The 53411-nt window shown below is 61.0% G+C and carries 37 protein-coding genes (1 of these 37 only partly in view); 27 read left to right on the top strand and 10 right to left on the bottom strand.

The window, feature by feature from the left end:
• The 10 genes from QO231_RS20330 to QO231_RS20285 all read left to right on the top strand — a co-directional run.
• Positions 1–1967: type VI secretion system contractile sheath domain-containing protein (locus tag QO231_RS20330; protein WP_316780767.1), on the top strand; the 1967-nt coding region annotated here is incomplete at its 5' end.
• 63 nt (positions 1968–2030) lie between these two features.
• A complete protein-coding gene (locus QO231_RS20325) occupies positions 2031–4271 on the top strand; it encodes a type VI secretion system Vgr family protein (protein ID WP_316780765.1) in 2241 nt (746 codons plus the stop codon).
• A gap of 8 nt (positions 4272–4279) precedes the next feature.
• On the top strand, positions 4280–4888 hold the full coding sequence (locus tag QO231_RS20320; protein ID WP_316780762.1) for a DUF6931 family protein: 609 nt from the start codon (positions 4280–4282) through the stop codon (positions 4886–4888).
• Positions 4889–5194: a PAAR domain-containing protein gene (locus tag QO231_RS20315; RefSeq protein ID WP_316780760.1), complete on the top strand. Its 306-nt coding sequence runs from the start codon at positions 4889–4891 to the stop codon at positions 5192–5194.
• 9 nt (positions 5195–5203) lie between these two features.
• Entirely contained in the window at positions 5204–6631 is a 1428-nt protein-coding gene (gene tagH / locus QO231_RS20310; RefSeq protein WP_316780758.1) for a type VI secretion system-associated FHA domain protein TagH, read from the top strand.
• A gap of 23 nt (positions 6632–6654) precedes the next feature.
• The gene (gene tssK / locus QO231_RS20305; protein WP_316780755.1) at positions 6655–7995 is read left to right on the top strand and encodes a type VI secretion system baseplate subunit TssK; all 1341 of its coding nucleotides are present in this window, start codon (positions 6655–6657) and stop codon (positions 7993–7995) included.
• Between the two features lie 16 nt (positions 7996–8011).
• A complete protein-coding gene (gene icmH, locus QO231_RS20300) occupies positions 8012–9406 on the top strand; it encodes a type IVB secretion system protein IcmH/DotU (RefSeq protein WP_316780778.1) in 1395 nt (464 codons plus the stop codon).
• Positions 9403–12972 carry a type VI secretion system membrane subunit TssM gene (gene tssM / locus QO231_RS20295; protein WP_316780752.1) on the top strand — a complete coding sequence of 1190 codons (3570 nt, stop codon included), beginning with the start codon at positions 9403–9405 and terminating at the stop codon, positions 12970–12972. Before icmH ends, tssM begins: the two co-directional genes overlap by 4 nt.
• Positions 12972–13643 carry a type VI secretion system-associated protein TagF gene (gene tagF / locus QO231_RS20290; RefSeq protein WP_316780749.1) on the top strand — a complete coding sequence of 224 codons (672 nt, stop codon included), beginning with the start codon at positions 12972–12974 and terminating at the stop codon, positions 13641–13643. Before tssM ends, tagF begins: the two co-directional genes overlap by 1 nt.
• On the top strand, positions 13640–14353 hold the full coding sequence (locus QO231_RS20285; protein ID WP_316780746.1) for a PP2C family protein-serine/threonine phosphatase: 714 nt from the start codon (positions 13640–13642) through the stop codon (positions 14351–14353). The genes tagF and QO231_RS20285 overlap by 4 nt, the downstream gene beginning before the upstream one ends.
• A gap of 4 nt (positions 14354–14357) precedes the next feature.
• Here the strand turns inward: QO231_RS20285 and QO231_RS20280 are convergent, their stop codons facing one another.
• Positions 14358–16526 (bottom strand): serine/threonine protein kinase, encoded by a 2169-nt coding sequence (locus QO231_RS20280; protein ID WP_316780743.1) that lies wholly within the window; start codon positions 16524–16526, stop codon positions 14358–14360.
• 47 nt (positions 16527–16573) lie between these two features.
• Positions 16574–17146 (bottom strand): OmpA family protein, encoded by a 573-nt coding sequence (locus tag QO231_RS20275; protein WP_316780740.1) that lies wholly within the window; start codon positions 17144–17146, stop codon positions 16574–16576.
• A 185-nt stretch (positions 17147–17331) separates the two neighbouring features.
• Here QO231_RS20275 and QO231_RS20270 point away from each other — a divergent pair, with 185 nt between their 5' ends.
• From QO231_RS20270 to ppk2, 8 genes are all read left to right on the top strand, one after another.
• On the top strand, positions 17332–18174 hold the full coding sequence (locus QO231_RS20270; RefSeq protein WP_316780737.1) for a M15 family metallopeptidase: 843 nt from the start codon (positions 17332–17334) through the stop codon (positions 18172–18174).
• Positions 18175–18383: 209 nt separating this feature from the next.
• Positions 18384–19616 carry a 3-methyl-2-oxobutanoate dehydrogenase (2-methylpropanoyl-transferring) subunit alpha gene (locus QO231_RS20265; RefSeq protein ID WP_316780734.1) on the top strand — a complete coding sequence of 411 codons (1233 nt, stop codon included), beginning with the start codon at positions 18384–18386 and terminating at the stop codon, positions 19614–19616.
• 1 nt (position 19617) lies between these two features.
• A complete protein-coding gene (locus QO231_RS20260; RefSeq protein WP_316780730.1) occupies positions 19618–20631 on the top strand; it encodes an alpha-ketoacid dehydrogenase subunit beta in 1014 nt (337 codons plus the stop codon).
• 2 nt (positions 20632–20633) lie between these two features.
• Positions 20634–22292, top strand: a complete 1659-nt coding sequence (locus tag QO231_RS20255) for a 2-oxo acid dehydrogenase subunit E2 (RefSeq protein WP_316780727.1) — start codon at positions 20634–20636, stop codon at positions 22290–22292.
• A gap of 2 nt (positions 22293–22294) precedes the next feature.
• Positions 22295–23689 (top strand): dihydrolipoyl dehydrogenase, encoded by a 1395-nt coding sequence (lpdA, locus tag QO231_RS20250; protein ID WP_316780724.1) that lies wholly within the window; start codon positions 22295–22297, stop codon positions 23687–23689.
• Between the two features lie 227 nt (positions 23690–23916).
• On the top strand, positions 23917–25644 hold the full coding sequence (locus QO231_RS20245; protein WP_316780721.1) for a PHA/PHB synthase family protein: 1728 nt from the start codon (positions 23917–23919) through the stop codon (positions 25642–25644).
• A gap of 48 nt (positions 25645–25692) precedes the next feature.
• Positions 25693–26526, top strand: a complete 834-nt coding sequence (locus QO231_RS20240) for an alpha/beta fold hydrolase (protein WP_316780719.1) — start codon at positions 25693–25695, stop codon at positions 26524–26526.
• 469 nt (positions 26527–26995) lie between these two features.
• On the top strand, positions 26996–27916 hold the full coding sequence (ppk2, locus tag QO231_RS20235; RefSeq protein WP_316780716.1) for a polyphosphate kinase 2: 921 nt from the start codon (positions 26996–26998) through the stop codon (positions 27914–27916).
• A gap of 54 nt (positions 27917–27970) precedes the next feature.
• On the opposite strand, the gene QO231_RS20230 is transcribed toward ppk2, so the two are convergent.
• On the bottom strand, positions 27971–28723 hold the full coding sequence (locus QO231_RS20230) for a hydroxypyruvate isomerase family protein (RefSeq protein ID WP_316780713.1): 753 nt from the start codon (positions 28721–28723) through the stop codon (positions 27971–27973).
• A gap of 107 nt (positions 28724–28830) precedes the next feature.
• Positions 28831–29412, bottom strand: a complete 582-nt coding sequence (locus QO231_RS20225) for a DUF1285 domain-containing protein (protein WP_316780710.1) — start codon at positions 29410–29412, stop codon at positions 28831–28833.
• Between the two features lie 68 nt (positions 29413–29480).
• Here QO231_RS20225 and QO231_RS20220 point away from each other — a divergent pair, with 68 nt between their 5' ends.
• The 4 genes from QO231_RS20220 to QO231_RS20205 are packed head-to-tail and all read left to right on the top strand — an operon-like array spanning position 29481 to position 36155.
• The gene (locus QO231_RS20220) at positions 29481–30488 is read left to right on the top strand and encodes an AAA family ATPase (RefSeq protein ID WP_316780708.1); all 1008 of its coding nucleotides are present in this window, start codon (positions 29481–29483) and stop codon (positions 30486–30488) included.
• Between the two features lie 41 nt (positions 30489–30529).
• Positions 30530–31354, top strand: a complete 825-nt coding sequence (locus tag QO231_RS20215) for a DUF58 domain-containing protein (protein WP_316780775.1) — start codon at positions 30530–30532, stop codon at positions 31352–31354.
• Positions 31351–34116, top strand: coding sequence for a DUF4159 domain-containing protein (locus QO231_RS20210; RefSeq protein ID WP_316780706.1), 2766 nt, complete (start codon positions 31351–31353; stop codon positions 34114–34116). Before QO231_RS20215 ends, QO231_RS20210 begins: the two co-directional genes overlap by 4 nt.
• Positions 34113–36155 carry a hypothetical protein gene (locus tag QO231_RS20205; protein ID WP_316780704.1) on the top strand — a complete coding sequence of 681 codons (2043 nt, stop codon included), beginning with the start codon at positions 34113–34115 and terminating at the stop codon, positions 36153–36155. Before QO231_RS20210 ends, QO231_RS20205 begins: the two co-directional genes overlap by 4 nt.
• 14 nt (positions 36156–36169) lie before the next feature.
• On the opposite strand, the gene QO231_RS20200 is transcribed toward QO231_RS20205, so the two are convergent.
• Genes QO231_RS20200 through QO231_RS20190 form a run of 3 tightly spaced genes read right to left on the bottom strand, consistent with a single transcriptional unit; the run spans position 36170 to position 44521 of the window.
• Entirely contained in the window at positions 36170–37015 is an 846-nt protein-coding gene (locus QO231_RS20200) for a 2-keto-4-pentenoate hydratase (RefSeq protein WP_316780701.1), read from the bottom strand.
• A gap of 28 nt (positions 37016–37043) precedes the next feature.
• Positions 37044–39086 carry a penicillin-binding protein 1C gene (pbpC, locus tag QO231_RS20195; protein ID WP_316780698.1) on the bottom strand — a complete coding sequence of 681 codons (2043 nt, stop codon included), beginning with the start codon at positions 39084–39086 and terminating at the stop codon, positions 37044–37046.
• Positions 39083–44521, bottom strand: coding sequence for an alpha-2-macroglobulin family protein (locus tag QO231_RS20190; protein WP_316780697.1), 5439 nt, complete (start codon positions 44519–44521; stop codon positions 39083–39085). The genes pbpC and QO231_RS20190 overlap by 4 nt, the downstream gene beginning before the upstream one ends.
• Before the next feature lie 153 nt (positions 44522–44674).
• On the opposite strand from QO231_RS20190, the gene QO231_RS20185 reads away from it, so the two are divergent.
• Positions 44675–47032 (top strand): response regulator, encoded by a 2358-nt coding sequence (locus tag QO231_RS20185; RefSeq protein WP_316780695.1) that lies wholly within the window; start codon positions 44675–44677, stop codon positions 47030–47032.
• Between the two features lie 23 nt (positions 47033–47055).
• Here the strand turns inward: QO231_RS20185 and yaaA are convergent, their stop codons facing one another.
• The 3 genes from yaaA to QO231_RS20170 all read right to left on the bottom strand — a co-directional run bounded on the left by yaaA (position 47056) and on the right by QO231_RS20170 (position 50314).
• Positions 47056–47829 (bottom strand): peroxide stress protein YaaA, encoded by a 774-nt coding sequence (yaaA, locus tag QO231_RS20180; RefSeq protein WP_316780693.1) that lies wholly within the window; start codon positions 47827–47829, stop codon positions 47056–47058.
• A gap of 20 nt (positions 47830–47849) precedes the next feature.
• A complete protein-coding gene (recQ, locus tag QO231_RS20175; RefSeq protein ID WP_316780691.1) occupies positions 47850–49889 on the bottom strand; it encodes a DNA helicase RecQ in 2040 nt (679 codons plus the stop codon).
• 137 nt (positions 49890–50026) lie between these two features.
• Entirely contained in the window at positions 50027–50314 is a 288-nt protein-coding gene (locus QO231_RS20170) for a YggT family protein (RefSeq protein WP_316780689.1), read from the bottom strand.
• A 127-nt stretch (positions 50315–50441) separates the two neighbouring features.
• Here QO231_RS20170 and QO231_RS20165 point away from each other — a divergent pair, with 127 nt between their 5' ends.
• The 4 genes in view from QO231_RS20165 to QO231_RS20150 are tightly spaced (at most 46 nt apart) and all read left to right on the top strand, a layout consistent with a single transcriptional unit that may run on beyond the window.
• Positions 50442–50990: an acyl-CoA thioesterase gene (locus tag QO231_RS20165; protein ID WP_316780686.1), complete on the top strand. Its 549-nt coding sequence runs from the start codon at positions 50442–50444 to the stop codon at positions 50988–50990.
• A gap of 46 nt (positions 50991–51036) precedes the next feature.
• Positions 51037–52404 carry an MFS transporter gene (locus QO231_RS20160; protein WP_316780683.1) on the top strand — a complete coding sequence of 456 codons (1368 nt, stop codon included), beginning with the start codon at positions 51037–51039 and terminating at the stop codon, positions 52402–52404.
• 35 nt (positions 52405–52439) lie between these two features.
• Positions 52440–53273 carry a penicillin-insensitive murein endopeptidase gene (gene mepA, locus QO231_RS20155; protein ID WP_316780773.1) on the top strand — a complete coding sequence of 278 codons (834 nt, stop codon included), beginning with the start codon at positions 52440–52442 and terminating at the stop codon, positions 53271–53273.
• Positions 53246–53411 carry the 5' end (the start) of an esterase-like activity of phytase family protein gene (locus tag QO231_RS20150; protein WP_316780680.1) on the top strand. 719 nt of this gene lie beyond the right edge of the window, so 166 of the gene's 885 nt are visible here — the first part of the coding sequence; it begins with the start codon at positions 53246–53248; its stop codon lies beyond the right edge, outside the window. The genes mepA and QO231_RS20150 overlap by 28 nt, the downstream gene beginning before the upstream one ends.

Here is a 53411-nt window from a genome sequence, read left to right as displayed (position 1 = left end):
ATCCGGAGGACGCCGACGCCTCAGACAGCGAGGCGTCAACTGATGAACTCTTGGGTGGACGTGACGTCGAAGAAGGCCCCGCCGACGATCTTGATGACCTGCTGGGCGATCTGGGCGAGGCCGAAGTTCCTGATGCCGCTGTGTCAGAGGCCGAGAAGGTACCCGCCGACGATCTTGACGACTTGCTGGGTGACCTGAGCGAACCCGCCGCCCCGGTTCTTGATCTCAACGATCTTCTGGGCGAGACGCCGGTTGAGGATGCGGACGAGGATGCAGGGCCTGCGGGCGAAGCGGAATTCGCGTTTGGCGTGTTGACGGGGGAACGGCCCGATGCCGAGAAGCTGAACCGAAAACGCTTTCGCATTGCGTTGATGGGAGATTTTTCGGGGCGTGCCGCGCGCGGACAACTTGAGACTGGCGACGCGCTTGCCGCGCGCGAAGCGATCCTGCTGGACCCGGACACAGTCGAGGACGTGATCGAGGGTTTCGCGACAGCGCTGGTGCTGCCCATCGGCAAAGAGGGTGCCGGCGTAGAGGTCAAACTGAATGGGCTGGATGATCTGCACCCGGACGAATTGTATGAAAAAGTCCCGGTCCTGACTGACTTGCAGGGGCTTCGATCACAGCTTTCAATCGGGTCCACCGCCGCAAACGCGGCGCAGCGCCTCCAGGCATGGGGAGAGGCCTATGGGACACCTGTTGCACCACCAAAAACGCGGTCGGGCGGCATCGCGGTTCCGGCCAATCTGAAACTGTCGGAGTTCCAGAAGCTGATCGGCGACACAAACGCGGAAATGACTGCGGCAACACCGGTCGAGGACATGATCGCGCAGATCGTAGGACCGCATGTGCGGGCCGTGGCCGATGCGGATAAGGTTGCAATGCAAGCGGCGGTGGATGAGGCGTTGTCGACCGCGATGCGGCTGATCCTGCATCATCCGGAGTTTCAATCGATCGAGGCGCAATGGCGGACATTGGACCTGATTGCACGCAGTATCGAGACGGATGATACGCTCGAAGTGATGCTGTATGACATATCGGCCGAGGAAATTGGCGCGGATCTGGCCGCGGCAGAGGATTTGACCCAATCCGGGATTGTCCGGCTGTTGACCGAGGCCCCGCTGGATCCGGAGAATGGGCGGGGAGGCTATTCCGCCGTCATCGGGCTCTATACCTTCGAGGAAACGCCACCGCATGCAGAATTGCTGGGGCGGATCGCGCGGGTTGCGGCGCATGTGGATGCTCCATTTCTTGCGGCGCTCTCGCAGAGCTTCATGGATACCGAGAAAGAAGAGCGCCATCCGTTGGTGGCAACCGCCTGGGACACGTTACGCGCGATGCCCGAGGCCGGGTATCTTGGCCTTGCCGCGCCCCGGTTCCTGCTGCGTCGTTCCTATGGCGCGAAATCCGAGCCGATCTATGAATTCGATTTCGAAGAATTCACGATGTCGGCGGGGCTGCGCGGGATGCTTTGGGCCAACCCGGTTGTGCTCGTGGCGATCCTGCTGGCCAAATCCTACAAGGAGAACGGCGCGCATCTGGGACTTGGTTCGGTCATGTCGCTGGGGGACAGGCCCTATCACTTTGTCACCGATCAATATGGCGATCAGGTTGCCTTGCCTTGCACCGAGCGTAACTTGACGCTCGAGAAAGTGGAAAAGGTCATGGCGCGAGGTGTGATGCCAGTGGTATCGATCAAGGGCCGCGATGAAATCCGGCTGGCCTCGTTCCAGTCGCTCGCCGGGGGCGACATCCTCGGTCCGTGGTCAGATGTGCCGCCGCCGCCACCATCGCCACCGAAACCCGCGCCGGTTGCCGCGCCCGAAGCCGCAGGCGATGTGACAGACGGGGAAAGCGATGATCTGGGGCTGGACGACCTGTTGGCCGGATTTGACGATGACGCGACACCGGATGCAGACCCGGGTGATGTCGATGCCGACCTCGCAGCCTTGCTGGAGGATTTATAGTGAAGAGTTTTGATCCTGAACCGTTCGCCATGCGCGACCGGTTTTATTCCGAAAGGAAGAATGATGCCTAGTTACAAGCCGTTTGCCGACGCTCGAAGCTGGATTTCCGGCGAGTTTTCATGGCCCGGAAAGGGCGAGGAAGGCCCAAATTTGTTCCAGGCAGTTGTCAAGGAAGGGCTGAGCAAGCTGACCGAGACCAGCGTCCTGATCCGGAGCTGGTCAGAAGATGCCGATATCAGGGGGGTCGTGGGGCGGAACATGCGGGTGCATGTAAATACCGAGGACGAAAGCGAACGTGTGTTCAGTGGTCTTTGCGTGTCGATGGAAAAGCTCGGCTACTACCAGGGGAATTGGTATTACCTCGCCGAACTGCGCCCTTGGTTCTGGCTTTTGACGCGGAGCCAGAATTGCCGCATCTATCAGGAAAAGAGCGTTCCCGACATCATTTCAGATCTGCTGTCGACTCATGGGCTGACAGATTTCGAGGACAAGCTGACTGGCACCTATGACGTCCGAACCTACTGTGTGCAGTACCGGGAAACGGACTATGCCTTCCTGTGCCGGTTGATGGAAGAGGAAGGGATATATTTCTACTTTCTGAATGATCTGGATTCCGCAGTTGTTGAAAAGATGGTGCTTTGTGATTCAATCAGCGCCCATTCCGAGGTGCCGGGCCATGCGACGATTGCCTATCATGCGCGCCAGACAGACCGGGGCGCAGAGGCCGCGCGTGAGGATCACATCGCGGAGTGGACGGAAATCGAGCGGGTGACCAGTGGTAAGGTCACGCTCAACGACTTTGACTTCAAGTTGCAGAATGCCGATCTGAAGTTCGATCACGCCATAGAGTCCGGAAGCCATTCGCACAAGAGCCACGAAATCTATGACTATCACGGTCATCACAGCTATCCGGGCGTCTTTGGCGACGACAAGAAAATTGGTGAAAAATATGCAACCGTCCGGATGGAAGCTGAGACCGTTCCATTTAACACCTTTCGCGCTGCGTCGAACGTGAGAGCCCTTGCCGCAGGTCAGACCTTTGCCATGGAGAAACACCCGGACAAGGCGGCCAATGCGAACTATCTGATCGTTTCCGCAGAACACTACGTACAGGATCAGAATTTCTTGAGCGCGGAAGAAGACAAGGACGCGAGAGAGGCGCGCAAGATTCGCAGTGACATGAAGCGCACAGGTGTCGAGCAGTTCCTGTTTGATCATCTGACCCAACCGGAACGCGAGCAGCGACGCGATCTTTCGATGCTGGATCCGGCGTTTCCGAAGGTGATGGAAAAAGACGCGTTCGCCTCGACCTTTCGGGCAATCCCCAAGACAACCCAATACCGGGCACCGATCAAGACGCCTTGGCCCAAGATATCGGGGCCGCATACCGCCACCGTCGTGGGCAAGTCGGGCGAGGAAATCTGGACCGATGAATGGGGCCGGATCAAGGTTCAGTTTCACTGGGACCGCCTTGGTGCAAAGGACGAGATGTCGTCATGCTGGGTGCGGGTCATGACCCCGTGGGCGGGCACAGGTTGGGGCATGGTTGCGTTGCCGCGCATGGGGCAGGAGGCGGTGATCGAGTTTGAAGAAGGCGATCCGGACCGGCCGATCTGTACCGGGATGATGTACAACGACTGGCAAAAGCCGGCCTATACCTATCCCGACAACCCCACCGAACTGGGCATTCGCACGCGGTCCTCGAAAGAGGGCAGTGACAAGGAATACAACGAACTGATGTTCGATGATCTGAAAGGGTCCGAGAAAATGCGTGTGCAGGCGCAGAAGGACCACCAGATGCTGATCAAGAACAAGTCGGTGGTGACCATCGGTCTGGACGAAGTGGATGCGGGCGCCAAGGACGAAGATGGCAGTCTGAGCGAAGTGATCAAGCAACATGTTACGCGCGTGGTGCAGGAGGGCGACAACAGCCTGACCATCGAAAAGGGAGACGAGGAGTACCTGATCAAGACCGGCAGCCAGAACATCGAAATCAAGACGGACAAGACGCAGAAGATCGAAGGCAAGCACACCAAGACCATAACCGGCAATGACGCCAAGACGGTCAAGACCGGCAACATGACCGTGGATGTGAAATCGGGCAAGATCACGATGACAGCCGCTCAGAAGATCGAGCTGAAGGTGGGCGGATCGTCGATTGTCATCGATCCGGTTTCAGTGACCATCAAGGCCACCATGCTCAAGTTCGAAGGCAAGGCGATGGCCGAACTGAAATCCAAGCTGACCACAGTCAAGGGGGATGGAATGCTGACCGCCAAGGGCGGCATTACCATGATCAACTAGGTGGTGTCATGAGCGATAGATTCAAAGACCTGATCAAGTTTCCGCAGGAACCTGCGGCCAAGGTGCTGTCGCAGGCCAATATCCGGCTGGATACCCTGATTGATGCGCCTGCAAGCGCCTCCGCAGACGTCGTGCTCGCGGAGTTGCAGGCCAAGGAGGAGTGGATCGACATGCTCCTGCTGTTGTCGTCCCTGTTGCCGGTCCGCGAACGGGTCTGGTGGGCCTGCCTGGCGGCGCGTGACTACATCGGTCCAAAATCGCACAAGGACCCGCCCTCGCTGGCGGCATCGGAAGTATGGGTGTTCGATCCGACCGAGGAAAACCGGGAAACTGCGCGCGCGACACTGGATCACGCCTATGTCGATGATGACACCGTAAACTGCGCGGTCGCGGTCCTCTATTGCGACGGCACATTGGGGCCCGGAGACCTGGCGGAATACCCGGCACCGGCGGGGGCATCGGAACTGGCGGCGTTTGCCATGAATGTGGTGGCCTTGGGGGAACTATCTGATAGGTTTGACGCGCATGTTCAGGTGCTTATCGACCGGGCGCTCGATATCGCACGGGGTGGGAGCGGTAAGGTCGAAATGGCCGAGACTGCCGAGGGAGACGCATAGATGGGTACGCCGCAAGCCAGAATTCTCGATCTGCACCTGTGTTTCACGCCGGCTCCGCCGCCGGCTCCGCCGTTGCCGGTTCCGGTCCCGATCCCGATTGCATCGCCCTGTGCGGTGCCGGTGCTGGTCGGCAAGATACCAGCCTCGCGGATCACCGATCTTGCCGGAATCCCGTTTCCGCATCCTGTGATCAAGGGGTCGGCTACGGTGATCATCCAGAAACTGCCGGCCGCACGGATCACCGACAATTGCGCCTGCGGTGGCCTGATCGTCAAAGGGCAGGTCAACGTGCTGGTGGGTGGGTAACGCTCTGCTATGCCTGTTACCTTGAAATTCCAGTCATCCGGGACAGTGCCGGGCAACGCCCAGCCCGTGCAGATGCGAGGCGGCAGCCTGACGGTGGGGCGCGGCGAGGCCAACGATCTCGTCCTGCCCGATCCCGATCGGCTACTGTCCAAAAACCATTGCGTGATCGAGGATCATAATGGCAACGTGGTGATCGTTGATCTGTCGACCAACGGGACCTACCTGAATTACAGCAAGATACCCCTTGGCAGGGTGTCGACGCCTCTGAACAGCGGTGATGTTCTGGCACTCGGAACCTACGAACTCGTCGTCGACATCACCTCGGATCTGGCCGACGTCGATAGCGGGCCTGCCGATCCGCTGGCGCAGGGTCCTGCGTCACATGGCGATGCATCCAAGGCGCCGGATCCGCTTGCCTTGCTGGACGATGCGGGGCCGGGGGGCGACTTCCTCGACGACCTGTTGGGCGCCGAAGCCGGCCCGACCGGGCCGTCACAGATCAATCCGGTGGATCCGATCGACGAGTTGCTTCCGCCGCTGGGCGAGGACGACGAGGATCCGTTCTTTCGCAAACCGGATGATGGGCGGCAGGGCGAGGGCGCGAGCGCGCCCAGCCACAGCGCCTCGGCACAGGACAGCTTTACCCCGCAATCCTCGGGTGGTGGCGGGTTGATCCCGGATGATTGGGATGATCTCTTGGACGGGGGCCCGCCAGATGCCGCGCCGGATCCGCAACCGGAACCCGAGCAACCAAAAACCGTGGTTCCCACGCCCGCTGCTGCCAAGCCCGCGCCAAAGCCTGCCGTGCCCGCGTCAGAGGCGCCGACGTCGCCGGTGGATCCGGATGCGCCGGTCGATACTGATGCCGCGCGCGCCTTCTTGCGGGCAGTCGGTGTCGAAGAGGTCAGGATCGATGACGCGGATATGGTCAACACCATGGCGCGGATGGGCCGTGTGATGAAGACGCTGGTCACCGGCCTGCGCGAAATCCTGATGACGCGCACGTCAATCAAGGGCGAATTCCGCATCGAGCAGACGATGATCAGCGCGGGTGGCAACAATCCCCTCAAATTCTCGATCAGCCCGGAACAGGCGGTCGAAGCCATCGTCAAACCCGGCGCGCGCGGATATCTGAGTGCCGAATCTGCGGTGGAAGAGGCACTCACCGATATCAAGGCGCACGAGATTGCAATGGTGACTGGCATGGAGGCCGCGCTGAAGGGCGTGCTGCTTCGGCTGGATCCGCAGGAACTGGCGGGCAAGATCGAAACCAGTGGCGGGCTGGGCAGCCTGCTCAAGGGCAAGAAGGCACGCTACTGGGAAGTGTACGAAAAGCTCTATGCCGACATATCCGATCAGGCGGAAAACGATTTCCATGACCTGTTCAGCCGTGAATTCGCGCGGGCCTACAAGGAACAACTGGACAAGCTGAAATAGCGTCCGAACAGAAGGAGAAGCCAGTGTCCTGGGACAGCAAGGTGCTTTGGACCGAGGGGTTGTTCTTGCAGCCTCATCATTTCCAGCAGTCAGACCGCTATGCCGAAGCCTTGGTGACCGGGCTGGCCCGTCGCCTGCGCCCTTATGCCTGGGGTGTCAGTGCGCTGGAGATCGATGACGAGGTGTTGAAGGTCGGGCAATTCGCATTGAAATCCTGTGCCGGGCTGACTCAGGACGGGACCGTGTTTCGCGTCCCCATGGCCGAAGACCATCCGCCCGCGTTGGAAGTGCCCGAAACGATCAAGGATTGCGTTGTCTATCTGACGGTGCCGCAACGGCGACAGGGAGCCGCCGAGGTCGATCTGAGCGGCGCCGAAATGTCGGCAAGCCGTCTGCGCCCCGGCGAGATCGAAGTCACTGATTCAATGGGCCAGCAGAAAAAGCCCGTGATGCTGGGTATCGGCAAGATGCGCCTGCAATTCGCGCTCGCGGTGGATGATCTGGCGGATCGGTTGGCAATCCCGGTGGCGCGGATCATCGAGGTGCGCCCGGACAAGGAAATCATTCTGGATCAGGCGTTCATTCCGAGCTGCGTCGATGTGCGGGCGGCACAGCCGCTGGACGGTTTCACGCGCGAGCTTGAAGGTTTGCTGTCGCATCGGATGCAGGCGCTGGCCGGGCGACTCTCAGAAGGCAGTGGCGCGCGCGGCGTGGCCGAAGTGTCCGATTTCCTGCTGCTGGCGGTCATCAACAGAACGATCCCGGTCATGCGCCACCTGTCGCGGATCGAGAACCTGCACCCCGAGGACCTGTATCGGGTCTGCGCCGGGCTGGCGGGCGAGTTGTCGGTGTTCATGACGTCGGAGAAGCGGCCACCAGAACTGCCGCCTTATCGCCATGACGATCTGACCGGCAGTTTTGCCCCGGTCATCCGCTTGTTGCGGCAATACCTGAGCTCGGTGCTGGAGCAGACCGCGATTCCGATCAAGCTGGAAGAGCGGAAGTATGGTATAAGCGTGGGGGTCATTGCCGACCGCAAGCTGTTGGGAAATGCCGGGTTCGTGTTGGCGGTGGATGCGGATATTCCCGCCGAGGACGTGCGCCGCCATTTTGCGGGGCAGGCCAAGATCGGACCAGTCGAGGAAATCCGGCAACTGGTCAACTCGGCGCTGCCGGGGATCACCTTGCGCCCTATGCCAGTGGCGCCACGCCAGATCCCCTATCATGCGGGGGTGGTGTATTTCGAAATGGACGCGGCCAGCCCGTACTGGGGCAAGATGACGACGTCTGGCGGGATCGCGGTCCATGTGTCCGGCCAGTATCCGGGTTTGAAAATGGAGCTTTGGGCGATCCGGAACGGTTGATGAAATGGTATGAATGATGGCTGACAACGACCCGTTTGCAGAACCCGATGACACCGACAAGACGGTGATCAAGCCCAATCCGGGTGGTCGGCGCAATCCGGCTCCGCCAGCCGCCGCGCAACCGGCGGCCGAGGCTCCGGTCGATGCGTTCGGCGTTCCGACCTCGGCAAAGCCTGCACCCGCGCCCAAGGCGTCCGGGCTACCTGATCCTGGTCCAACCCTGACCGGGATGAACCAGCTTGTCGCCTGTGCAAGTACGTTGTTTTCGCTGATCAGCCGCATCCGCAACCGTGCACAACATATGGACCCGGACAAACTCCGCCAGAGCGTCGTTGCCGAAGTTCGGGCGTTCGAGAACCGCGCATTGCAGGCTGGCATATCGGCCCAGACTGTCAAGGTCGCGCGCTATGCGCTCTGTGCGACACTGGACGATGTGGTGCTGAATACGCCTTGGGGCGGGCAATCAAGCTGGGGTCTGCAATCGATGGTGGGAACCTTCCATCGCGAAACCGTGGGTGGCGACCGGTTCTATGATCTTCTGGCACGGCTCGAGAAGGAGCCAGGGCAGAATATCGACCTGCTGGAATTCATCTACATGTGCATGTCACTGGGATTTGAAGGTCGCCTGCGCATCGAACAGGGCGGGCCGGAAAAGCACCTGCAGATACGCGGAGCGCTGGCGCGCATCATCCGGGCGCAGCGTGGACCGCTCGAACGGGATCTGTCACCGCATTGGGAAGGTGTCGAGAAGCCGTTCAAGCCCCGGTCCCTGTGGCGGTTGGTCTGGATTGCGATTGCGGTAACCGCCGGATTCTTGACCTTGCAGTTTGCCGGGCTGTCCTATGCGCTTTCGACCTCGACAGAGCGTGTGGTCGGGCAGCTTTCGGTGATCGACAGTGGCCCCTTGGCAGAATTGCAGCGCCGCGCGCCACCGCCACCACCGCAGCCCACGGCAGCGACGGCCGAGGAACAGCTGAAGAAAGTCGAAGGCTTCCTGCAGCCAGAGATCGACGATGGAATCGTCGAAGTCTTCCAGAAAGGCAACACGTTGATTGTGCGGATCAAGGGCTCCGGCATGTTCGGCTCTGGCTCAGACAGGCTGTCGCAAAACTTCCGCGCGCCCGTGGATCGCGTGGCCAAGGCGCTGAATGACGAACCGGGTCCGGTGATCATCGCCGGACATTCCGACAACGTGCCGATCCGGTCCTCAAGGTTCCCATCCAACATGGCGCTATCGCTGGCCCGGGCGAAATCGGTGATGGAACGCATGTCCAATGCACTTGATGATCCTGCAAGACTGTCTGCCGAAGGGCGCGCTGACAAGGAACCTATCGCCGACAACGGCACCCGCGAGGGGCGTGCCCGCAATCGCCGGATCGAAGTCTTGCTGGTGCGGGAGGACGGAACATGATCCGCAAAGTGTTTAGAATCTTGTTCGGGACGATCTATTCGATTCTGACCCTCGTGGCGATCATCCTATCTCTCTGTACCTGGTATTTCGCGCCCTATCTGGGATGGGGCGAGTGGTATCCGTTTGACAGCTTGACGAGCAGGATCGCCACCATTGCCGGCATCTGGGTGTTCTTCCTCTTGCTTATGGGTTTCATCTTCTGGCGGCGCTGGCGCAAGGCGCGGGCGATGACAGAAGACATTGCCGAAACGGTGGAAACCAATGACGACGAGGTGATGAACGAAGAGTTGAGTGCGCTGAAAAGCAAGTTCAAGACCGCGATCACCGAACTGCGAAAATCCAAGAATGGTCGCCGCCATCTGAGCGAATTGCCGTGGTATATCATGATCGGCCCGCCCGGAGCGGGCAAGACCACCGCCATCGTGAATTCGGGTTTGCAGTTTCCATTGGCGGACAAGACCGGCAAGGCGGCCGTCGGCGGCGTCGGCGGCACGCGGAACTGTGATTGGTGGTTTACCAATCAGGCCGTACTGATCGACACGGCAGGGCGGTATACCACGCAGGAGAGCGACAAGGATGCCGACAACGCCGGCTGGTTGGGGTTTCTTGATCTGCTGAGACGGCATCGCAAACGTCAGCCTATCAACGGAGCGATGATCGCCATCAGTCTCAGTGACCTGTCCCTGCAGGATGAGGTCACACAGAAAAGCCATGCGCTGGCTGTTCGGCGGCGGTTGAACGAATTGCGCGAACGGCTGGGGGTGCGGTTTCCGGTCTATGTTCTGTTCACAAAGGCCGACCTGATCGCCGGATTCAGCGAATTCCACGATAATCTGGGCAAGGAAGACCGCGAGCAGGTCTGGGGGCTCACCCTGCCGCTGGATCAGAGCCGCGGAGATGCCTCGCCCATGGGGGCGTTTGACGATGAATTCGCACTGCTTTTAGGACAAATCAATGCCCAGTCGCTGGAGCGGATGCAGGCGGAAACCGATCACCAGAGACGTGCGCTCATCGCCGGTTTCCCGAGCCAGGTGGCCTCGATGCGGCGGGTTGCGCGCGAGTTCCTGAACGAGGTGTTCCAGGACAACCGCTTTGAAAAGCGGCACATGTTGCGCGGCATCTATTTTACATCCGGCACCCAGGAAGGCACTCCGATCGACCGCCTGATGCTGAACATGGCGCAGACATTCGGCATCGGACGTCAGGCCATCGGCACCGGTCATGGCACCGGTCGCTCTTTCTTTCTGACCCGGCTGTTCGAACAGGTGGTGTTCACAGAGGCCGGGCTGGTGTCTTCCGATGACAAGGTCGAACGGCGTTATCGCTGGACCCGCGCGGCGGCGATTGCGGCGACGGTTCTGGTGGCCTTGACCACCGGAACTCTTTGGGTGCGCAGCTATCTGGGCAACGCCGAGATTCTTGCGCAGGCCGAGACGCATGTGCAGGCCTACCAGGCTGCTGCGGCCACGTTGCCTCCAAGCCCCGTGGGCGATACCGATCTACCGCCAGTTGTGGCGGCGCTCAACATTCTGCGCGACATGCCCGGAAATCCGGTCCTGTCTGATCCGGAACCGGAACGGCGGGTGACCTATGGCCTTTATCAGGGCGAGGTGGTCGGCACACAGGCGGCACAAACCTATCGCGCGGCATTGAACCAACGCTTTCTCCCACGTCTGCTGTTGCGGCTGGAAGAGCAGATGGCCGCCAACATGAACAACACCGAACTGTTGTACGAGGCGCTCAAGATCTACCTGATGCTGGGTCTGCAGGGACCGATGAATGGCGATCTGATCAAGGAATGGATGCAGATCGATTGGTCACTCTCCTATTCGGGACCGGCACGCGAACCGTTGCGCAGCGATCTGACCGACCATCTGGACGCGCTGCTGTCGCAGCCAATGGAAGAGATTGCGCTGAATGGCCCGCTGGTCGAGCAGGTGCAGGGCCTGCTCCTGGAAATGCCACTGTCGCAGCGTGTCTATAACGGTATCATCAACAGCCCACAGGCGACGAGTTTGCCGCAATGGCGCATCACCGAGGCAGGCGGCCCTGCAGTTCAGCGGGTACTTGTGCGATCGTCGGGCAAACCACTCAGCGACGGTGTCGAGGGGATTTTCACCTATGACGGATTCAACAATGTCTTTTTGAATGAGGCCGTCGATGTTGCCGCCCGCGTGGCGCGGGAAAGCTGGGTTTTGGGGCCGCGCGGGGAGGCGGAACAGACCGAGGCGGCGTTGATCGCGCTCAGCCGCGACGTTCTGAACCTTTACTACAACGATTATGTCGCGCGCTATGATGCGATACTCGGGGATATCGACATCATTCCGATGGAGAGCCTGTCACATGCGGTCGAGGTCACCAATGTGCTGTCCGGTCCGACCTCTCCCATCGTCAATATCCTGACCGAGATATCGAACGAGACCCGATTGACCGAAGATCGCTCGGTGGTGGACACCAGTGAGCTGAAAGCGGGCGCAAGTGCGGCTGCGGCCATCGAAACCCGTACCTCGCTGAGTGCGCAGGCGCAAATCATGCTAAGTGCCCTGTCGCGCGCAGCGGCGGCCAATACCGGCGAACCTGTCAGGCCACCCGGCGCCTATGTCGAAGATCGGTTCGCATGGCTGCATCAATTGGTCGACCGGCCCGAAGGGCAACCTTCGCAGTTGGACGCACTGATGGGCTCGCTGACAAATGTGTATCAGGAACTGAACAAGATGTCGTTCAGCGGCGTCAGCAACAGTTCCGAAGGCGGTGCCGCGATTCAGCAGTTTCAGCAGGCTGCCAGCCGCATTGACGGCCCGGTACAGCGTTGGGCCTCGCAAATCACCACCGGCTCGTCTGGCATTGCGGCGGACGGCACGCGCGCGTCTATCAACGCCAGTTGGCAGGCCAGCGTGCTGCCGTTCTGCCAACAGGCGTTGAACAACCGTTACCCCTTCAACCGCCGGGCGGGTGCGGATGTGGCGATGCAGGATTTTGCCAAACTGTTCGCACCGCAGGGTCTGATCGACTCCTTCTTTAGCGAGAATCTCGTCAGATTTGTCGATACCCGCACGCGGCCCTGGTCGTGGAAGCGGGTCAATGATGTTGATCTCGGAATATCGCAGTCGGTTCTGGAACAAATGCAATACGCCGCTGAAATCCGCGATGCCTTCTTCGCTGCCGGGCCAACGCCCGCAGTGCAGTTTCAGATCACGCCCGAGGCACTGGATCCCAAGGCCAAATCGGTATCGCTTGAAATCGATGGTCAGAAGGTCGAGTTTGCCCATCGCGGCGGCCAGCCAAACCCGGTTGCCGTGACATGGCCGGGCTCGGTCGGGTTGGCGCGGGTGACGTTTCAGCCGGCAAAGAAGAACATCGAAAGCACCCTTTCGCGGGACGGCCCGTGGGGATGGTTCCGGTTGCTTGATGCGGCCGAAGTCCGCCGCACCAACGTGTCGGACCGCAAGCGTGTGATATTCAACGTGGGTGGGCGTATCGCGATCTTCCAGCTGCAGTCAGGATCGGTCATCAATCCGTTTGCGTTGCCGGCGTTGGCCAAGTTCAACTGTCCAAAGTCGATGTGATGACGGAGGGGTTTGGCGCTTTCGGCAAGATACCGGCAGTCGGCGATTTCTTCCGGCTGATGCCGCCAGCGGGGTTCGTATCGGTGTGGGATGAGTGGGTACAACGCACCATTCTGGCCGCGCAGACAACCCTCGGTTCGGGGTGGGATGATCACTATATGTCGGCACCGATCTGGCGGTTCAGCCTGTCTGCCGGATTGGCAGGGCCGCACAGGATTATCGGCGTGTTCATGCCGTCCGTGGATCGTGTCGGGCGGCGGTTTCCGCTGACGCTGATGACGGCGGTGGTGACATCGCGATCAACTGCATCTGACCACTTTCGCGCGGGCGCGATATTTGAAAGACTGGAGGCGCTTGCACTGGACGCATTGGAAGACGACATGAGCCGCGAAAAGCTGGAACAGAGGCTGACGGAGATTCCGCTGCTTGCATCACCGACAGCACCTCTATTGCGCAAGTCAGGCCATAGCCTGGTGATGGAGCAAGACGATGTCCTGCCCGATCTTGCCGCAGAATACATTGGAAATGGGTGGACGCGCCCGAGTTTGTGGAGTGCAATGGTCGGCGATGCGCAGCGCCTCATGGTCTGTGATGGGCTGCCCGAGGGGCTGGAGGCGCAGGGACTCTTTCATCTCGACGCACCGATCTGGCGGACTGGGCAGGCAGCATGAGCGAAATCCGCTACAACGCCAAGAGCCATGTTGGTCATAAACGCAAGATCAACGAAGATGCGGTTCTGGCGCTGCCGGAGCAGAATATCTGGGTGGTTTCGGACGGGATGGGCGGACACGACGCCGGGGACTATGCCAGTCGCCTGATCGCCGACAGGATCGCGATGATCCCGGCAGGACTAGAACCTACAGAACGGATGCATGCCCTGCGCGAAGCGATCAATGAATCGCACCTGTTGATCCTCAAGGAGGCCGAGGCGCGCGGTCGTGGTATCATCGGGGCCACGGTGGCGGCCTTGATGGTCGCTAACGGTCATTTTGTCGGCCTCTGGGCCGGGGATAGCCGTATCTATCGGTTGCGGGACGGGCAGATCGAGATGCTGACCACCGATCATTCTGCCGTCGCGGAACTGGTTCTGTCGGGTCAGATGACGTGGGATGAAGCAGAGCAGCACCCACAATCAAACGCGATTACGCGCGCCGTTGGCGTGGGCGATGCGCTCGACCTTGACAAGATCCGGGGCGAGGTTCTGCACGGAGACAGGTTCCTGATCTGCTCTGACGGCCTGACTAAATACGCCACGTTCGAGACGCTGCGGGCCGTCTTGGGGCGCGAGCCGCTGGAGACCGTTTCCGGCAGGTTGATCGAGATTGCACTGAACGGTGGCGGCGCAGATAACATCACGGTGATCGTGCTGGACGTCCTCTGACGATTCAGGGTGCGGCGGTCGTCAGGATGCGGCTATCGAGCGACAGAATGCTGGCCTGATTGGTTTCCACATGATCCTTCAGTGCCGTTGCATATCCGCTCGCGGATTCCGAAGTCGGGCGCAAGCCACCGAATAGTGGCTCTTCCGAGTGCAGGACAATCACCTTGCTCTTGCCCAGTGAAGAATCGTCGACGGTGAAACCGATGCGATTGTTCCTGGCCGCTTCGTCAACGCTATAGGCAACCCGCACGTCGACAGGTCCTGATTGTCCATCGCGCAGCTTTGCGACCGCGTTTTCCTGCCGGTTCAGGTTTGGCAGGAGGTGATACACATTGCCGGACACATCCAGTATCGACACCGTCAGGTATCCGTCGACGACATCGGCAGGAAGCGTGATATCGATGATCGGATTTTCGCCCACAAAGAAGCGACCCGAAGGATTGTGTTCGTTCCGGTCCCCAACGATAAAGTCGACACCAATGCCGCCGGGGGGTGCATTCGGTAAATTGCTTTCGATGAGGCAGAGCGTGGGGTTCAGAACCTCGACATCCACCACCACCTTGCGTTCGCCTGCAATCGTGCTCAGTTCATCGAACAACCCGATGCGAGTGGCCGTGTCTGCGACCTTGCCTGCGACGATGATGTCGCTTTGTGGCCCATAGCCGACAGGCGTGACGCCCGGTGTCGCGAGCGGACCGCAATCCGCGAGGTGATCAAGCACGGCTTCGACCTCGCTGGCAGCGAGGAATACGGGGATCAGGTCGATTGCGGCACTGCCCTGCAGGGCACCGGGCAGACCATCCGCAAAGGTCTTGATCAGGTGGGCATGCAGGTCGGCATCCGAGGTTTCGCCGGTGACCTGTGCGGCATTGCCGTCAAGGGCCAACCGCCATTCTTCGAGGTTGCGCAGTTCCGAGAGGGTGGCCATCACATCGGTCCCCCAACTGTCTGCGATCGCGCCCGTGGCCATGGTCAGGTCCGCGGTGCCGGACAGGTCGGTCATCAGATTGCTCATGGCCGCGCGTGTTTGCTCGGAGGGGACATGGCCAATCGCGTGTGGTGCGCCATTGGCAGGCTTGTCAACGGTGAGTTGATAGGGATCTGCGACGGGATAGCTGGGGCCCACCAACCCGTCAAACAGCCCGCCGAAATACCCGCCGACACCGCCGAGGATCAGCGCAAGCACCAGAATGAGGCCGACACGCCCGCCAAGCGACTTGCGAGGCGGTGCGCCTGCCGGTGCGGACGCGGGTGCGCTTTGTGGCAGGTTTTCGGGTGCGGGTTTTGCTTTGGGGGTCGGAGTGCGCGGAAGCGGGAAAATCACCGTCGCGTCCGGGTCCGTTTCGCCTTCGTGTTCGCGCAGATAGGCAAGAACCTCTGCCGCCGACTGAAACCGCGCATCCGGTTCCGGCGCGGCCATCCGGTCAATGAGCGTCTTGAGCGGTTCGGGGACGTCGGCCGTATCAAGTCGCTCGCCCTTTCTCTTGACGACCTCCATGGGGTTATTGCCGACATCCGGCGATTTTCCGCGAAAGTTCGCCAACAACATGGCCCCAAGCGAATAGATATCCGAGCGCGCATCGGTTTGACCGCTCAATTGTTCAGGTGCGGCATAGGCATACTTGCCGGCGAATTCGTTTCCGACAATGGTCTGCGCACCGGGGTTGGTGTCCTTGGCGATCCCGAAATCAATGATCACCGCCTCGGCCGGGTCACCGCCGCGCAGGATAATGTTGTCGGGGCTGAGGTCGCGATGGACGATATTTCGCTTGTGCGCGGCCTCGAGCCCTTCAGACACGCGGCGGCACACGGTCAGCAGATCATCCGCCGGCATCGGCCCTTCGCGCAGCTTTCGATCGAGTCCCGGTCCCTCGACATAGTCCATGACCAGATAGACTAGCCCATCCTGCGTGCGATGGTTTTCGGAATAGCGAACAACGGCGTCGTGGCGGATCTCGCGGATTTCTTCTTCGCGGGTCAGCAGGACAAGATAGTCGTCGTTGGCGGAAAACTCGGCTTTCAGCACCTTCAGCGCGGCAAGCCGCCCCGAGATTTCACTGCGCGCCTTATAGACTTCGGACGTGCCGCCACGACCCAGGACCGCCTCTATCCGGTAGGTGTTGTTCAGGACATCGCCGGGTTGAAACGTATCCGTGGGGCGCGAGTCGATCATGTCTCAGCCCCTTGCTGCGTGCCGTCCGGCAAGAACCGTCAGCGGTCTTAACCCAATGCCTGAAACTCGACCCGCCGGTTAACGTCGGCCCTTGGGTTCGCAGCATCGTAGGGGGCACTTTCGCCCATGCCGATTGCTTCGATACGGTTTTCCGCAAGTCCGCAATCATCCACCAGATGGCGCTTGACCTCTTGCGCCCGCAAGAGCGACAGGCGTTCATTATAGGCTGCGGTGCCCGAACTGTCGGTGTGGCCGACGATCTGGTAAACCGATACGTCCACGGATTTCATGACCTGACACAGGGTTACGAGCTTTGGCTTCTGATCGTCGCGGAGTGCGGCGCTATCAAAATCAAATGCAATCTGAACATTGACCTGATCATCGCGATCGACTGCAGAATATTCCTTGGCCGCAGCCGGTGCGACCGTGGTGGCCTCGACGGAATCGCTTTGCTGCGCGGAGGGTACGATCACAAGGCCACGCGTCTTCTGTTTCTTGAAGGCGTCTGCGATTTCTTCGGCACTCATCTCGCCAGAGGATTGGGCGAAAGTTGCGTTGGGAAGTGCAAAACCAACGCCAAGGGCAAGTGTAACGGCAAAAACTTTTGAAAAACAAACCATCTTGCGTCCTTTGCTGGGTGTAATTCGATACTGAACAAAGACTACACCACACGATGCCCTGCCACAACGGTTTTACCGTCGCCTGGGGCGGAGTAAACCGGCCTTTTCTTCTTGGGTTTGAGAAAAAAAGCCCTTTACTCGCCGCGGTCAAGCGGGCTGAATTGGCAGGAACCAATGAGGACGTGATGCGATATCTCCCGGCGATCATCATTGCTGTCGCACTGGTCGTGGCGCCAGTCATCTTTGTCGGGCTCAGTTATCTGTTGTCCGAAGAGGATTTTCAGGGCTCCGCGGTGGATTCCGGTGCGCGGATCGAGATCGAGATGCTCCGCCAGCAGGTCGAGGACCTGCAGAGCCGGATGAAGGCTCAGGAAGGCGAAATCGCAGGTCTGGCTGCGGGTATCGGACGGCAGAGCACCTTGGTGCCAAATGCGGATGCCGAAGACGCGATACTGCGCGGCACCGGGCCGAATGACATCATCGACGCCTATGCGCAGGTGGTTCTGATCGCCGACCGGCTGAACGTGAATCGGGGGTTGGAGGTTGCAGGGTCGCGCTATCTTCAGGAAAAGCTGGGCCGCCCGCGTGAAACACTGAACGATGACTGCCAGCCGATGACCAATCAATCGCTGAAGAGCAAGCTGGTGCTGGAGAATGTGGGCCCGATCCGGGTGCAGATGTTGAAGCCTGCGGCAGAGTCCCTGCGCCGTGTCTTCGAGAATGTGCGCCGTGCGGATCCGGACCTCTATGCGCGCATCAACACGTCCGGATCACTGTGCGTGCGCCGTATCCGCGGGACGCAGAGCAGCCTCTCGACCCATAGCTATGGGCTGGCTCTGGATCTGAACATCGATGGGCATCTGGACAACTTTACCGACGGCAAGACCCAGCTGGGCCTGACAATCCTCGCCGATTTCTTTCACGAAGAAGGCTGGGTCTGGGGCGCGGGCTTCCGGCGCGAGGACAGTATGCACTTCGAAATCAGCCGTCGCCAGCTGGACGAATGGCTGTCACAGGGAATGCTCTGAATTCCAAGGTAACTTCGCCATCGATCTGTGGCCTGTTCTTGGACTCCGGCGCGTTGTCCCTGCTCTCTTCCTTATGTGGCGCGTTGCTGCAATAGTGTTCGTGTCACGCGGAAAAGAAGGCCCGAAGCGATAGGGGCCCTCGTCAATGAGAAGCACTTGCCGGCACCTGTCTGCCGGCATTCATCCAATCCATCTGAATTGAGGTTGTCATGACCGACTACTCGCCGTTATCTCTGAACGTCCCCAAGCCAGAATGCAGACCCGGAGACACTCCCGATTTCTCCAGGGTTGATATTCCCGCCGCAGGCACAGTGCGCAGGCCGGACGTGGATGCGCGTGCCGAGGACATGCGCGATCTGGCGTTTACCATCATTCGTGTACTTGACGATGATGGCGAGGCCGTGGGTGAATGGGCTTGCGCGCTGAGCGATGAAGACCTCGCGCGCGGTCTGCGGGACATGATGACATTGCGCATCTACGACACCCGCATGATGCTGGCGCAGCGCCAGGGCAAGACGTCGTTTTACATGCAGCATCTTGGTGAAGAGGCGATCAGTTGCGCATTCCAGAAGGCTTTGCAGAAAGGCGACATGAACTTTCCGACCTACCGTCAGGCGGGACTGTTGATTGCATCCGGCTATCCCATGGAAACCATGATGTGCCAGATCTTTTCGAACGAGGCCGATCCGCTGCATGGGCGTCAGCTCCCAGTCATGTATTCTTCCAAGGAACACGGGTTTTTTACGATCTCCGGCAATCTCGCGACCCAGTATATTCAGGCCGTCGGCTGGAGCATGGCCTCGGCGATCAAGGGCGACACAAAGATCGCGGCCTCCTGGATCGGGGATGGTTCGACCTCCGAGAGCGATTTTCACGCGGCGCTGGTGTTTGCATCGACCTACAAGGCGCCGGTTGTGCTGAATATCGTAAACAACCAGTGGGCAATTTCGACGTTCCAGGGCATTGCGCGGGGCGGCGCGCACACCTTTGCCTCGCGCGCACACGGATTCGGAATTCCGGCTCTGCGCGTGGATGGGAATGATTATCTCGCGGTCTACGCGGCAGGCAAATGGGCCGCAGAGCGGGCGCGCAGAAATCTTGGCCCGACCCTGATCGAGCACGTCACCTATCGCGCGGGTGGGCATTCGACGTCGGATGATCCAAGCGCCTACCGGCCCAAGACCGAAAACGAGGCCTGGCCGCTCGGTGATCCGATCGCACGTCTGAAGGCGCATCTGATCAAGCGCGGCGTTTGGTCGGAAGACCGTCACAAACAAGCAGAAGCCGAGATCACCGACGGTGTCATTGACTGCCAGAAACGGGCCGAAGCCATTGGCACGCTGAACTCGGGTCATGCGCCGTCGCCCCGCGACATGTTCGAGGATGTCTATGCGGAAATGCCTGAGCACCTGATAAAACAGCGCCACGAAGTGGGATACTGACATGACACAGATGACGATGATTGCGGCGATCCAGAACGCCCATGATCTTGCGATGGGCAGAGACGACGATGTTGTCGTCTTTGGCGAAGATGTCGGATATTTCGGTGGTGTGTTTCGCTGTACTGCGGGGCTTCAGGAAAAATACGGACCAGACCGGTGTTTTGATGCGCCGATCAGCGAATTGGGCATCGTGGGTGCCGGTGTCGGTATGGCGGCCTATGGGCTAAAGCCTGTCGTGGAGGTGCAGTTCGCCGACTACATGTACCCCGCTTATGACCAGATCGTCTCCGAAGCCGCGCGGATGAGATACCGGTCCGCAGGTGAGTTTACCTGTCCCATGGTGGTGCGCATGCCGTCGGGTGGCGGTATCTGGGGCGGTCAGACCCACAGCCAGAGCCCGGAAGCGTTGTTTACCCATGTTGCCGGTTTGAAAACGGTCATTCCGTCAAATCCGAAGGATGCCAAGGGCCTGTTGCTTGCTGCGATTGCGGATCCCGATCCGGTGATCTTTCTGGAACCGAAACGGCTCTACAATGGCCCGTTCGATGGCCATCATGATCGCCCCGTGCAGCCGTGGAAGAAGCACCCCCTTGGCGATGTTGATCCGGAGTATTACGAAACCCCGTTGGGCAGGGCGGCGGTTGCGCGGGCGGGCGAAGACCTGACTGTGGTGACCTATGGCACGATGGTGCATGTGGCGATTGCCTCTGCCGAGGAAGCGGGCGTCGATGCGGAAGTCATCGACCTGCGGACACTCATGCCGCTGGACACTGCAACCGTGATGGCGTCGGTGCAAAAGACCGGGCGCTGTATCGTCCTGCACGAGGCGACATTGACCTCGGGATTTGGTGCGGAACTTGCGGCACAGATTCAGGCAGAGTGCTTTTATCATCTCGAAGCGCCTGTCCTGCGGATTGCTGGATGGGACACGCCATACCCCCACGCACAGGAATGGGCCTATTTTCCGGGACCCGACCGCGTTGCAAGCAACATGAAGAAATTGATGGAGGCGTAGGAATGGGACTTTTTACCATGAAGTTGCCGGACGTCGGTGAGGGCATCGCCGAGGCCGAACTGAGCGCCTGGCATGTGGGAGTCGGCGATATCATCAAGGAAGATGACCTGCTGGCGGAAGTCATGACGGACAAGGCATCGGTCGAGATCTCCTCTGCGGTTTCGGGCAAGGTCGTCTGGATTGGCTGTGACGCGGGCGAAAAGCTCTCGATCGGTGCCGACATGATACGGATCGAGGTGGAAGGCGCCGGAAACACGACTGATGCGCAGGTGGCCGCTTCTGAGGCCCCCGCTGACACAGCCCCCACCGTTGCCGACGAAACGCCCGAGGCCGAGTCCTCCGCGCCGTCGATTGATCTGCGGGTTGCGGACGGTCATGGACTGTATGAAATCAAGGTTCCCGATGTTGGCGAAGGCATTGCCGAGGCCGAGTTGACGGGATGGATGACCACTCTCGGCGCCCAACTGCGGGAAGACGACGTGATCGCCGAGGTGATGACCGAAAAGGCTGCCGTTGAAATCCCGACCAACGTGTCTGGCAAGGTGCTTTATCTGGGCGGTGACGTCGGAGACACGCTTGCCATCGGAAGCACGCTGATCGTGATTGAAGTCGAGGGGGTCGGGAATACAAGCAAGGAAGATTTGGCCAGAAAACTGGCTGGGTCAGCGACCGCCACGGCCTCGACCCCTGCGAAAACTCACGCGCAAGCGGCGAAACCGGTTTCAAGCCCCAAGGTCGTAAAGCCAAAAGCCCCTGCGCCAATTGCCGGTCAACGTCGGGCGGAGGGTGAAAAGCCACTGGCGACCCCATCAGTGCGCAAACGTGCGCGCGAGCTTGGCGTAGATTTACGCCGTGTGCTGGGCAGCGGTCCTGCCGGGCGGATCACGCATGAGGATCTGACCCATTTCCACGAAACCGGCGGGCAATTTTCCGGTGCATTGGCAAAGCGCCCTCAGCGGACGGGCGAGACCGAAGAGAAAGTCATCGGTCTGCGCCGCAAGATCGCGGAACGCATGGCGCTGTCCAAGTCGCGGATTCCGCATATCACGATTGTCGAAGAGGTGGATGTCAGCGATCTTGAGGAGCTGCGCGCGCAGCTGAACAAGGCAAGGGCAGAAACGAAAGGCAAACTCACAGTACTGCCTTTCGTGATCCGGGCCATCGCCGACGCGGTTGCCGACCAACCCAACATGAACGCCCATTTCGAGGATGATGACAGCATTTTTCGCAAGTTCGAGGCGGTCCATATCGGCATTGCGACGCAAACGCCGGGTGGCCTGATCGTGCCGGTGGTGCGCCATGCAGAGGCGATGACTCTCTGGGAAAGCGCGGCCGAACTCGGCAGGCTCGCAGTCGCCGCGCGTGAAGGCAGTGCCACGCGCGAGGAACTGAGCGGTTCGACCATCACCATCACCTCGCTGGGGCCGCTGGGTGCCTTGGCGACAACACCGATCATCAACTACCCCGAGGTTGCGATCGTGGGCATCAACAAGATGGAGGTGCGACCGCATTGGGATGGGGCGGCCTTTGTGCCGCGCAAGAAGATGAACATCTCGTGCAGTTTTGACCACAGGGTCATTGACGGTTGGGATGCCGCAGTCTTTGTCCAGAAACTGAAAATGCTACTCGAAACACCCGCACTTTTGTTGCTGGAGGACTGATCATGGAAGAAATCAATTGCAAGTTGCTGGTGATCGGCTCCGGTCCGGGGGGGTATGTTTGCGCCATCAGGGCCGGACAACTGGGCGTGGATACGATCATCGTCGAAGCAAAGGCACATGGAGGCACCTGCCTGAACGTGGGATGCATCCCGTCAAAGGCGCTGATTCATGCGGCAGAGGAATTTTCAAAGGCAACCCATTTTACAGCGTCGAACAGTCTTGGGATATCGGTTGAAAAACCGGCGATCGACATGGAACAGACGATTGCATGGAAGGACGGCATCGTTGCCCGGCTGAACGGGGGCGTAGGTGCCTTGCTCAAGCGGGCCGGCGTTCGGGCCATTATCGGCCAGGCCCGTTTTCGCGACGGCAAATCGGTCATGGTCAAGACGGATATGGGCAAACAACTGATCCATGCCGAAAAGATCGTGATCGCGACCGGGTCTGTGCCGTTCGAAATCCCGTCCTTGCCATTTGGCGGCGACGTCATTTCTTCAACCGGCGCTTTGGCTCTGACCAGCGTACCTGAAAAGCTGATCGTGGTGGGCGGCGGCTATATCGGGCTCGAAATCGGGACTGCGCTGGCCAAACTTGGCGCAGAGGTGACGGTCGTTGAATTCGCGTCAAAAATCTTGCCGCAGTACGACAAGGAGTTGACGAAACCCGTAGCCGAGCGGTTGGAGACCCTTGGTATCAACGTGATGCTGAATGCAAAGGCCGAAGGCTTGAACGCGAACGAAGACGGGCTGAAGGTTACTCTGGACGGGGGCGAGAGTGTTGAGCTGCCATTTGACAAGGTATTGGTCGCTGTCGGACGCAAGCCGCGCACGCAGGATGTTGGTCTGGAGGAATTGTCGCTGAGGATGAGCGGTGCGTTCATTCAGATCGACGATCGGTGCCAAACGTCGATGCGCGATGTCTATGCCATCGGGGATGTCACCGGCGAGCCGATGCTGGCACATCGCGCCATTGCCCAGGGGGAGATGACCGCAGAGATCGTTGCCGGAGGCCCGCAAGCCTGGGACAAGCAGTGCATACCAGCAGTCTGTTTCACCGACCCCGAGATCGTGACGGCAGGGCTGTCCCCGGAAGAGACCGAAGCACTTGGCGTGGAGACGGTTACGGGAAAATTCCCGTTCACGGCCAATGGCCGCGCAATGACCATGGAGAACGAGGCCGGGTTCATCCGGGTTGTTGCCCATGCGGACAACCACGTCGTTCTCGGCATTCAGGCGACAGGTGGAGGCATATCCGAACTGGCTGCCGTTTTTGCGCTTGCGATCGAAATGGGTGCCCGTCTGGAAGATATCGCGGGGACCATACATGCCCACCCGACCCAGAGCGAAGGCTTGCAGGAAGCCGCGCTCAAGGCATTGGGGCATGCCATTCACATCTAGGACCGACCGCCTTTCCGAAAAAAACCGGCGCGCTGAGGCCCGTTGGGTTTCAGCGTGGAGGCAAAAGGGACAGTGGACGCGGATACGTCTATCGGGCAAAAGGCGATCGAACTTTACCGCCAGTTTGAGGAATGCGAAGCGGGTGCAGGCACTTCTTGGCCTCATGGCCAGGATTTGAAAACAGATTGCGGACCCAGGTCGCAGATACGACACCCATGGAGGAACCGATGGAACAAGATTTCAACAAGACACTGTCAGACATGATGCTGTCAGCGACGAAGAACCATCCCGTCTTTCAGGGTATGGACGCGAGTAAACATCAAGAGTTCATCGCGTCCTGGAACGAGACCGCGCAATCGTTGTTGTCGGCCGATGCCTGGAGCGACTGGATCAAGACGTGGACCACGTATCAGACCGAAATGGCACAACTTTGGATGTCGGGCCTGACAGGGCAGGGTGGTGCCGGGCAGCCGGCCAAGGATCGCCGCTTTGGCGACGATGCCTGGAACAAGGGCGTCTTTCCGTTCCTGCGCCAGTCCTACGAATTGACGGCAAAGGCAATGGCGGACATGGCGGATCGGGCAGGTCTGCCCGAGCATGAACAGCGCAAGCTCAGCTTCTATGCCCGCGTAACGGCCGACGGCCTGTCGCCGTCAAATTTTGCGCTGATGAACCCCGAAGTGCTCAAACGGGCTCAGGAAACCGGCGGCAGGAGCCTGATCGATGGATTTCAGAACCTTTTGGCGGATCTCGAAAAGGGGTACATCACGACTACGGACGAGACGGCGTTCAAAGTCGGCGAAAACCTGGCAACGACACCCGGCGCGGTGATCTATCGCAATGCGCTGATCGAGGTCATCCAATACACACCCGTTACGCCCAAGGTCAGGTCCAATCCGATCCTGATCATTCCGCCTTGCGTGAACAAATTCTACATTTTCGACATCAACGAAAAGAAATCGATGGTGCGTTACCTGCTCGAAGAGGGAAATTCCGTCTTCATGGTGTCGTGGCGCAACGCCGGGCCGGAGACGCAGGACTACGGTTGGGACGAATACATTACCGAAGGCGTTCTTGCCGCGATTGACACAACCGCAGACGTTGCCAAGGCAGAGCAGGTCGACCTGCTGTCCTGGTGCAACGGGGGCACACTGTTGCTGGCAGCGCTGGCCGTGATGCCGCAGGCACAGAAATCTCTTGTCGGGTCATCGACGTTCCTGTCCTCGATGCTGGATTTCAGTGATCCCGGTGAAGTCGAGGTGTTCATCGACGAGACCCAGATTGCGGCCTACAAACAGAGGCTCGGAACAGCAAAGGTGGCACCGGGGCGCGATATCGCGCGCGCGATGGCAATGCTGCATGTGAACGAGTCCATCTGGGGGTTTGTGGTCAACAACTACCTCAAGGGCCAGACACCGCCACCGTTTGATGTCCTGTACTGGAATGCGGATACGTCAAATCTGCCAGCCAAATGGTACTCCTACTTCGTCGAGGAAATGTATCATGCCAACAAGCTGAGGGAACCGGGTGCCCTCACGCTTCTGGACACTCCGGTTGACTGTGGGAATATTGACGTCCCGTGCTATTTCCTCGCCGCAACCGGCGATCATATCGTTCCTTGGCAGACATCATATTCCTCGACCACCTTGCTGCCTCAGGAAGCGGAGTTTGTCTTGACCTCGGGAGGGCATGTGTCTGGTACGGTGATCAATCATCCGGTCAAGAACCGTCGCTATTTCGTCTCGGACGGGGATCGCACTGGGTCGGCAGAGGAATGGCTGGCCTCGGCAAACAAGTCGGAAGGCAGTTGGTGGCCGCACTGGCTGCAATGGCTGGATGAGACCAGCGGCGATGCCCAGAGACCGGCCCCCAAGACTCTTGGCAACCGCAAACATCCGGAACTGGCACTGGCACCCGGAACCTATGTTCTGGAACAGGTGCCGCAGGACGGATAGTCTCACCATCTGACGTACAGTACCAGAAATGAGCGGGAGTTCTGCAACGTGCCAGACAGTCATGCCGAACCGGAACACGGCGAGTATCACACCATTTGCGCGGATGGTGTGAACCTGCGGGTCTTCACCCTGAACGAAGGTCGATCAGGTCCCCCCTTGGTGATCTGCAACGGGCTCGGGCAGGCCGTCGAAATGCTGTATCCGCTGATGCATGAGTTTCCCGATCGTCCGATCATTGCCTTTGACGCCGCCGGCGTCGGGCGATCTGACGTGCCTGACAAGGTCACCACGATTCCCCAGCACGCCGCCATGCTGCACGGGATTCTGAGTGAACTGAATGTCGGCAGATGCGACGTCATGGGCATATCCTGGGGCGGTGCGGTGGCGCAGCAACTGGCGTATGATCACCCAAAAGTTGTGCGCAAACTCGTGCTTGCGATAACTTCGACGGGCGGAATCGGAAGTTGGTGGGGCACACCCCTCGCGTTGTCGGAAATCATGTTCCCGTTCCGTTATGTCAACAAGGCCTATGGCGACTTTATCGGGCCGTTCATGTACGGCGGTGAAGCGGTGTTGCAGCCTTGGCTGTTCAAGGAATACGCCAGAAATGCGATCCGTCCCAGCTACGAAGGCTACTCTGCGCAGGTCAAGGCGCTCTGCTCCTGGACCAGCATTCCATGGCTCGGCCAGCTGACCCAACCGACCCAGATCATCGGCGGCGCACTGGATACGCTGATCCCGGTTGCGAACCAGGTGCTGCTGGCCTCGCTCGTGCCGAATGCCAGACTCAGGATCTACCCGGCGGGGCATCTGTTGATGTACTCCCTCAGATCGGACGTTGGCGAGCTGGTAGCCGATTTTCTGGACGGACGGGCCGCTTGAACACGCTCGGCCATTCGCCCGATTGATGATTTTTGGTGGGCAGAGCGAGTGGTGTTGATCAACCCGATCAGAGATTTTCGTACGCCGGAACGGCCAGATGCCGACGGGTGGTGTACGCAGCTCGAGCCCCAGCCAGAGCCCACGTCATCGCAGGTAATCAAGCTTCACGCAGAAGTCGCTGTTCTAACGTTCCGAGTGCCGAAGTTCGGCTGCGGCACAATTCAATTAGACGGAAAAAGGCGATGCGCGCCCGTGTCGAGACCGCACAAAAAGGAGTATTTCAGGGATAGTATTCATTGGTTCTATCCAAGGTCACACCCGACTTGTCGCGGGTCAGGAGCGTGATAGGATTCGTGCAATTTTTCCGATGCCATCTTGGGTCTACGGCCAAACCAACCGGATGGTGGTGCATGTGTGTCATGATTTTGTGATTATCGATGACGTAGAATTCAAGAAAGAGGACGATTGCATGAGCGGCGCAAACGAAGACAACGGGGCCAACGACTGGCTACAGGCCGAATTGGCAGACACGCTGGACGAAGATTATGAACTGGAGCTTGAAGATGCGGCGCTCTCAATGGAGATTCGCAAGATCTATCGCGCCGCCCATCCCGACACCTTGCCGCGTGCGGAGTATTTCTCCGCGTTGATCAAGCTGCAATCGGAGTTGATCCGTCTGCAGGATTGGGTCGTGCACAGTGGTGAGAAGGTGGTCATCGTTTTCGAGGGCCGCGACAGCGCGGGCAAGGGAGGCGTGATCAAGCGCATCACCCAACGTTTGAACCCGCGCGTGGTGCGGACAGTGGCGCTGCCTGCGCCATCGGATCGCGAGAAATCGCAGTGGTACTTCCAGCGCTACATTTCGCATCTGCCGGCCGCGGGCGAAATCGTCTTGTTCGACCGGTCATGGTACAATCGCGCCGGTGTCGAGCGGGTGATGGGGTTTGCCACTGAAGATCAGGTTCAGGATTTCTTTCACGATGTGCCCGAGTTCGAACGGATGCTGGTCCGGTCGGGAATTCGTCTGGTGAAGTACTGGTTCTCGATCACGGATGAAGAGCAGCAGATGCGGTTTCTGATCCGCATTCACGACCCGTTGAAACAGTGGAAACTGTCTCCGATGGACCTTCAAAGCCGTGTGCGTTGGGAAAAATACACCAAGGCCAAGGAAGAAATGCTGCGCAGAACCAACATCGAAGAAGCGCCTTGGTACATCGTACAGGGCAATGACAAGAAGCGGGCACGGTTGAATTGCATTAACCACCTGCTCAGCGTGTTTCCGTACACGGATGTGCCGAGCGAAGAGATCCACCTGCCTGAGCGCGAGTTCAATCCCGACTACGAGCGTGCGGTCTTGCCGAACGAACTCTACGTCCCGCAGAAATACTGAACGATCCAGCGGCGGGGCAGGCGCGGTAGCAAGATCGGTCGTTGTGTCGCTCCGTCACGCCATCCAATGCAGGCTATCTTCGGTACGCTTTGTACTGGGATGGTATTCGGCGCTCACCCAACCCGCATACCCGCTGGCGTCAATTGCCGCAAAGAGCGCGCCAAAATCGGTCGGGCCGCTGCCCGGTTCACGACGCTCAGGCGCGGCGCCAATCTGCACATGCACGGTGTGATCCTTGTAGGTCTCCCAGACCTGCATGGCATTCCCGTGAATGGCTTCGGCGTGGTAGCTGTCATATTGCAGCCCGACATTGGGCCGGTCCACCGCATCTAGAACGCGGGCGGCAAGGGCGTAGTCATCCAGGAAGTATCCGGGTTGATCGCCGGGATTGAGCGGTTCGATGGTAAAGCTCTGCTCCGGGGTGTGGTCGGCGGCCCATCGCAGGTTGCGCACGAATGTCGCCTCGGCCTCATCCTCCTTGGTGTAGCCTGCCATGACGTGAATGCGCGTAGACCGAAGTTCTCCGGCATAGCGCAGCGCGCGCTTTATGTCGTGCTGAAAACGGCCTTCACCACCGGGGATTGCAGCGTATCCCGGCGTTCCTCCGGTGTAATTGGGCGGTGGGGCGTTGATGAGAAGTAATTCCAGCCCGTTGCGCAGCAGCGCGCGGCGGGTGTCCTTGGCGGGCACATCATAGGGAAACAGGATTTCGACGGCTTTGAAGCCTGCGGCGGCGGCGGCATCAAACCTGTCCAGATACGGCAATTCGGTGAACAGCAGTGTCAGGTTGGCGGCAAATCTTGGCATGGCAGCTCATTCACAAGGGGACGTTACGCCGTCTAACGCTGGAAGACGGCGATTGCCAAGCTCTGGCGAACCGCAAGTTCTCTAAACTTTGCGGTATCTTGCGCCATTCATATGTTCTCAAGCTCTCTGGACGGAATAACCGGAAAGAACACACCCGACGACCACAGGCCAAACCAACCGTCATGGTGACTGCCCAACTCCACCAGCCGGTAAAAACTCTTGCGATCTATCAAGGCTTCCAGCCCGGCGCGGATCATGACGTAGGGCGACGGTTCGCCGGTCTCGGCGTCACGCTCCACGCGGATGGGGTGATCCGGTCCGGCAATCGCGGTATCGCCCACCTGTGTCTTGAAGGTCAGGACCTGATCCTGATCCGTGCCGTTCGCATCGAAATCAACGGCGACAAAAGGGGCATCATCAACGGTGATTCCGACTTTCTCCACCGGTGTAACGAGGAAATACTTGCCATCTTCCTTCTTGAGGATGGAGGAGAACAGCTTGACAAGCTCGAACCTGCCGATTGGAGTGCCGAGATAAAACCACGTGCCGTCGCGCGCGATCCGCATGTCCAGATCACCGCAAAATGGTGGATTCCACAGATGGACCGGAGGTAATCCACGCCCTTTTGCGGCGCTGGCGGCTGCGGCAATATCCTCTGCGGAGGGAGTAACGGCTTTTTGTCCATTCATTGCTTTTGCCATTTCCTCTGAGCGCTATAGACTTATGATCTAATGTAGGGTTCCCCGAAAGGAATGTCATGTCCGATCCAGATGATCTGGTTGCAGAAGTCGATGCACTGGAAGCCAAGCTTGCGCAGGCCAAGGCCTCGATCACCCGCCGGTTCATTGGCCAGGAGCGGGTTGTCGACCTGACCCTGACTGCGCTGCTATGCGGCGGACACGGATTGTTGATCGGTTTGCCGGGGCTGGGCAAAACCCGCCTGATCGAAACACTGTCAACGGTGATGGGGCTGCACGGAAATCGCATCCAGTTCACCCCCGACCTGATGCCCGCCGACATTCTGGGATCGGAGATCCTTGACACCGCGGCGGACGGATCGCGGTCGTTCCGCTTTGTTCAGGGTCCGATCTTTTGCCAACTCCTGATGGCGGACGAGATCAACCGCGCCAGTCCACGTACACAGTCGGCCCTGTTGCAGGCCATGCAGGAGAGGACGGTGACGGTCGCAGGCGAAGATCGGCAGCTGGTTCCACCCTTTCATGTGTTGGCCACACAGAACCCGATTGAACAAGAGGGCACCTATCCACTGCCCGAAGCACAGCTTGACCGGTTCCTGGTCCAGATCGATGTGAACTATCCGGATCGCGACACCGAACGCGACATCCTGATCGCGACGACCGGGGTCGACGAAGACCTGTCGTCGGAAGTGTTCACGCGGGACGAACTGCTGGCCGCGCAGGTCCTGTTGCGGCGGATGCCGGCTGGAGATTCGGTCGTCGAGATGATTCTCGATGTTGTCCGCGCGTTCCGCCCGGATGAGCCCGGCGCCTCAGAGCGTGTGCGCGATACGGTTGCGTGGGGGCCGGGGCCGCGGGCGGCACAGGCGCTGATGCTGACGGTGCGGGCGCGGGCGTTGCTGCAGGGGCGGCTGGCGCCCAATGCAGAAGACGTGATCAACATGGCGCGCCCGGTGCTGAGCCACCGCATGGCGCTGAACTTCGCGGCGCGCGCGCGCGGAGACAGCCTGTCGGAGTTGATCGAGTCCACTGCCTGTGACCTGACCCGGTCCGAGGCCGCCGCGTGACACAACCCTTGCGCGAACGTGCCGAAACCGAAGCCGGCCGGATGCCGCCGCTTCTGGCGCGGGCCGAGCATTTGGCCGGCACGGTCCTCTTGGGCGAGCACGGCCGTCGGCGCGCGGGGCTCGGGGATGATTTCTGGCAATACCGACCGTCGCAGGCGGGTGACAGCAAGCGGCTCATCGATCACCGCCGCTCGGCGCGCGGTGATCAGCAGTTCGTGCGCGAACGGGAATGGCAGATCGCGCAATCGGTGATGCTGTGGGTCGATCAGGGCGCGTCCATGCGCTTTACCTCGGGCGACACCCTGCCAACAAAGGTGGAGCGGGCGCGGTTGCTCGCACTGGCCATCGCAATTCTGCTTGTACGTGGCGGCGAGCGCGTTGGGCTCACCGGGACGGCCCTGCCGCCCCGGCGTGGCAACACGCAGATCCTGCGGCTGGCAGAGAGTTTTGCGCTGGATTCACCCGACGACTATGCCGCACCAGAGCACCGCGCGATGATCCCCCATGCCCGCGCAGTGTTCCTGTCGGATTTTCTGGGTGATATCGGCGAAGTGGAACTGGCCCTGACCAAGGCGGCAGATCGCGGTGTGCGCGGGGTCATTCTGCAAATCCTGGACCCAAGCGAAGAGGCGTTTCCATTCCGGGGGCGCACGATATTCGAGAGCGTCGGCGGAACGCTGCGGCACGAGACGCTCAAGGCGAACGAGTTGCGAGACCGCTATCTTGACCGGCTGGCTGAGCGCAAGGCGCGATTGGCGCATCTGTGCCGAACCACGGGTTGGCATCTTGGCTTGCACCACACAGATCACACCGCCCAATCGGGGCTCCTGTGGCTCTATCGCGCGTTGGATCGAGGCAGCCTATGACCATACTTGGCGGCATCGGGTTTGCGTCCCCCTGGGTGTTGCTGGGACTCTTGGCCTTGCCGATTCTCTGGCTGCTCCTGCGTGCGATTCCGCCGGCACCGATCCGCCGCCGGTTCCCCGGCGTGGCGTTGCTGCTCGGGTTGACGGACGACGAAAGCGTTTCGGATCGCACACCTTGGTGGTTGCTTCTGTTGCGAATGCTGGCCGTTGCGGCGGTGATCATGGGATTGGCCGGCCCGGTCCTCAACCCGCAGCAGAATCAGGGCGGGTCAGGCCCGCTTTTGATCCTGATGGATGCCAGTTGGGCGGGGGCAACGCTCTGGACGGAAAAGAAGGATCTGATCGAGGCGCAATTGACCGAGGCGGGGCGCGCCGGTCGCACCGTGTCGATCCTGCGGCTGACCGATCCGCAAGTACCTGTCTTTCAGGCCGCAGATGTCTGGCGCAGCCGCTTGGCCGGGTTGCTACCCGCGCCATGGACCGCCACTCAGGCTCAGATCGATGCGACACGCGCCGCGCTGACCGAGGTTGCAAGCGATTTTGACACGCATTGGATCAGCGACGGGCTGGATCATGCGGGGCGGGATGAGGTGTTGATCGCGTTGGAAGCGCGAGGCGCGGTGCGCGCGTTTCAGACCGGCAGCGCGGTGGTGGCCCTTGCCCCGGCCCGGTACGAGGATGGCGCGGTGCAACTGACCGCCAGACGCTCGCTGCCGGGAAATGCGCGCGAGATCATCATTTTGGCGCAGGGCCGTGACCCCGCCGGAAACATGCGGGTGCTGGCCTCGGTCCCGGCGACCTTTGAAGCGGGTGACGTTACCGCGACGGGGGCCTTGTCTCTGCCATCGGAATTGCGGGCGCGCATCACCCGGTTTGAACTTCAGGGGCAACGGTCCGCCGGAGCACTGACGCTCAGCGATGACAGCTTGCGCCGGCGCGAGGTGGCATTGATTGCCGGGCGCGATGACCGCGAAGGGCTCGAGCTGCTGTCGCCGCTGCACTATCTGGAACAGGCGCTTTCTCCGACCGCTGAGTTGCTGACCGGGGCGGTGCTCGATCTGCTCCCTGCCAATCCGGATGTCGTGGTTCTGGCCGATGTGGCGACCCTGTCGGCAGCGGAACAGGAGGCGCTGACTACCTGGGTTGATGCGGGCGGCATGCTCTTGCGTTTTGCCGGGCCGCGACTTGCGGCGAGCGACATAAGCCGCACGACCGAACACCCGCTGATGCCGGTCCGCCTGCGGGCAGGCGGGCGCAGCGTTGGCGGCGCGATGAGTTGGGGAGAACCCAAGGCGCTTGCGCCCTTTGCTGAAGACTCGCCGTTTCACGGATTGGCGATCCCTGCTGATGTGACCGTATCGGCGCAGGTCATGGCGCAACCCGATCCGACGCTGGCAGACCGGGTGATAGCAGCGCTGAGTGACGGAACACCTTTGGTCACGCGCAAACAGGTCGGGCAGGGGCAGGTGGTGCTCTTTCATGTGACCGCGAACGCCGAATGGTCGGGCCTGCCGCTCTCGGGTCTGTTCGTCGAGATGCTGGAACGGCTCGCCGTGTCTTCCTCGGCATCGACACCGCAGGCTGAGGATTTGGCTGGCACCACGTGGATACCGCTTCAGGTCATGGACGGATTCGGCAAGTTGTCCGACGCGGGCAACTTGCCCGGTGTCGACGGTGCGGCACTGGTCGGGGATCCGGTTGGTCCCGGCCTGCGTCCTGGCCTCTATGCCAGCGAAGATCGCCATCTGGCGCGCAATGTGCTGTCCGAGGATAGCGAATTGGTCGCCGCCGCCTGGCCCGGTCGCATCCCGGTCGAGGGGCTGACTGTCGAACGGGAATTGCCGCTTGGCGGTGCGTTGCTGGGTCTTGCACTGGTTCTTCTGGCGGGGGACGTGATTGCTTCGCTGGCCCTGTCCGGTCGCCTTGGCCCCTCCCGAGCGGCGGCGGTTCTTGCCGGCGCGCTGTTGCTGCTGCAACCGCTGCCGGGACAGGCGCAGGCCGAGGACGACACCTTTGCCATTGCCGCGAGCAGCGAGTTGGTGCTGGCGCATGTACTGACCGGCGATGCGGAACTGGATCGCATTGCGCAGGCCGGTTTGCGCGGGCTGTCGGAAACGCTGTTCTTTCGCACGTCTATCGAACCGGCCAACCCGGTGGGCGTTGATCTGGAACGGGACGAACTTGCCTTCTTTCCGATGCTCTACTGGCCGATCTCGCCGGATCAACCGACCCCTTCTGCCGAGGCCTATGCGCGGATCAACGAATACCTGCGCTCTGGCGGGATGATCCTGTTTGATACCCGCGACGCCGACATTGCCCGCTTTGGCGCGGCCAGCCCGAATGGGCGCAAACTGCAGCAACTGGCGGCGCCTCTGGATGTTCCACCGCTGGAACCACTGCCGCCTGACCACGTGCTGACCCGCACGTTCTATCTGTTGCAGGATTTTCCGGGCCGCCACACCAGCCGCGAGCTTTGGGTCGAGGCCGCCCCGCCCGATGCGGAACAGATCGAGGGCATGCCATTTCGCAACCTCAACGATGGCGTCACGCCGGTTGTCATCGGCGGTAATGATTGGGCCGCCGCCTGGGCCCTGGATGGCAATGGCCGACCGCTGCTGCCGGTTGGGCGCGGTTTTGCTGGCGAACGGCAACGCGAGCTGGCCAATCGGTTCGGGGTCAATCTGGTGATGCATGTGCTGACCGGAAACTACAAATCGGATCAGGTGCATGTGCCTGCGCTATTGGACAGGTTGGGCCAATGACCGGATCTGTCGTCTTTGATCCGCTGATCCCCTGGGTCGCGATTGCTGTGCTTGCAGCCCTGGCGTTGGCCGGGGTGAGCCTGGCGCTGTGGCGCGGTCTTTCAGGCTCGGGCTACAGGGCGCTCGCTGCGCTCGTGCTGTTGGGTGCGCTGACCGGACCGGCGTATCAGGTCGAGGATCGTGCGCCGCTTACCGATATCGTGGTCATGATCGAAGATGAGAGCGCCAGTCAGATGCTCTCGGATCGGCCTACGCAGATGGGGGGTGCGGCGGAAAAGCTGGCGTCTGAAATAGCCGCGCGCCCCAACACCGAACTGCGCCGTGTTACCGTGCGTGATGGCGAAGGCGATGCCGGGACCGAGCTGATGCGGGCATTGTCCGCCGCGCTGGCAGAGGAGCCGAGCGCGCGCGTCGCGGGGATCGTTGCACTGAGCGACGGGCGCGTGCATGACATGGATAGCGTGCCCGATATCCCTGCCCCGATGCATCTGCTGATGACCGGGCGGGAGACCGATTGGGACCGGCGGCTGATCGTGCGCAATGCCCCTGCATTTGCCATTATCGGCGAGGCTGTCACCTTGACCCTGCGGATCGAAGACAGTGGCGCGGCACCGGTGACCGACGGTTCCGCAACGCTGGACATCTCGGTCGATGGCGGCGAGACGCAGAGCTTCAGTGTGCCGGTTGGGCAGGACATCGAATTGCCGGTCACGCTGCCCCATGGCGGGCGCAACGTGATCCAGTTCACTGTTCCCGAGGCGGATGGCGAGATCACCGACCGCAACAATACCGCGCTGATCCAGATGAATGGGGTGCGTGACAGGCTGCGGGTGCTGCTTGTATCAGGAGAGCCGCATCCGGGGGGCCGCACGTGGCGCAATCTTCTGAAATCGGACAGTTCTGTGGATCTGGTGCATTTCACCATTCTGCGCCCGCCGGAAAAGCAGGATGGTGTGCCTGTCGGAGAGCTGTCTCTGATCGCCTTCCCGACGCGCGAGTTGTTTCTGGAAAAGATCGACGATTTCGATCTGATCATCTTTGACCGCTACAAGCGCCGGGGCATCCTCCCAGCGATCTATCTGGACAATGTCGCCGACTACGTAAGCAAAGGCGGTGCGGTTCTGGTCGCTGCGGGGCCGGATTTTGCCGGGGCCGACAGCATCTATCGCTCGCCACTGGCGCGGGTGCTGCCCGCAGAACCGAGCGCGCGGGTGTTCGAGGAAAAATACCGCCCTCTCGTAACCGATGTTGGCGGGCGTCACCCGGTGACGGCCGATTTGCAGGACGAAGACACCTGGGGATCGTGGCTGCGCCAGATCGACGTGGAACCGCAGGCTGGCAGAGTTCTGATGAGCGGCATAGATGACCGTCCGTTACTGATTCTTGACCGGGTGGGCGACGGCCGTGTGGCGATGCTGGCCTCCGATCACGCATGGCTGTGGAGTCGGGGGTACGAAGGCGGTGGGCCGCAGCTGGAATTGCTGCGTCGGCTGGCGCATTGGATGATGAAGGAACCGGAGCTAGAGGAAGAGGCGTTGTGGGCCGAGGCCACGGGCCAAAGCATGCGCATCATTCGCCGGACCCTGTCCGAGGATGTCGGGGCCGTGACTGTAACCCGGCCGGATGGCACGGCCAGGGAAGTCCCGCTTAACGAAGTGTCGTCGGGCAGGTTCGAAGCCTTGTACGACGGGCCGGAAATCGGTCTCTATCACCTTGCCGAAGGCGAGCACGAGGCGGTGATCGGTCTTGGCCCGGCGGCACCGCGCGAATTTGAGCAAACCATTGCGACCGCTGATCTTCTGGAACCCGCGATTGCGCCGCTGCGTGGTGGCGTGTTCCGGCTCGAGGACGGGCTGCCCGGTATCCGCAATGTGCGCGAAGGACGCCCCGCCGCCGGGCGTGGCTGGATCGGGCTGACCCCGCGCGGGGCCTATGAAACGCGCGATGTCACGCAATCGCCGCTGTTGCCTGCGTGGCTGGTACTGCTTCTGGCCTCGGCGCTGATCGTCGGCGGGTGGTTGCGCGAAGGGCGGCGCTGACGCCACCCAATGCTCTACTTGAACGTGACGCTGACCGTCGGGTCGCCGGGAAGTCCCGAATACTGGACCGACGCACCGCCCTTGCCCTTGGCCGGCGGCACCAGCGGTCCAAATGATCCAACCGAGACCAGATCGCCGGGTTTCAGAGTGATGCCCTTGGACATCAGCCAAATCGCGGAATTGACCGGATGACCCATCACCGCCTCGCCCGGAACCTGTGCGAGCACCTCGCCATCGGCGGCCGACAGTGTGACCGTCATCGTACCGAGCGCCGTATACATCGCTCCCGGATCGCCAACCGGAATTTCTGCGCCCATGACGCCGAGTTTCGGAGCAACGCCAATTGCGGTCAGGGTAACGCCGGTAAAGGGTTCGCCCTTGGCAAAGGTCAGGTCCGGCAATTCGATAAACGGGCGCACTGCCGAGATATAGGGCATCGCCTCTTCCGCCGTGGTCGCATTATTGATCGCACCGCTTCCCACGACGAGGAGCAGATCGGCCTCGAACACCGGGCGAGCGCCCCAGTTCATCGGCACTTCGGCGCCATCCTGCAGCATCATGTCGCGAAACAGCACGCCCTGAACCGGTTCGGTCACACCGAACCGTTCCTGTGCCGGTTTGCTGGTCAGTCCGGCCTTGTAGCCGATAACCGGCCCCATATGCGCGCTCAGGGCATCGGCCAGCTTGGCCTGTGTGCAAAGCGCGTCCTCCATGCTGCCATCTGCCGCCAGCGCCTTGGTCGGGGTTTTGCTGGTGTAGTCCGCAACATAGGCTTCGATCTGGGCATCCGTCGCGCACTCGGCCGCCACGGTGCCGCCCATGCAGATCAGGCACAGGGCCAGGGTTTGTCTTGTCGTCACGTTTGTATCCTCCCAGTTTGTCAGCGTTCTAATCCATCCGAACCGTAACCCGGTCGGACTGGCCGGCCCCATCGACGACAACCAGCGTGGAATATCCGGTGCCGGGGTTGGGAATATCGAATTCGCTTCGGCGATGCCCTTTGGCCACAGGCTGACCATTGGCCAGCACCAGATAGGGCGCCCGCCCGCCACGAACCTTGAGCGTAACAGTTTCCCCGGCCCTGTCCAGAATGGCACCATCCGGCGGGAAGAGCAGCTTTGGTGCGTCGTGGGTGTCGGTGAATCGATTGCTGCGCGGACGGAAGCGCTGGAGCGGTTGCGGCAAACCGGCGGCCCCCATGATGAGCGTTGCAGGTGGCGGCGGGGGCAAGGGTGCAAGGTCAGGCTTGAGCCGCCCAAAGGCACGAAACAGCAGCGGTGCCGCGAGGTCGCCTCCGAACGCGCCGGGAACGGGCGTACCATCGGCACGCCCCAGCCATACGCCGATGACATGCTGCCCATCATAGCCGATGGCCCAGGCATCGCGGTGCCCATAGGACGTGCCGGTCTTGTAGGCAATCACGCCGCGTGGTGCACCGGGTGGGGGGGCAAGCCCCGACAGGATATCGCCCACCTGCCACGCGGCCACGTCCGAGAGTGTACGATCGGTAAGCGGAGCCAGTTCATGCAGCCGCGTGCGCAGGCCCGGACCATGCCCGCCCTGTGCAAGTGCGGCATAGAGTTGGACGAGATCCTCAAGGTTGATACCCACGCCGCCAAGGGCAATCGCCAGCCCGGGTGCGCCGCCCGGCAGCCGCGCATCTGCTCCCGCTCGCGAAAGCCCGGCCATGATCCGCGCGGGGCCCAGTTCATTTGTCAGTTTGATCACCGGGGTGTTCAATGATTTCTGCAGCGCTTCGCGCACCCGGATGTCGCCTCGGAACTGCCCGTCGAAATTGCGCGGGGCGTAGCGACCGAACTGCACCGGCCCGTCATGGATCAGGGTTTCGGGATGCACGAGCCCCTGCTCAAAGGCCAGCCCGTAGATCAGCGGTTTGAGCGTCGATCCCGGCGAGCGGATGGCCTGTGTCATATCGACGAACCCTTGCTGTCCCTGTGCATTGCCGTAGGCGGGGGATCCGATTGAGGCGAGGATGTCTCCGGTCTGATGATCGGCGACGATCAGCGCCGCCGAGAGGCGCGGCCCGGCCTGTTGCGCGGCTTCGGCGAGGATCGGTTCCAGCGACGCCTGAAGCCGGGCATCAATCGTCAAATCGTGGCGTTGCTTGTCCGGTGCCGAACGTCGCGCCCGATCCGACAGATGTGCAGCAAGCTGTGGAAACGGGCGGAGATGCTGCGGAATGCGGGCCTGTTGCGCCGAGTGCGCCTGATCCTGCGGAACGACTCCGGCCACCGCCAAGCGGGCCAGAACCCGGTTGCGCGCAGCCTTCGCTTGCTCCGGGTGCCGATCCGGTCTGCGGGTTTCCGGCGATTGAGGCAAGGCCACCAGCAGCGCGGCCTCTGCGGGTGTCAGGCGGTATGGTTCCTTGCCGAGCCAGGCGAGCGCTGCGGCCCGGATGCCTTCCAGGTTGCCACCATAGGGCGCATGGGTCAGGTAGAGCGTCAGGATCTGAACCTTGGTCAAATGCCGTTCCAGTGCCATCGCCAGACGGATTTGACGCAGCTTGCCCGCCCATCTGCCGGTGCTGCCGTCTTCGATCAGCCGCGCGACCTGCATCGTCAGGGTCGATCCGCCCGAGACAGCCCGCCCATGCCAGAGCGCCTGAGCAGCCGCGCGCAGCATGGCCAGCGGATCAATGCCGGGGTGCTGCCAGAAGCGCTTGTCCTCGTAGCGGATGAGCATCTCGAGATAGGCGTCATCCACCGTCGCCAGCGTCGGCGCGAGGCGCCAGATGCCATCCCCCACCGTGTAGGCCCGAAGCAGGTTAGCGTCGCGATCCCGGACTTCAACCGAGGTTTCCGCCAGCGTTGGCGGCAGATCTGCGGCATCTATCCACGCATCAACCCTGTCGCGCAGGGCAGCGGCGGCCAAAAGCAGCGCTACAAGAGTGATGAGGGCGGTTCGTCTCATCTGGTGACGGTCATCCGACCGGTGGCGGTGCGGGCGCGGAACCGGGGGCGGTACATGTCTTCGACAGATGCTGCCGGGTGTTGAAAGTTGCCCGGGGTGACCGCACGTGCCACGTAGGCCAGCGTGACGGTTTCGGTTGTACGCATGTCGACGGCGGCGAGGAAACGATCGCTGCGGAACTCGGCATGTGCGGCCTCGGACAGCGTCAGCCAGTCAAGCGCCGCCACATCACCCGAACGCAGCAGGCTGGGATTGTCGATCTCGATTCCGGCAGGCAACGGATCATTGATCATCAACCGGGCCGCCGACTCCTCGAACGGGGTGACGCGGAGAACCGTCACAAACCGGTCGCTGACCGACAGGCTGCGTCGTTCGATCGGTGCCCCCTCCATGGTGTAGTAGCTGCGGGTGATGGCATAGCCGGTGCCACCTGCGGGTGGTGGGGTTTCGGCCACACCAAGCGTGGTCAGGGTGATATCGGTATCGCGCCCGGTGGCGGAGGTGATTGTCATGTCCGGCTGCGGCCTGTCCGCGTTCAGCACTTGCACGAACGGGCCTGTCACTGGCACATCGTTGACGCGCAGGCCGGACTGTTCGGGCGATGAAATCAGCGCCTGTGCCGCAAGCAGGGACCACGCGGCCTCTTGTGTGGACAACGGTGCATCGCCGCCTGTGATCCGCTGCGTAAGGTCCGAGATGTTGACAGCATCACTCCCGGCCTCTGCTGTGAGCGCGAGAACGCCTGCGGCATCGCGCAGACCGGTGCCATAGTCGGCGCGCCAGAGCAGCGGATTGGTCTGCCGCGTCTCGGCTTTTCGCGCGGCGCGCGCAAACATCGCATCCGCACGTGGCTGATCGCCATAGTAGGCCAGCGCCGCCCCCAATTGCGCGGCGGCCAGCGGCGTCGCAAATGCGTCGGCCTTGACGTCGGCATAGTACCTCAGGTCACCCATCGTGGCGAGACCTTCGCGTGCAAGCACCATCAGGGCATAGGCGATGTCCTGGCCACCTGTTTCGAAATCCGGCGCATAGTTAATGCGATTGCGCAGGTTGTCGATCGCCAGCTGGAACGCCCGGTCGGGCACTGAATGGCCGGTGGCGCGGGCGCGGCTGAGGAAATCGGACACATAGGCATCAAGCCAGAAATCCCCGGAGTCGGCGCGCCACAGCCCAAAGGCGCCATTGCTGCTCTGCCGTGTCAGAATCCGCGCGATGGCGGCTTTGATCCGGGCATCGACGGCCGGCCCATTGCCCAACCCGACGGCCTCGGCGACCGAGGACATATAGAGCAGTGGGAGCGCTTGCGATGTGATCTGTTCGGTGCATCCATAGGGATAACCATCCAGCGTCGCCAGCAGCCCGGGTGCATCAAAGCGGGCCAGTGGCCCGGCGGACAATATTGCCTTGCCGGTGCCCGCGCGCAGATTGGCAAAGACATCTTGGGTGAAGTCAAAGCTTTGCCCGGCGGCGAGCGCAAAGCGCCGCGTTTGCGCGGTGACCGGATCGTTGGAGCGTACCGGCAGCGTCAGGCTCTGGCGCAGTTCGCGCCCGTCGGGCGTGGTCAGGACGACATCGAACGTGGGGTCGCCGACCGCAAGTGCCGTGACCGGCACGTGAAAACCGGCCTTTCCGCCTCGGGCGAGCGTAAAGTCGCCCGGACTGTTGCCCAGTTCCAAACCGGACCCGCGCGGCTCCAGCACAAGGCGCATGTCACCGGCAGGGCCATCCGCATGCACGACGTCAAGGCGAATGCGGCTGTTGTCGCCGGGCGCGAGGAAGTTGGGAAGGGTGGCGGTGACAACCACGGGATCACGCACCAGCATGTCGGCTTCGGCCTGGCCGATGGCCCGGTCTGACCAGGCGATCGCCATCAGCCGCACGGTGCCATTGAACGCGGGCAGGTCGAGATTGACAAAGGCCTCGCCGTTTGGCCCGACCCGGACCGGGCCCGAGAACGCCGCCATCAGTTCTTGTGTCGGCGGTGGCGATTGCATGCGCAGCCCCGCGCCGCTGTCACCACCTGACCGGACCATTCCAAGCGCGCCGTTCATGCCATCGATCAGGCGACCGTAGACATCGCGCAGTTCAACGCCCAATTGACGTTGGCCAAAGTAGTACCCCTCTGGATCGGGACTCTTAAAACCGGTCAGGTTGAGAATGCCGAGATCGACCGCCGCAAGTGTCAGCCAGACCTCTTGGTCGGGCTCGGCCCCGTCAACCGTGACGCGGGTTCGGTGTGTCTGGCGCGGGTCGGTAGTTTCCGGAACGTCGATGGCGACATCCAGAACCTTCCCCACGGGTTCGATGCTGGCATGGACAAGCCCGATCGCGCGGGCAGGGTTTCGCCCGGCGGAGACATCCATCGGGCGCAGGACTGTGGCGCTCACATATGCGCCTGTGCCCCAGTCCTTGGTGACGGTCAGGGGAATGACGGTTTCACCGGCCTCAATCTCGACCGCCTGCCGGTGGATCAAGTGGTTGGACATCACCGTGATCAACGCCGTGCCAGCCGCGCGCGGCACGATCCGCAGGTGCGCCGTGTCGCCGGGGCGATAGCTGTCCTGATCCAGTGAGAGGTCCAGACGATCCGGCGTCGTGGCTGCATCCGCAGACGCGTACCAGCCGGCATAGAAATCGACCGACGCGGCGGCATAGGGGCCATCGAGTCGTTCGACAACCAGTTCGTATTCACCCCATTCCACGGGTTCCGACAGAGTGACTGATCCGTCGAGCATCACATCGCCGGTGGCGATGCGGGTGCGGCGGGTCGTCGGCTCCCAGTTCCAATTGCCATAGAGTTGATACCACTGATAGCGGGTTTCGATCCGATTCAGGGTCCAGCGCACATTCATCGGAGTGGGGGTCAGCTCCGGGGTCAGGCCGATTACGTCGAATGCCGCCTCGGTGCCTTCGGACACAACGTCTTCGAACAAAGGCTTGATCCCGATGAACGCGCTGTCCGGTCGGACGGGAGAAGTGATCTGCCGCTCGACCGGGCGCGCTGCCCCATCGGCAAGTCGGGTTGTCACCGTGAATTCAAATGGCTGAGTGCTTGACGGCAACTCCGGCAGGTCCAGTTCAACCAAGGCTGCGCCCTGCGCATTGGTCCGCTGGTTGCCAAAGAAGCTGCTTGCGGGCTCGCCCCGGTCATCGTGACGGCCAAAGCGATAACCAGGCCATGCCTGTACCCGCGAGGTTGCGCGCAAGGTCGCCTGGCCCTCGATTGTCAGATCGGAGCCCGGCGCGCCAAACAGATAGCGTGCGTCAATCTGCAAGAGCGGGGTTTCCCCTGCACGCAACGGCGAGGGGGACAGCGCGAGGTCGAAATCGATTCGTTCCGGCAGAAAATCCTCGACCAGTACCGGTTGGCTGGCCAGCGCGGGGCCGTTGAGGTCGGTCTTGATGTCAACTTGCCATGTGCCGCGCGGGGCGTCCAAGGCAACCGGCAGGGAAAACACATGGCCCCCCGCGACGCCGCCATCGGACAGGCGGCGCGCATATTCCACGCCATCGGGACGGGACAGGATCAGGGTCAGCGGCAGATCGTCAATCGCCTTCGCCGCTGCATCGCGAGCGAGAGCCGTGACATGAATGGTTTCGCCCGCGCGATAGGCACCACGATCGGTGGCAAGAAAGACATCGATGGGGCCCGCAGGCGCGCGACCCTCTACCCCCCGATCTGACAGATCAAAGGCCGGATCGGTCAGGGACAGGAACCCGATATCCCCTGCGCCACCTTGGGCGAAGATCAGGGCAGGGGCAGTGCCGCCAGTGCCGCGTGTCAGGCCCACGTCAAAATGGGCATACCCCTGTGCATCCGTCGTCTTGCGAGCCAAGACCGCATTGGCGCGCGAGATCAGCATCACTTCGACATCCGGGCGTGGCCCTGCATCCGACAGGCCCCGCAGGGTTATGTGCAGCCCATCCGTACCCGACAGGCTGCTGATCCCCAGATCGGATAGCACGAACCATTGCGTCGCGCCCGGATCGTCATAGGGGTCGGCCCCCGGAACCCGTGCGGAGAGCGCGAAGATGCCGGCGGGTTGACCGGCAATCGCATTGTCCAGCGGCAGCCGGGTGGTCATATCCTGATTGAGCGTGTTGCCGACATCGGCAGTACCGGCCCAGACATCTTCGGCAATATCACTGGCAAAGGTCTGTTCCTGCCACTGCGACAGGGGCCGTCCGAAGTAGCCGTCCTGCACCGCGCGCAACAGGTTACGGTCGCTGATCCGGCGTAACCGCAAATCGAGAGTGCCGATGTTCACGGTTTCGACCGGCAGCGCGGCGTCCGCTGTTTTGGGTAGCACATAGGTGCGCCCCGGAAAGCGGACAGATGGCTCGCGGTCGCGCACATATTGGGTCAGCTCGACATCCTTGAACAGAGTCTCGCCACTGGCTGCGGGCAGGCCCGCGCGAAAGGTTACGCGATAGCGCACACCATGTTCGACCCCGCCGATGCAAAGTTGAGTGTCGTCAGCCTGCACCACCAGACCCGGCTGTGGCAGACGTACGAATGGCTCGTAATCGACCCCTGCGCCCGCCAGGGGTTCGGAGAACTGGGCGCAGATGCGCGGGCTGGCCGAATCGCTTTCAACGGTGCTGTCGGTGATGCGAAATCCATATTGGGCGATGGCTCGATCCAGCGCAGCGACGACCTCGTCACCCGGTTGAAGGCCTTGTGCCAGTCTGAGCGTCGGGATCATGTCGTGCCCTCGGCCGGATCGGTCCAATGCATCAGACAGCACCAGAAGTGCGCGGACCTGCCCGGCGTTGTCGGGTGTCCTCAGATACCCGTTCAGGGCGGCGGCGAGGGCGCGGTTGGCAAGGGCCCGGGCATCGCGTGACTTATCGGTTTTGACCCCAAGCAGCAGGCGGGCATAGTCGGTCCAGAGGTCGCCACGATCAGTGAGGGACACCGCCATGGCTGTGAGCTTTGCGGCCTGGCCAGTCTTGCCCTCGGCCACGCGCGCCTGCGCCGCATCAAGCAAGGACGTCGCGTCCTGCCCGCCTGCCGGGTTTTGCAGGCCGAGTGTGCGACCCTGAACGCGTGCCTGCGTCCAGTTGTCGTCGCCAAGAAACGGCAAGGCCGCGCGCCGGGCCACGGCCCGGTCAGGTAGGGACGGGTCAACAGGAACGCGGACTGCCGAAATCGCACCCTGATATGGCTTTTGCTCGCTGACCTGGCGTTTGGGAAAGCAGGCATTCGATCGGGCGTTGAACGTGAATGCCGCGCAATTGCTCTGGGCGGAACAGGCGCGCACGCAACTCTGCAGATCGGTGTCAAACAGAGGGTCAAGATCGGCCCCGTAGAAATCCATGTCCTGTGTGGCGATATACCTGAAGTCGGGGATCGCCTGCTGCGCGTACCCGAGTGTCGTGGCACCAAGCCAGAGTACCAGCGCAATTCCGAACCAGTGCCGCAGATACTGCATGATGAGCTCCCGTTGTTTTCCACAGGGTGCCATGCCCACCGCGATGCTGGCAACGATTCCCCGGAAGTTGCACACCTTAAAGACTTGTTCACCATGTTGGCTGATGCTGGGTCAAAATTGCCCCTACTGGGCCAATTGCGGAGCCCTGCAAGCATGAGTCTTGCCAACAAACTTGCCAACGAACGGCGGTCGCGACTTGCTGCCGAGCGCTTGCTTGAGTTGAAACAGGCGGAGCTGACCGCTGCCAACCGAAAGCTCGGTCGTCACGCGCTGGCGCTGACGCGGCAGATCGGCGAGACACAGGCCGAGGTCGCGACAGTTCGCGATGAAAATGCAAAGGTGAAATCCGACCTTTCGGTGGCCCACGAAAAGGTCGAAATTGCCGAACGTCGCCTCTGGCATTCGATCCAGACGATTCAGGACGGCTTTGCCTTCTTTGACGCGGATGACATTCTAATCGGCGCCAACTCTGCCTACATCAACGCCTTTGATGGGCTCGAGGAGGTTGGGCCGGGCATCCACTACATGCGTATCCTGCAGCTCTTGACCGATGAAGGGTTGGTCAACACCGGAGAGCGCCGCCCGGATGAATGGCGCGCGATGATGGCCGAACGCTGGCTGCAACCCAATCCGGAAGCGATCATCATGCGCATGTGGAACAACCAGTACATCAAGCTGATCGACCAGCGCGGGCAAGGCGGTGACGTGGTCAGCCTGGCATTGAACATCACGTCGACCGTCGAATATGAGGCGGAGTTGAAGAAGGCCAGACGGCGGGCAGAGGCGGCCAATCGCGCCAAGTCGGCCTTTCTCGCAAACATGAGCCACGAAATTCGGACCCCGATGAATGGCGTCGTGGGGATGGCCGATCTGCTGACCGATACGCCGCTGGACGAAGAACAACGGCTGTATGTGAACACCATCAAGAGTTCGGGCGAGGCATTGCTTGTCATCATCAACGACGTGTTGGACTACTCCAAGATCGAGGCAGACAAGCTGAAACTCCACCCGGAAGCGTTTGACCTGGAGCGTTGCGTTCATGAGGTCGTGATGCTGTTGCAGCCGATCGCACGCGAAAAGGGGCTGGCCCTGTTGGTGGATTATGACCTGTTCCTGCCAACGCAATTTGTTGGCGATCCCGGGCGCATGCGTCAGGTACTGACCAACCTCGTCGGCAATGCGTTGAAATTCACGGCATCCGGCCACGTGCTGATCCGGGTGACCGGCGTTCCCGACCAGAGCGAGACGCGCTGTGCAATCCATGTCACGATCGAGGATACGGGGATTGGTATCCCTGAAGACAAGGTTGATCACATTTTTGGCGAATTCAATCAGGTCGAAGATGAACAGAACCGGCAATTCGAGGGAACCGGGCTTGGGCTAGCCATCACCCAGCGTCTGATCAAGTTGATGAATGGCGATATCTGGGTCGAAAGCGAAGACGGCAAAGGCTCGTGCTTTGGCTTCCGCATAGCCCTTGAGCTAGCAGGAGCGTCCGAGGATGGGCCACCGGTGTTGTCTGACACTCTGGGTCACGCGCTGATCGTCGATGATCGGGAAATCAACCGTGCCGTGCTGGAAAAACAGATGAGCCAGTTGGGGCTGAAAGTAACCAGCTGTGCCTCCGGTGCCGAGGCACTGAAACGCATGTCCGCTGACATTGATCTGGTCCTGAGCGATCACAACATGCCCGGCATGGACGGCCTCGAATTGGTTGAGGCAATCCGGGAAGAGGGTTGGTCCGAAGTGCCCTTCCTGCTGCTCAGCTCAAACGCCAGCTTTGCTCAAAGTGACCCGTCATTCCGACATCTTCAGGGGTTGTTGCAGAAACCGCATCCGAGGCAGGATCTATACGCCGTCCTTGCCGAGTTGCAGGGTGGTGCTATCAGCGTGTCCGTGCATGGGCCCGATCCGGCAGACGATCACCTGTCCATGACGCCGTCAGGAGCCGGCGATGGCCGACGGCTGCATATCGTTCCTGACGACAATCCCGAGCCAGCGCCACTCTCGAAGGATGAGGATGTCACCGCGCCCGTCGACGAAGAGAATGTACCCGATACTGACACAACCAAAGAGGGGCCTCGGCAGGCGCCCGGACCGCGACTGATGCGGGTCCTGGCGGCAGAGGACAACAAGACCAACCAACTTGTCCTGCGCAAGATGGTCAAGGATCTGAACATCGAGCTTCACATCGCAAACAACGGCATCGAAGCCGTCGCGGCATATTCTGATTTTGCGCCCGACCTGATCTTTATGGACATCTCGATGCCCAAGATGGACGGCAAGGAGGCAACCCGCGAGATTCGCAAGCTCGAACAGGCAAGCGGTGTTCGCGTGCCTATCATCGCGCTGACGGCGCACGCGATGGACGGCGACTCCGATGGCATTCTATCGGCAGGTCTGGATCACTACATGACCAAGCCACTACGCAAGGTGTCAATTCACGAGCTGGTCGCCAAGTACTGCCCCACCGAGGTGCAACCGGCCTTGCCTGCGCAAAGATCGGCGTGATGCGCGGTGCCCGACCAAGACGTTCAGTTGGTACTGTAGGGGCGCAGAAAAACCGGGCGATCAGGCTCTGACAGCTCCGACTGATACCGGTAACCCCCGCTGTCAAACGCGGAGAGGGATTCGGGATCGGTCAGACGGTTCTGCACGACGTAGCGGGCCATTGCCCCGCGCGCCTTCTTGGCAAAGAAACTAACGATCTTGGGGGCGCCGCCCTTGTCTTCCATGAAGACCGGCGTGATCACCCTGAGTTTCAGCGATTTGGGTGCCACGGCGCCGAAATACTCCTGGCTGGCGCAATTCACGAGGATGTCGGTCCCGACCTGTTCGGCCTGCGCATTCAACGCCTTTGACAGCTGATCGCGCCAATAGTCATAGAGCGATTTTCCCCGGCGCGTCTTGAGCCTGCTGCCCATTTCCAGACGGTAGGGTTGGATCGCATCCAGCGGGCGCAATACTCCATATAGACCGGAAAGAATGCGCAGATGATCCTGTGCCCAGGCCAACTCATCAGCGTCCAACGAGGTGGCTTCGAGGCCCTGGTAGGTGTCGCCGGCAAAGGCGAGCGCGGCGGGGCGTGTCAGTTCGGGTCCGGGCGCATCGGAAAAAGCCCTGAATCGGTCGCGGTTCAGGCGGGCCAGATCGGGGCTCAGGCTCATCAGTTCTTGCAGATCGCCCAGCGTCAGATTGCGCGCAGTCCGCACCAACCGAACGGCATCCTCCTGAAACGCCGGGGCGGTCGCGCCAATGTCCCGTTCGGCCCAGTCGAGCCGCTTTGCGGGTGATATCACGATCAGCAATTCAAATCCCTTTCCAACTCTTACACAGCCGCCCGCAGCACATCGAGGAATGCCGCGCCAAACCGTTCTGCGCGTCGCTCTCCCAACAGCCGCTCAAGCCCGTTCTCATCGTCGGGCCGCATCTGCGCAACCTTGGCCAGTTGTGACGCCGAACAGCTCAGGGGTTTGTCGATGCCGCCCTCGCCGCGCGCCAGATCGGCCTGTGCCGCGAGCAACCTGTCATAAAGTGATCCGGAATCGTGCCCTGCCAGCTTGCGCCGAGCGGGATGAACGGTTTCGTTCGCACCCGTGATGACCTCTAGGAACGTCGTACCATACCGCTCGAGCTTTTTCGCGCCAACCCCAGACACTCCGGCCATCGCATCGAGATTGTCGGGACGGGTTTCCGCCATTTCGATCAGCGTGCGGTCCGTAAATATGACGTATGCCGGTACACGCGCCGCCTCGGCAAGCGCACGCCGCTTGGCCTTAAGAGCAGCGAGCAGCGGCGCGTCTTCCTCGGAGACCAGCGCCTTTACCGCAGGGCGTCGATCGGCCTTGCGGATGGTGTCGCGGCGCAGTTCGATCGTGGCCTCGTCGCGCAGGATCGGTCGGGCGCCCTCTGTCATGCGGAGCGCGCCATGCCGTTCCGGATCCGGGCGCACGAGGTCATGGCCCATCATCTGTCGGAACACCGCCTGCCATTGCCGCTTGTCATACTCCTTGCCACAGCCGAAGGTCGGCAGCTGGTTGTGACGGCGCGCGCGGACCTTGTCGGTCTCGGCCCCGATCAGGATATCGATCAGATGCCCCGCGCCGAACCATTCCTCGGTGCGCAGGATCGCCGAGAGCGCCTTGCGAACCGCAGTCGTGCCGTCGAACACATCGGGCGGGGTGTCACAGAGGTCGCAACGTCCGCAAGGTTCGGATGTTTCGCCGAAATAACCCAGCAAAGTCTGACGGCGGCATTTCAGTGCCTCGGCAAGACCCAAGAGCGCGTTCAGCCGAGCGTGATCGGCGCTGCGGCGTTCGGGAGGCGCAAGCCCCTCGTCAATCTGGGTGCGGCGCAGGCGAATGTCGTCGGGACCAAACAGCGTCATCGTTTCCGCCGGTGCCCCATCCCGTCCGGCACGGCCGATTTCCTGATAGTAGGACTCGATGCTCTTGGGCAGATCCGCGTGGGCGACCCATCGGATGTCCGGTTTGTCGATACCCATGCCAAAAGCCACCGTTGCAACCACGATCAGGCCGTCTTCGCGGGCAAAACGGGTCTCCACGATCCGCCGGTCCTCGGCCTCCATGCCGCCGTGATAATGGCAGGCGCTGTGTCCGTCCTCGCGCAGGGCGCGGGCCAGTCCTTCGGTCTTGGCGCGTGTGCCACAATAGACAATGCCGGATTGGCCACGCCGTGCTGCCGAAAAATCGAGAATCTGGCGGCGCGGGTTGTTCTTGGCCCCAAAGGCGAGGTGGATGTTGGGCCGGTCAAAGCCGCGCAGAAAGCTGCGCGGTGGCGTTCCGTCAAAGAGTTTCTCGATGATTTCGTCGCGGGTTTCGGCATCCGCCGTGGCCGTGAACGCGGCGAGCGGCACATTCAGGGCGCGGCGCAGTTCGCCAATGCGCAGGTAGTCGGGGCGGAAATCATGACCCCATTGGCTGACGCAATGCGCTTCGTCGACGGCAATCAGGCTGACGCCGATGCGGCGCAGCATTCCCATGGCGGAACCGGCGGCCAAGCGTTCCGGCGCCATGTAGAGCAGCTTCAACTCTCCGCGCTCAAGCGACTCCCATACGGCGTCGGTTTCCTCGGGGGTGTTGCCCGAGGTCAGCGCGCCGGCACAGACACCGGCCTCTTGCAGGGCCCGAACCTGATCACGCATGAGGGCAATCAAGGGGGAAATCACCACCGTCACGCCGGTGCGGGACAGGGCAGGAAGTTGAAAGCACAGGGATTTTCCGCCGCCCGTCGGCATGATGGCGAGCACGTTTTCGCCCTTTGTCACGGCTTCGACGATTTCGGCCTGACCCGGGCGAAACGCATCAAATCCGAATATCTCGCGCAACAGCCGGTCCGCGTCGGACATGCGCCTTGCCTCACCTGTTATCATGTGCCTGCTCGTTGCGCGCAGTTTCACATATCAGGCGGGCGGGAACAAGGCGTTGGCCCGTGTCTTTCTGGCCGAAAGGACAGGTTCTGTTGCGCCACAGCGGGGTGGTCGGGTCAGTAGAACGCGGCGGCGTTGTTGACAAGAACGATGCGCAACGCAAAGATGCCCAGCAGCACGACCAAAGGGGCCAGATCAAGCCCTTGCATCGGTGGCAGAATACGCCGCACAGGGCCATAGATCGGCTCGAGAATGCGTTGCAGCATCTGCCAGATTTGCGCGACCAGCGGTTGATGCAGGTTCAGCACCTGAAAGTTGATCAGCCAGCTCATGATGACGTGGGCGATGATAAAGAACTGCACCACATCAAGGATCAGCATCAGGATTTGGAAAAACGACTGCATTGGGCGTCCTCTCTGGTTGCGACTTTCACCTATGCACAAGACAACAAAAGCGCAACCCTGCCGCAGGGTTGTGGTTGACGTGGCGTTTGCGCGGGCGAAAGAGAGGGCTCAGAAAAAGGAGATTGCCATGTTTCCCATCGTTCGCCTGATCAAGGACTTGCTGATTGCGCGAAAGCAGCCGCCGTTGCCACTCACGGGTACCCATGTGTCGCATCACATATGCTGGCCCTGGGACCTTGATATGTGGCTTGAGCTGAACAATGGCCGCGCGATGACGCTCTACGATCTGGGGCGCAGCATGAATGCGCAGCGGGTTGGATTGATAAGGGTCATCTCAAAACAACGCTGGGGGCTGACGATGGCGGGCAGCACGGTACGCTTTCGCCGCCGCATCCGGGGATTCGAGAAATTCGAGATGCGCAGCCGTGCGGTGTGCTGGGATGAGAAGTTCATCTATCTCGAGCAATCCATGTGGAAGAAGAACGGCGAATGTGCAAGCCATGTCCTCTATCGGGCCGCCGTCACCGACAAGAGCGGAATTGTCCCGCCCGAACAGGTGCTTGCCCAAATGAACAAGGCCGAGGTCCGTTCGCCCGCAATGCCCGACTGGATCGCAGCGTGGTGTCAGGCAGATGCAACCCGCCCCTGGCCACCGATGCAGGATACGCTTGATTGACAGGGGTAACACCTGTCATATCGCTTCAACAACAGGCGGGGCAGGCATGGCGGAAATCTCGACGCGCAAGCGTATCTGGGGCTGGTGGTTTTTTGACTGGGCAAGCCAACCGTACCACACGTTGTTGGTTACCTTCATTTTTGGCCCATATTTTGCGGGTGTCGCCGCCGAATACTATCTGACAACGGGCCTGAGCGATCAGGCAGCGGATGCCCGCGCGCAAACGGTCTGGGCCTGGTGTCTGACCATCACAGGGCTGATCATCGGACTCGGGGCACCGGTCATGGGGGCGCTGGCGGATACATCGGGTCGGCGCATACCGTGGATATTCGGGTTTTCGGTGATGTATGTGGTGGGGGCTGGCGCGCTCTGGACCACAGCACCGGACGGGTCGAACATGTGGTGGGGGCTGATTGCATTTGGCATTGGTTTTATTGGCGCGGAATACGCGCTGATCTTCATCAACTCGCAACTGCCGGACCTGGGCAACGACGAAGAAATCGGTGAAATCTCCGGGTCGGGCTTTGCGTTCGGGTATCTGGGCGGGTTCGTCACTTTGCTGATCTTGCTCCTGTTCTTTGCTGAACAGGGCAATGGCAAGACGATTCTCGGGCTTGACCCACTGTTTGGACTGGACGCATCGCAACGTGAGGGCACCCGCGCGGTCGGGCCAATCACCGCCCTGTGGTACGCGGTGTTCATGATCCCCTATTTCATGTGGGTGCGTGATCCGCCGGTCACCGGGCCGCGCGGCAAGGTGTCGGATGCGTTTTCCAATCTGGGCCGGTTGGTGCGCAGCCTTGGCAAACGCCTCAGCCTGTCGGCCTATCTCGGCTCGTCGATGTTCTATCGCGATGCGCTGAACGGGCTATACGGGTTCGGCGGTGTCTATGCCGGGCTGGTTCTGGACTGGCAAGTTACCCAAATCGGCATTTTTGGGATCATGGCGCTCATCTCGTCGGTGATCTTCAGCTATTTCGGTGGCAAGGCTGACAGGCGTGTGGGGCCAAAACCGGTGATCATCGGAGCCATCTGGGTTTTGATCGCTGTCTGTGTCGTGATCGTCAGCATGTCGCGCACGCAGTTGTTCGGGTTTCCCTTGGCGGAAGGCTCGACACTGCCGGATATCATTTTCTTTGGCTGTGGCGTGTTGATCGGTGGCATGGGGGGCGTGGTGCAATCTGCCAGCCGCAGCCTGATGGTACGCCATTCCGATCCAGCGTCGCCAACCGAGTATTTCGGGCTATATGGCCTGTCCGGTCGTGCAACGGCGTTCATCGCGCCGTCTCTTATCGGTGTCGTCACGGCTTGGACCGGGAACGCGCGGCTGGGCATTTCGCCGGTTATTGCCCTCTTTCTTGTCGGGCTTGTTCTGCTAGTCTGGGTGAAAGCCGAGGGAGATCAATCCAAATGATCTATTCACGTGTCATCGCTGTTGTGCTGGGTGCCATGCTGGCGCTGCCGGTTGCGGCCGAACCGCTGGCCAAGCAACTCTTCGGAGCCAAACCAGCCGGTTCGCGTCAAGCGCCCGCGTCCTACGGCAGCTATTCCAAGGGATGCGTGGCCGGAGCCGTACAATTGCCGGAAACCGGACCGACATGGCAGGCGATGCGCCTGTCGCGCAATCGCAACTGGGGCCACCCGGAAACCATCGATTTCATTCAGGATCTCAGCGGTTTTGCGGCCAGACAACCGGGGTGGACCGGGCTGTACATCGGGGATATCAGCCAGCCTCGCGGAGGGCCAATGACCTCTGGCCACCGCAGCCATCAGGTCGGCCTGGACATCGATATCTGGATGTTGCCGACATCGCGGCTGAACCTGTCAAAGCGAAAGCGCGAGAACATTTCCTCGATTTCGATGCAGCGAGCCAAGGGTGCCTATGTCAACGGGAGCTGGAGCCGTGCCCACCACGAGATCATCCGGGCCGCTGCGCGGGACCGCCGCGTGGCGCGGATCTTTGTGTTTCCCGGTGCCAAGGTGCAGATGTGCAAGGATAACAAGGGGAGTCGCCGGTGGTTGCGCAAGGTGCGGCCATGGTGGGGGCACCACTATCATTTCCATGTGCGTCTTTCCTGCCCCAAGGGCGCATCGGGTTGCGTAAACCAGAACCCGCCGCCGCGCGGTGACGGCTGTGCCGAAGCGCAGCAATGGGTCAACAATATCCTGAGCCCGCCGCCACCGAAACCAAGGGATCCCAACTCCCCCAAGCCACAGCCGCGGCGTGAGTATTTTCTTGCCGATTTGCCCCAGCAATGCGCCTCGGTCCTGCGCTCCAACTGATCCTTGCCCTGACACTTGCGGCTCTCCCCGCCCGCTCCGAGGAGGTGCGGGCGGAGTTTCTTGGCTCGTTCGAGTGGGCGGTGCCGCAGCGTTGGTTCGGCGGCCTGTCAGGGATCGAACTGTCCGAGGACGGGCAGC

This window comes from Sedimentitalea todarodis (genome assembly GCF_032595355.1).
GTDB lineage: Bacteria > Pseudomonadota > Alphaproteobacteria > Rhodobacterales > Rhodobacteraceae > Sedimentitalea > Sedimentitalea todarodis.
The sequence above is the reverse complement of the archived record's forward strand: the minus strand, read 5'-3'. Positions and strand labels throughout refer to the sequence as shown.

Excerpts from the sequence above, each read along its gene's own strand:
- QO231_RS20205 (WP_316780704.1), top strand. The coding sequence starts at position 34,113 with ATGACCGGATCTGTCGTCTTTGATCCGCTGATCCCCTGGGTCGCGATT.
- mepA (WP_316780773.1), top strand. The coding sequence starts at position 52,440 with ATGCTGGCGCTGCCGGTTGCGGCCGAACCGCTGGCCAAGCAACTCTTC.
- QO231_RS20255 (WP_316780727.1), top strand. The coding sequence starts at position 20,634 with ATGGGACTTTTTACCATGAAGTTGCCGGACGTCGGTGAGGGCATCGCC.
- lpdA (WP_316780724.1), top strand. The coding sequence starts at position 22,295 with ATGGAAGAAATCAATTGCAAGTTGCTGGTGATCGGCTCCGGTCCGGGG.
- QO231_RS20185 (WP_316780695.1), top strand. The coding sequence starts at position 44,675 with ATGAGTCTTGCCAACAAACTTGCCAACGAACGGCGGTCGCGACTTGCT.
- pbpC (WP_316780698.1), bottom strand. The coding sequence starts at position 39,086 with ATGAGACGAACCGCCCTCATCACTCTTGTAGCGCTGCTTTTGGCCGCC.
- tagH (WP_316780758.1), top strand. The coding sequence starts at position 5,204 with ATGCCTGTTACCTTGAAATTCCAGTCATCCGGGACAGTGCCGGGCAAC.
- QO231_RS20245 (WP_316780721.1), top strand. The coding sequence starts at position 23,917 with ATGGAACAAGATTTCAACAAGACACTGTCAGACATGATGCTGTCAGCG.
- ppk2 (WP_316780716.1), top strand. The coding sequence starts at position 26,996 with ATGAGCGGCGCAAACGAAGACAACGGGGCCAACGACTGGCTACAGGCC.
- QO231_RS20230 (WP_316780713.1), bottom strand. The coding sequence starts at position 28,723 with ATGCCAAGATTTGCCGCCAACCTGACACTGCTGTTCACCGAATTGCCG.
- QO231_RS20165 (WP_316780686.1), top strand. The coding sequence starts at position 50,442 with ATGTTTCCCATCGTTCGCCTGATCAAGGACTTGCTGATTGCGCGAAAG.
- QO231_RS20215 (WP_316780775.1), top strand. The coding sequence starts at position 30,530 with ATGCCGCCGCTTCTGGCGCGGGCCGAGCATTTGGCCGGCACGGTCCTC.
- QO231_RS20320 (WP_316780762.1), top strand. The coding sequence starts at position 4,280 with ATGAGCGATAGATTCAAAGACCTGATCAAGTTTCCGCAGGAACCTGCG.
- QO231_RS20280 (WP_316780743.1), bottom strand. The coding sequence starts at position 16,526 with ATGATCGACTCGCGCCCCACGGATACGTTTCAACCCGGCGATGTCCTG.
- QO231_RS20325 (WP_316780765.1), top strand. The coding sequence starts at position 2,031 with ATGCCTAGTTACAAGCCGTTTGCCGACGCTCGAAGCTGGATTTCCGGC.
- QO231_RS20160 (WP_316780683.1), top strand. The coding sequence starts at position 51,037 with ATGGCGGAAATCTCGACGCGCAAGCGTATCTGGGGCTGGTGGTTTTTT.
- QO231_RS20220 (WP_316780708.1), top strand. The coding sequence starts at position 29,481 with ATGTCCGATCCAGATGATCTGGTTGCAGAAGTCGATGCACTGGAAGCC.
- tssM (WP_316780752.1), top strand. The coding sequence starts at position 9,403 with ATGATCCGCAAAGTGTTTAGAATCTTGTTCGGGACGATCTATTCGATT.
- QO231_RS20225 (WP_316780710.1), bottom strand. The coding sequence starts at position 29,412 with ATGAATGGACAAAAAGCCGTTACTCCCTCCGCAGAGGATATTGCCGCA.
- icmH (WP_316780778.1), top strand. The coding sequence starts at position 8,012 with ATGGCTGACAACGACCCGTTTGCAGAACCCGATGACACCGACAAGACG.
- recQ (WP_316780691.1), bottom strand. The coding sequence starts at position 49,889 with ATGTCCGACGCGGACCGGCTGTTGCGCGAGATATTCGGATTTGATGCG.
- QO231_RS20265 (WP_316780734.1), top strand. The coding sequence starts at position 18,384 with ATGACCGACTACTCGCCGTTATCTCTGAACGTCCCCAAGCCAGAATGC.
- QO231_RS20210 (WP_316780706.1), top strand. The coding sequence starts at position 31,351 with ATGACCATACTTGGCGGCATCGGGTTTGCGTCCCCCTGGGTGTTGCTG.
- QO231_RS20315 (WP_316780760.1), top strand. The coding sequence starts at position 4,889 with ATGGGTACGCCGCAAGCCAGAATTCTCGATCTGCACCTGTGTTTCACG.
- tagF (WP_316780749.1), top strand. The coding sequence starts at position 12,972 with ATGACGGAGGGGTTTGGCGCTTTCGGCAAGATACCGGCAGTCGGCGAT.
- QO231_RS20190 (WP_316780697.1), bottom strand. The coding sequence starts at position 44,521 with ATGCAGTATCTGCGGCACTGGTTCGGAATTGCGCTGGTACTCTGGCTT.
- QO231_RS20270 (WP_316780737.1), top strand. The coding sequence starts at position 17,332 with ATGCGATATCTCCCGGCGATCATCATTGCTGTCGCACTGGTCGTGGCG.
- QO231_RS20285 (WP_316780746.1), top strand. The coding sequence starts at position 13,640 with ATGAGCGAAATCCGCTACAACGCCAAGAGCCATGTTGGTCATAAACGC.
- QO231_RS20275 (WP_316780740.1), bottom strand. The coding sequence starts at position 17,146 with ATGGTTTGTTTTTCAAAAGTTTTTGCCGTTACACTTGCCCTTGGCGTT.
- QO231_RS20170 (WP_316780689.1), bottom strand. The coding sequence starts at position 50,314 with ATGCAGTCGTTTTTCCAAATCCTGATGCTGATCCTTGATGTGGTGCAG.
- QO231_RS20260 (WP_316780730.1), top strand. The coding sequence starts at position 19,618 with ATGACACAGATGACGATGATTGCGGCGATCCAGAACGCCCATGATCTT.